We start from the raw sequence: 42,743 nt of genomic DNA on the forward strand, positions 1-42,743 counted from the left end.
CTGACAGGATCGTGTGCAGGCCGTGAAGGATCTTGTCTTTGTCTTCTGCCGAAATGATGCCTTGATGGGCAAGCATCGTTGCATGCGCTATTGAGCCGCGGATGTCCTGGGCATAGAGCTTCTTGTCGAAACCGATTGAGGCATTTATCTCCTCCATGATAGCGGCGGGGCCGGAAGCGAAGCGTCCACCCCACATCTGGTTGGAGGATTTTGCGTCCTTGTCTGATTCAGCCATGAAGTGCCCATCCTGGAGAATGTAATGACGGAAAAAAGAACTCTCGGACTTCCTTCGGCCAAACTTATTGCGATAGCGGCGATTGCCGGCATTATCGCCGGCGCGGCAGCGGTATACGTGAAGGAGACGGGATATGGCAATGCCACGGTTTCAGCTGATGCCTCTGAATGTGCGCCAAGTGTCGAGCAGGCGCAGTCCTTGAAGACACTCACCAAGGGCGAGGTGGCCGCGATGACGGCCGTTACAGAGCCGCGCAAACTGACAAATATCATCTTCAAGGATGCGAGAGACGCTGACACGTCGCTGAAAGACTTTGCAGGCAAAACCGTGCTTCTCAATCTGTGGGCGACCTGGTGCGTGCCGTGCCGCGAGGAGATGCCGGCGCTCAACGCTCTGGAAAAAGAGATGGGAGACGATCATTTCCAGGTCGTTGCCGTCAACATCGATACGGGTGGCGCCGACAAGCCCAAGGCCTTTATGACTGAGACGGGTGTCGACAGCCTCGGTCTCTACCGGGACAGCAGCATGGGCGTTTTCAACGATCTGAAGAAAGAGGGGCTGGCCTTCGGTCTTCCCGTAACCTTGCTTGTCAACGAGAAGGGATGTCTTCTGGGTTCCATGAACGGTCCTGCAGAGTGGGACAGCGATGATGCAAAAGCGTTGATTGAAGGTGCGAAATCGCCACCCAACAGTTGATTGCACCCATTTGGTGCCGCCATAGGAAATTAAATTACGATAGGTCTTTAAACTTATACTGAAATGCTTTTATGTGCGTATAGATGTGAATGTTAGTCTGACTCAATCGCAGGATACATTGCGAAAGAGGGGCAAGTGATGAAAATCTACGCTGTGGCGGTGACCGTTCTGACTGTGATTGGATGCGCTTTGTGGTATTTTCCACGTGCTCCGCAGCCTTTGACAATCGCCATGCCTTCTCCAGACACTCTTCAAGCATCCAACTGAAGCGAAGCCTTCCAGCGGCGATTTCTCCATGATGCGACTTATCGGGTCGGAAGCGGTATCTCGCCCCGATAGTCGTAAAACCCGCGACCGGATTTCCGGCCAAGCCAGCCGGCTTCGACATATTTTACCAGCAGCGGGCAGGGGCGGTATTTTGAATCAGCCAAGCCGTCATGCAGAACCTGCATGATCGACAGGCAGGTATCCAATCCTATGAAGTCTGCAAGCTGGAGAGGTCCCATCGGATGATTGGCACCTAGCTTCATGGCGGTATCTATCGCCTCGACGGAACCGACGCCTTCATAAAGCGTGTAGATTGCTTCGTTGATCATCGGGAGCAATATGCGATTGACGATGAAGGCTGGAAAATCTTCTGCGACAGTAATCGTCTTGTCGAGCGAGCGGACGAAGTCCTTGGCGGTGTTGAAGGTCACTTCCTCGGTGGCAATGCCACGCACGAGTTCGACGAGCTTCATCACCGGCACCGGGTTCATGAAATGTATGCCCATGAAACGCTCAGGACGATCCGTCGCTGCTGCGAGGCGGGTGATGGAGAGAGATGACGTATTGGTCGCGAGCAAAGCCTCGGGCTTCAGGATTGGACAGACCTGAGCAAAGATCTTGCGTTTGATCGTTTCGTCTTCGGTCGCGGCTTCAATGACCAGATCCATGGGAGCGAGATCCTGGACGTCCGAGCTGCCGGAAATGCGGTCGATGGCCGCCTTACGATCTTCTTCGCTCAGCTTGCCGGCACCGACCTGGCGGGCGAGGTTGCCGTTGATGGTGGCGAGGCCTGTTTCGATACGCTCCTGGGAGAGGTCGTAGATCTTCACTTTGTAGCCTGACATCGCCGCAACATGAGCAATGCCGCAACCCATCTGGCCGGCTCCGATAACTCCGACATTGCTGATGACAGAAACCATGAAAATCTCCTCGCCCAGTTTATCGTCCGTGCAGACAAATATGCCGGGCCGCTGTTGCAGCCCGGCAAATTGATAGACCCGCCGAATGGCTTTTTCCAGTCTTTTCGCAGATGCGAAAGGCCAGTGCCTCAGAGGGCCTTTTCAAGCTCGGGCAGTGCCTCGAACAGGTCTGCCACGAGACCGTAGTCTGCGACCTGGAAGATCGGCGCTTCCTCGTCCTTGTTGATGGCAACGATGACTTTGGAATCCTTCATGCCGGCCAGGTGCTGGATCGCGCCCGAAATACCGCAGGCGATGTAGAGTTCCGGAGCGACCACCTTGCCCGTCTGGCCGACCTGCCAGTCGTTGGGTGCGTAACCCGCATCGACGGCTGCACGTGAGGCGCCAACGGCAGCGCCGAGCTTGTCGGCGACCGGAAGGATCACTTCCTTGAACTTCTCGGACGAGCCAAGCGCGCGGCCACCAGAGATGATGATCTTGGCCGAGGTCAGTTCCGGGCGGTCAGAGGAGGAAAGCGCATCAGAGACATGGCTCGATATGCCGGGGTTTTCAGCAGCCGATACCGTTTCGACGGAACCGGATCCATCTTCTCCAACCGCTGCGAAGGATGCCGTACGCACCGTGATGACTTTCTTGGCATCGGTGGACTGAACCGTCTGGATGGCATTGCCGGCATAGATCGGACGCTTGAAGGTGTCCGCGGAGACGACTTCGGTGATTTCCGAGATCTGCATCACGTCGAGCAGAGCTGCAACACGCGGCAGCACGTTCTTGCCGACGCTCGTAGCTGCCGCCATGATAACATCGTAGGATGCCGCCAGTGACACGATCAGTGCCGCCAGAGGTTCGGCAAGGTTGTTGCCGAGCGACGCGTCATCTGCAAGCATAACCTTGGAGACGCCTGAGAGCTTTGCAGCATGATCAGCCGCCGCCTTGGCTCCGGCGCCTGCGACGAGCACATGAACGTCTCCGCCGATCTTTGCTGCAGCGGTCAAAGCCTTGGCTGTCTGATCCGAGACGGTCTGGTTGTCATGTTCTGCCAGAAGAAGAATGGCCATTCTAGTGTTCTCCTATCCGTTCCGACTTCAAAGCACGCCGGCTTCGGTCTTGAGTTTTTCGACCAGTTCGGCAACCGAACCAACCTTGACACCAGCCTTGCGGCCACCTGGTTCTTCGGTCTTCAAAACCTTCAGGCGTGCTGTGGTGTCGACGCCGAGATCCGCCGGTGTCTTCTTGTCGAGCGGCTTCTTTTTTGCCTTCATGATGTTTGGCAGAGAGGCGTAGCGCGGCTCGTTCAGGCGCAGATCGGTGGTCACGACGGCTGGAAGCTTGACGTTGATCGTCTGCAGACCACCGTCCACTTCGCGCGTCACGTCTGCCGAGCCGTCCTTGATGTCGAGTTTGGAGGCAAAGGTTGCCTGCGGCCATCCGAGAAGTGCAGAGAGCATCTGGCCTGTCTGGTTGCTGTCATCGTCGATCGCCTGCTTTCCGGTGATGACGAGGCCGGGCTGTTCGGCTTCGATGACACCCTTGAGCAGCTTTGCGACGGCGAGAGGCTCGACGATGTCGTCGGTCTCAACCAGAATGGCACGGTCGGCACCCATGGCAAGGCCGGTGCGAAGCGTTTCTTCAGCTTTGGCCGGGCCAATCGATACGACGACGACTTCCTCTGCCTTGCCAGCTTCCTTCAGGCGAAGTGCCTCTTCAACCGCAATCTCATCGAACGGGTTCATCGACATTTTCACGTTTGCGAGCTCGACACCGGAGGCGTCCGGCTTCACGCGGATCTTCACGTTGTAGTCGACAACGCGCTTGACCGTTACAAGTACTTTCATGGGCTTTTTCCTTCCGTGCCGTCCGCTTGAAAATGCATCTTCAAACAAGCGTTCGATAGTCAGTCGGCGACATGGATACGCATTTTTTCTCCAATTACAACGTCGCGCACCTGCGTAATCTGCTTAAACCGATTAACTTCCGTTTACGTGAAGGTCAATTCTGTGGATTTCATCTTATCGCCCCCAGTGAACGGGTTTGCGTTGTTCGGCGAAAGAGCGAGGCATTGCGACCGGTGGCGTGGTCACCTCATGCTGCACAGCCTTGGGTGTGACGATCGTCCGGTCGAACAATGGCACCCCCCGCCGCCGCATGAAAATGACGAGTATTGCGCCTGCGCATATGCCGCCGACATGGGCACCCCATGAGACATTGCTGTCGTGATCCGTCGCCAGCAGAAAAAATTGCTGACCGATCCAGAAGACGAGTGGAATGAAGGCGGGAAGCGGTAGTGGGAAGCGAAACAAAACCAGCACCCATATCCGCACTTTGGGATGAAGAAGGACGTAAGCTGCCACCACACCTGAAATCGCTCCTGACGCACCGATTAGCGGAGCGGGAGACGCAGGCACCACAAGAGCATGGACGATGGCGCCAGCGACTGCACAAAGCAGATAGAAGACCAGAAAGCGAACGTGACCCAGGGCGTCTTCGACATTGTCTCCGAACACCCAAAGAAACAGCATGTTCGAGCCCAGATGCAGGAGATCACGATGCAGAAAGGCATAGGTAAGCGCGGTTGCTTCTGACGGGACCAGTTCAAGGTCTGCCGGAAGAACGGCGTAGTCCAGGGAGACGGCCGGGATGAAACCGAGGCCGACGACGGCAGCATCGGTCACATTTTCCGGCAAGAGTGCGGTGAAGGCCCAGATTGCGACATTGGTCAGAATCAGGCCGAATGTGACATATTGCCGCCTGATATGTTTGAGGGCGTTTCTGTCATGCAGTGGTATGAACATGGTCCGCCCTCATCGGCTATATTATCTGTTCGCGCCCGGTACCCAGAGAATATCACTTTTGCCTTGATCATTGGCATGGCGGGCGGCAACGAACAGAAAATCGGACAGGCGATTGATATATCTGAGCGCGGGCGCGTCGACGATTTCCCCATCGCTGGTCATCAGCGCAACCATCAACCGCTCGGCCCTGCGCGAGATGGTACGGGCAAGGTGCAGATTGGCCGCGGCCGGTGAGCCGCCTGGCAAAACGAAGGATGTCAGCGGTTCGAGCTCCGCGTTGAGCGCGTCGATGTCTGCTTCAATGCGGTCGACCTGGCTTTGAACAATTCTTAGCGGCTCATATTCCGGTGGCTTTCCGGTATCTGGCGTCGCCAGATCGGCTCCAAGGTCAAAGAGGTCGTTTTGAATGCGCATGAGCATCCCATCGAGGATTGCCATATCCGCCGTGTAGAGGCGGGCAATACCAATGCAGCTATTCGTTTCGTCGACTGTTCCATAGGCGTCGACACGCAGGTCGTGTTTCAGGCGGCGTGGGCCGGTAACAAGTGCCGTTGTTCCGTCATCGCCGGTGCGTGTGTAGATCTTGTTGAGCTTGACCATGTCCTATCCCTATCGACCGCCACCGGTCAGCCACAGCGTCAGCATGATAAGGGCGATGGCAGCCGCCTGCAGCACGATGCGCATTCGCATAAGCTTGTTGGAAAGGTTGCTGTCGCCGCCCTTCATCATGTTGAAGAGCCCGCGGATAAGAACAAGGACGACGAGGCCCATGACGATCAGGGCCAGAACTGTGGTGAAACCGGACATCTAAATTGTGTGCCTTCCTATTGGCATTAATCCAGCTTGCGCATCAGCTTGTAGAACAAACCGGAAGGCATCAGCCTTTTCAAAAATGCGCCCTGCTTGGCTGGTGTGGTTACGAGATAATGTGGGCGCGGATCGTCGGCGGTCAAGGCATGCCTTAAAACGCGATAGACAGCGTCGGGTCCAAGCTTGTGCTTGTTGATTGGTCCCGTGCCATTGAGGCGTGCAAGCTGACGTTCGTATTCGCGCGCATGGGGCGAGTTCAGAAGGTCGATATTGTTTTCGATGTGCTTCAACGCCGTTGCGGTGAAGCGGCTTTCGATGGGGCCGGGTTCAATCAAGCTCACATGTATGCCGCTGCCTTGCAGTTCCATGCGCATGGTAATGCTCAAGCCCTCAAGCGCAAATTTCGACGCCGTATAGGCACCGCGAAAACGGTAGGGAATGAGTCCAAGGATTGAGGAGCACTGAATGATCCGACCGGCTCCGCGAGCCCGCATCATCGGGATAACGCGGCGTGTCAGTTCGTGCCAACCGAAGACATTCGTCTCGAATTGCTGGCGCAACACATCGGTCGAGAGATCTTCGACTGCGCCTGGCTGGCCGTAGGCGCCGTTGTTGAACAACGCATCGATGCGGCCATTCGACCGCTCATGCACCGCCGTCACAAATGCACCAATGCTGTCGTGATCGGTATAGTCCATGAGGAAGGTTTCGATTCCATCTGCTTCGAGCGAAATTTGGTCTTCATCGCGTCTGACAGTCGCAAAAACGCGCCATCCATCGCTCTTGAGCGCTCGCGCGCAATATGCCCCGATGCCGGTGGAGCAACCAGTGACGATGATGGTGCGGCGTTCCGTCATTTTTATTGTTTCCTGTACAAACCGTGCCCGGTTTCCCATATTCGCAAGGGCGATACAATTGGCGTCGACCAATCAGGGAGATCGAATGCGGCCTTTCCTTCGAATGTTCTACAAGGTGACCTATGATGCTTTGATGCATTTCAGCGAAGACGACGGTTGGGCAATGGCGAGCCATGTCGCACTGTCTATTCTGCTTGCAGTGTTCCCCTTTTTGATCTTCGGGACGGCGCTTGCGTCTTTCCTCGGAGCGGACCAGTTTGCCGAAACGGCGATCCATCTGATCTTCGACACATGGCCGGAAGCAATAGCAACACCGCTTTCGGACCAGGTGGTGGAAGTGTTGACGATCCAGCGCGGCGGGCTGCTGACCATCTCGGTTCTGGCTGCTGCCTATTTCGCTTCCAATGGTGTCGAGGCGCTACGCGTTTCTCTAAACCGCGCCTACCGGGTGAGCGAAAGCAGGCCGTGGTATGTGACGCGGCTTTTCAGTCTTGGATTCGTGCTGGCTGCCGTTGTCGCACTGGCTGCGCTTAGTCTCCTGCTGGTGGCGGTGCCGATTGCCCTGTCCTTTGCGGAGAAGTGGTTCCCCTGGATGGAAGACCTGCTTGCCACCATTTCAAGCTGGCGGCTTCTGGGCACAGTTGCTGTTCTCGTTGTCGGTCTTTTGCTGTCGCATCTCGGTCTTCCAGCCGGCAAGCGTCGGCTGATCGATGTGTTGCCGGGTGTGGCGCTGACACTGCTGCTCTGGATGCTTGGCGGGATCGGGTTTGCGTCTTACCTCGCGACCTTTGCGAATTATTCCGCCACCTATGCCGGTCTGGCCTCAATCATGGTGGTCCTGATCTTCCTTTACATGGTCGGGGTGATTTTCCTGATCGGTGCGGAATTCAATGCCGCCTTGTTGAAGTTTGCCGGCATGGCACCGCGCCAATCCCCTGGCCCGCCTGGTCCATCACATATCAAGGAGCCGGCGAACAGCCGCAGGTGAGAGGCCGGCTGTTCTTAGTTGCGACAGCCCAGTCGACTTTTCGCTCTTGGAAAGCTTGCGACCATCTTCCGCCAGGATCAGCCTGTGATGATGATAAGTGGGTTGCGGCAAGCCCATCAATTCCTGCAGCAAACGGTGGACGCTGGTCGCATGGAACAGATCGAGTCCTCTGACGACGTGGGTGATTTCCTGGTCGGCATCGTCCAGCACGACAGACAGATGGTAGCTGGCTGGCGCATCCGAGCGCCATAGAACGACATCGCCCCATGCCGCAGGATCTGCTGAAATCGTGCCAACCTCGCCATCACCGCTTTCTTGCCAGGTGAGCTCGCCGCTCAGCTCGGCGATGGCTTGTCGCATATCAAGCCGCCAGGCATGGCGTGCGCCATTCGCGATGCGGATATTCCGTTCATCCGCGCTCATGTGACGGTCTCGGAGAGGGTAGTGCGGTGCGCCATCCGGATCTCGTGGCCATGCCATTCCGCGATCTTGCGCCTCTGCCACACAGGCCTTCACCTCGCCCCGTGTCATGAACGCCGGATAGGCAAGACCGCGCCCAATGAGGCGCTCCAGTGATTTTTTGTAGGTGTCGAGATGTTCTGATTGGCGGCGGACGGGCTTTTCCCACCTCAATCCAAGCCAACTCATATCGTCGAATATAGCGGCTTCAAATTCCGGGGTACAACGCGCAATGTCGATATCTTCCATGCGCAAGAGGAAGCGGCCATCAGCCTCTTTGGCCAGGTCGTAGTTCAGGATTGCCGAATAGGCGTGCCCGAGATGCAGGAGACCGTTGGGGCTCGGTGCAAAACGGAAAGCCGGCTTTTGACTGTGTGCGGGGATCATGCTTTCTTCTGCCACGAAATTAACGCCGGCTCCAAGAGGATAGATCGATGACCAGTTCCACGCTCGCGGTCATTCGTGATCTTGCCGATGTGGAGCGGGGCCTTGGTGAGCTTTTGTGCCTTGATCCAAGGCTCGAGCCTATCGCGAGTGCCGCCGGCCCGCTGCCGTTGCGGCTTGCAGAGCCGGGCTTTGAAGGACTTGCCCATATCGTCGTCTCGCAGATGGTTTCCCGGGCCAGCGCTGAGGCGATATGGCGACGCATCGCGGTTGCGATACGGCCGCTGTCTGCCGAAGGTTACCTGATGCTGGATGATGAGACCGTTGCTTTCTTCGGTCTTTCAAGGGCCAAGGCTGCCACCTTGCGGTTGATCGCTGAGAACGTGGCTCAAGGAGAAATCGATCTTGAGGCGATACCGCGCCTTCCACCTCAAGACGCGCTTTCGGCGCTGACGCGGTTGCGCGGTATCGGACCATGGACCGCGGAAGTCTATCTGATGTTCTGCGGTGGTCATGCCGATATTTTTCCCGCAGGCGATGTGGCGCTCCGGGCCGCTGTCGGATCGGCGCTCGGACATGAGGTCCGCCCAGACGTCGCCGCGGTGCAGGAGCTGGCGCGTGTGTGGAGCCCTTGGCGGTCGGTTGCGGCCCGTCTTTTCTGGGCCTATTACGCGAGGTCCATGGGCCGGGATGCAACGCCCCTTTGAAAACGATGCATCAACCGCGGCCGGCCAATTTATTTGGCTTCACAATCCTGTAACAACAGACCTAATATAGAAATAGCAGATTACGAATCGATCAGGAGACGCCCTTGACGATTGCAGTTTCGCCTAATTCCCTGCCGGCACTCGTCTTGAATGCCGACTACAGGCCACTGAGTTATTATCCGCTTTCGCTGTGGTCCTGGCAGGATGCGATCAAGGCGGTTTTTCTGGACCGCGTGAACATCATCGCGGAATACGATCACTCGGTCTGCTCTCCCACCTTTTCGATGCGGGTTCCGAGTGTTGTCAGCCTCAAGACCTATATCAAGCCCACGCGTAATCCCGCGTTTACGCGCTTCAATGTGTTTCTGCGCGACAGATTCGAGTGCCAGTATTGCGGCTCCATGGACGATCTGACCTTCGATCATGTGATTCCCAGAGCTCATGGCGGACAGACGACGTGGGAGAATGTTGTAGCGGCCTGTTCACCGTGCAATTTGCGCAAGGGCAGCAAGCTTCCCCGCCAAGCGCAAATGTTCCCAGCACAGAAAGCCTATCGTCCGACGGTGCAGGATCTTCACAATAATGGCAGGCTCTTCCCGCCGAACTATCTGCATGAAAGCTGGATGGACTATCTCTACTGGGATACAGAACTGCAGCCCTGATGTTGGCGATATCGATCGTAGAGAGGCCCCTTACATGGCCTTTTTTGTTACGCCGTAGAACGCGATTGCGGCAAGTGCGATGCTGGTCATGACGTTCCAGCCGGCAAACGACAATCCCAGCACGCGAAGCGTCGCTTCCGAGCAGGAGGGGCCGTGGACCGCATTCAACTGGCTGAGGATATCGCCACCGCCTGCACTGACGCCCGCCGAACTTAGGCTGCAGCTTGCCGGGCCCTCCCAGAACTGCCATTCCACGCCCGCATGATAGATGCCCATGCCTGCACCGATCAGCATCAGTACGCCAATCAGGGCAAGCAGCGCCCGGCTGAGCCATGCCGGCCACTTCAAGACGACGGACAGAATGGCAAGAATTCCAAGCGGAATGCCGATGTAATAGGGATTGCGTTGCAGCAGGCACAAGGCACACGGAATGTAGCCGCCGATATGTTCAAAACCAAGTGCTGTGCCAACCACGACTGCCATGCCGAGGGTCACGACTATCGTTGGCAGAAGGGGGGCGGCGGTGCGTAGGTTCAGCATGGTCATTGTTCCCTTTAGAACACGAACTTGACGAGATAGAAGCCGCCAAGCAGAAGAATGAGAAAGAGTGCAAAAAGCAGTCCGAGATATTTCTCGATGAAGATCCGGATAGGTTCACCGTAAAGTCGAAGCAGTGCCGCCACGAGGAAAAATCGGGCTGCGCGGCCAATGATACTGACGATGGTGAACACCAGGAAATTGAGTCCTGTAGCGCCCGAAAAAATGGTCAGAACCTTGTAGGGAAACGGTGTTACCGCGGCGAATAAGACACCCCACCCACCCCAGGTGTTGTACCAGGCGGCAATTTGTTCGAAGGAGTTTTCCTTGCCGTAGAAAGCCAGGATCGGTTGGCCGATCGTCTCATAGAGAAACATGCCGATTGCGTAGCCCAGAAACGCGCCAAGCAAGGAGGAGATGGTGCAGATGAGCGCAAGCCTGATCCATCTCAGCGGCTTGGCGATCACCATGGGAATCAGCAAGACATCCGGTGGAAGCGGAAAAAACGAGCTCTCTGCAAACGAAATACCGAACAGTGCCTTTTCGGCATGGCGGGTTCCCGCCAGCGACATGGTCCAATCATAAAGACGGCGCAGCATTCGTTTTTCCTGTCAGTCAATCTGGCTGGGGTTTTAGTGAAGGGAAATAAGGCTGTAAATGGCGCGACGCCTGGCAAAACACTTCTGGTTTAAAACTCTTCGTGATTGTGCATGACCTTGCGAATAGAGGTTGACCGAAGCGGGGGCATTCGTATATTTCGGCGCTATTCTACCGCGTTTAGACGCTTGTGTTGCCCCTTTGGCGGAATTGGTAGACGCGCCTGACTCAAAATCAGGTTCCGAGAGGAGTGCTGGTTCGATTCCGGCAAGGGGCACCAAATTTCACATGCATTGAAAAATGATACTCCGTGAGGCTCAGATACGAGCCTTACACGGATAATCTGCTTGCAGCTTATTTGCCGTTAATGAATGTCAGCAGCGCCTTCAACTCGCCAGCGCGCACAAGCTGCGCCGGCGTCTTGTTGCCAAGTGTGGCAATGTGTTCGCTTCTATACCATTTCTCAGCTGTCTCGCGGTTTCCACTGCAGTGTATAAACTGGTTGAGCACGATCTTTTTTGCGTCGGCCGGTGGCACATTTCCGGCTTCTATGGCCGCGTCGATCCGCTTGGCAGTTGACGATATATTCCGATGCTGGACCTTACGCTGAAGCGCTGCCGCTGCGGGCGAAACCGGTGCATAGACACGAATACTGGCTTTCTGCCCGTTAATTGCATCCGCTGTCGCAACAGATTTGCGGCCGCCCGTCTTTGGCAGCAGATCGGCGTCGACTGTCAGGTTGGCGACGCGTTGTCCGATGCGGGCGGGCTTGCGTCCGCTCTTGTTGGCGCCCGTATTGCTGTTGTCAGTCATTGCTGGTGGTCCTGCGTTTGTGATCGCCGCAGCGCGGTCCGGGGTCTCTATTTCAGAGAGGCACGGCGTCGGCGGCTATCATAATGTCCTTCTAAAATCGACGCTATCATGGCGTGTCGAAACCTGTCCAGCAGACAGGCAGCCAGCTCGACAATTCACTTTCCATTGTGCAGGTGCGAAAGGAATGGTAGCTAACGGATGTCACTTTTTTCGGAAAACACCGCATGTTCCTACCAAACCGCGACTCTTACGAGGCGCTTTGCCGCGACTTTTCCTGGAATGTCCCTGAACGCTTCAATATCGGTCGCGCGGTCAGTGACGACTGGTCTGCCCATTCACCAAACAGCATTTGTCTTGAGCATTTCAGTCCGGACGGCAATCATCAGACTTTGACGTATGGTCAGTTGACTGCGCGCTCGAATGCTTTTGCCAATGCGCTTACCGCTCTGGGTGTTGTTGCCGGCGATCGAGTGGCTTTGCTCCTGCCGCAGTGTTTCGAGACCGTGATTGCTCACGTGGCGATTTACAAGATGGGCGCAATCGCCGTTCCGCTGGCGCTCCTCTTCGGTGCGGAGGCACTCGAATACCGTCTGAGCGCATCGGGTGCCACGGTGCTGGTGACCAATGCTTTCGGTCTCACACGCATGAATGAGATCAGCAAGCCTGTTTCATCGCTCAAGGATATCATCAGCATTGATGGGCCTCGCGCCGGTGTCCGGGCGTTCCACGAACTTACGGATAATCAAGCGGCAGATTTCGCCGTTGCGGAAACGGCGGCCGACGATCCGGCCTTGATGATTTTCACATCCGGAACCACGGGCTCGCCCAAGGGTGCGCTTCATGGTCATCGCGTACTTGCCGGGCATATTCCGGGCTTCCAGTTCGCCTATGAGTTCCTGCCGCAACCCGGTGACAAGATGTGGACCCCATCCGACTGGGCGTGGGCTGGAGGGTTGCTTAACGCGCTTTTGCCGGCCCTGATGCTTGGGGTTCCCGTCGTCTCTTCTCCGGCGCAAAAATTCGATCCGCACATGGCGTTCAGGATCATGGCCGAGATGAAGGTTCGCAATGCCTTCATTCCTCCAACCGCACTACGATTGATGAAGGCGGTAGAGCGACCGCGGGAACAATACGATCTCGTCTTGCGCAGTATCGGTTGCGCCGGTGAAGCGCTGGGGCGCGAGACCTATGAGTGGGTGACGTCTGCGCTCGGGATCATCCCGAACGAATTTTATGGCCAGACGGAATGCAATTTTGTTCTCTCATCGGCGGCATGTCTCGGAATCACCAAGGCCGGCAAGATCGGTCGTGCGGTTCCCGGCCACCGGGTGGAGATTGTCGATGGTGAAGGCAATATCCTGCCGGTCGGTTCAATCGGTCAGGTTGCCATTGAGCGACCGGATCCCGTCATGTTTTTGGGCTATTGGGAAAATGAGGCGGCAACGCGTGAAAAATTCGCGGGAGACTGGTTGAAAACCGGAGATCTTGGGCGGCAGGACCGTGATGGCTATATCGAGTTTTTCGGGCGCGACGACGATGTCATCACGTCGGCTGGCTATCGCATCGGTCCAGCGGAGATCGAGGATTGCCTGCTTGGACATCCGGCGGTGCGGCTGGCAGCCGTCGTCGGCAAGCCGGATGCGTTGCGCACGGAGATCGTGAAGGCCTTTGTCGTCTTGTCCGATGGTTATCAGGCAAGCGATATGCTCGCGCGCGAGATTAGCGACTGGGTCAAGCATCGGCTGTCGATGCATGAATACCCGCGAGAGGTGGCCTTTATCGATGCCTTGCCGATGACCACCAGCGGCAAGGTCATCCGTCGTGAATTACGAGAACAGTCCAAAGAGGCAGCAGCTGCCGAATAGGGGGCAAGCCCGTCAGTCGTGATGGCTGCGCGACAGGATCTTGTCACGGAGAATACGGGCGATATTGCGCGTGTTTCGATACATGTGAAGTTGTGCTGCGACCTGTCGTACGTCGCGATCGGCATTGCGGGTGAGGCCAATGACAATTGTCGCCATCTCCTCACGTTCCTTCCACATGCGGCTCATGATCGAATGGTCGGGAACGGCGCAGGAATCCGTGCGCTCAATATTGGCGTCATCGAGGTGCCACTTCGTCAATTCCACCATCAACAGCTTGCCGGGAGAGAAACGGGCATAGCGCTCGTCATAGGCAGTTTTCCAGGTATAGGCTTCACCGGACATGATGAAGACCACCATGGAAGCGATGGGGCGTCCGTCCAGCGCCAGTGTGTGGATACGCACGGAGTCCATCTGCGCGAGATTGGTGATGGCCTCGCGCGCAAAAGCAGAACGGTAGCGGTCTGATACCAGTGCGCTGCGTTTGCGGCCTTTCCATCCGCTCACTTCCAGCGCGAGAAATGCTTCCATACCTAAGCGCACCTCTTCCGGTTGACGCGCGACGGAATAGGTAAGCTCACCTTCCCTCGACAGCAGATTGTGCTGCCGCCGCATCTCGCGCCAATGGGATTTGGACACTGCATTTCTGAGATAGGTTTCACCCTCCTCGAAACTTTCCAGCATCGGACGTTCGAGCTCGTTTGTGACCGTCACTGGCAGATCGCGGCTGATTGCCAGCGTCTTGATGAGCTGGGAGAATGTGCCTTTAACCCTGATATCGGGAAGCACGAGGACGCCCGGTAGACTTGCTGCAGGGTTGCCGAAGGCCATCAGCGCATTTTCGATGGTTTCTGCGGCACCTTCCACGTCGACAAGGGGCGTTCCAAGCGGCCCGAAAGGATTGGACCAAGCGCGGATGATAGATGGTCCGATGGAAAATCCAGGTTTTTCCACGGAGAATGGCATCAGAAAGCGCATGCGGCTTCGCGACTGGTCGTCATCTCGGATCAGGGCTAAACGGATATGGCGGTCATCAAGACGCGGCATGGCCGGAGCCAGAAAGCCGCCAGCAAAGAATATGTTCGGCTCTACCGCGCGGTGAGACAGGAACTCCAGTTCGTCCTGAAGGTCATAGCCCATTCGGCTCGGATAGAGATACATCGCCCGGCCGGGCTTGCCGACAGGAATTTCGATATCTGCAGCAGGGCGGTCATGCGTTGCCGATGTCGCCAGCGCGCCAACCATGCGGTTGGCGTTGCTGTTCATGCTCTCGTCATAAAATGGAGGATTGGCCATCGTCAGATCGCCCTTGTCTTTTTATTCAATAGGGATTGCGGGTCTGCGAAGGCGAATAGCACGATGCCCAGCGATCGGCGTATCGCAACGTGAAGAAGAATAGCCTCGATTAATGTTGCAACTGCGGTCGCGATGGCGGCACCGGTAATCCCGTAAAGCGGTATCAGTGTGACGCTAAGGGCGATGTTGGCGCCGAGTGCCCCTGCATAGAGCGCGACGCAAAGTTTCTGTTTTCCAGCCATGGTCAAAAGCACTTCTCCCGGTCCAACCAGTGCCTTCGAGAGGCTGCCCAGGAACAGAATTGCCATCAGTGCGTAGCCGACGCCGAAGGCTGGGCCAAAAAGACCAAGCAGTACCTTGCCGATGGCCAGCACAAACAGTCCAACGGCCAGCGAGGGCCAGAAGCTCCATCGTGCGGCAGTTCCGGCAAAGGCAGCGAGCGCTTGTCTGTCGTTGTCGGCCATCATCGCGGAAAAGCGCGGACCGGTGCCGGCCTTGACCGCAAAGAATACGAATTGAACGAGGGCCATGGTTTTGGCTGCGGCGAAGTATATCGCGACCTGATCCGGTTCAAGATAAAGGCCGACGACGACCACATCCGAGTTGGTTAGCAGAAAGCTGAACCCCTCAATGAAGAAGATCGGCAAGGCAACCCGGAACCATGCGCCGAAGTCGATCTTTCGCGGCCCATGATCGAAGCGACGGCGCAGACGCAAGTTGATGGCAATGAACTGGCTGACTGTCGTGACATAGGTCGCCGCAAGGGCCGCTTGCATGGCTGTGGTGGCTGTATGTTCGGCACCCAGACCGATTGCCGCGAGCATGAAGCACAGGATCAGCAATGGGCGGATAATGAATGTCGGACTGAGCGCTGCGACCGGCCAACTGTTCGCACGCGCTGTTCCGTCCAGAACATCGCCAAGTGCAATCATGGGGAGTGCAATAAGGCCAAGGAAGAGCGGTATTATGTAATAGGCCTCGATCGTGTCGCCGAAGAAATGGAGAGCCAGCAATCCGATGCTGGCCAACAGGCTCGCCGAGACCATCGCAAAAATACGGGCCGTGATGGTCAGTCCACGAATCGATTCCTGTTCATTTCGTGCGTGATATTGGGGCAGGAAACGGATCACGGTTGTATGGAAGCCGAGACAGGAGAGGTTTCCGAACAGGACGACCAGAACCCAAACGAAGACGAATATTCCGTATTCGAACTCACCCATTATGCGGGCCTGGACGATCTGCGATGCAAACGCAATGGCAGCGCTCAGCACTCTTATGGCAAACGCAATCATGGCCATGCGTTGCGCGCGGGTCGTCTCGTCATCGCCCTCAAGCGCGTCCGCAATGCGGTGAAGCAACGGTGACACAAGGTTCCGCAAGCTGGCCGGCAGCATTTTCTCCGCTGTTTGGACAACCGCCATGATCGACACGCAATACTCGCCTGGGAATGATTTACTTACTCTCAACCATGTCAGTTCAGGGTTAAGAAAGGGTTCCGCAAGTCGCCACAACTCTTCAGTCGAGGTCTTCTCGCCTTACTTTCTGAACGCCTTCGATTGCGTTCGTCACTTCTGAAAACCAGCCGGATTCCACAAGATGTTGGCGTGTGCGCTCGTTGAGGCCACCCTTGGTCTGGTGGTCGTCTGCCAGTTCCAGGAGGGACAGAGGCGAGTGAAGAGCCGTATCGGCGAGGCCGACAAAGAGTGCGCGCACGTAAATGTCGGCTGTGGCTGTTTCCACGTTCCTGTCGACCAACCAGCTTTTGAGCGTGTCGCCCAACTGCATGAAAGTGGACATGACGCCGCTGATCGCGCCCATCGCCGTAAGCTCAGTCTCAGCTCTCGGCAGCACGACTTCACCCATGCCTGCGAGAATCTCCAGGATTTCCGGAACAGCTGGGAAGTGAGCAACGGGGCCTTTGCCGGACGCGATTGCAGGTAATGGAAGGACCCGGCAGATCTGGGCATTCGGTACGATTTTGCGGAGCTCGTCTGTGGTCAGTCCGGCAACGAAACTGCAGACAATCTGCTCCTTCCGGAACGCGATGCCGTCCAGCGCTTCTTCCACCTGCGGCGGGCGCATGCCGAGGAAGATAATGTCGCTTGCTTCTGCGACTTCTGTGTTTGAGCCGGCACGGCGGACTTGGGCAAATTTCTCTGAAAGCTCCGCAGAGATTTCACGGGATCGTGGCGAGACGAGGATCGGATTGTTCTTTCCACTCGCAACCAGACCCTCGATGAAGGCTGCCGAAATCGTGCCGGTGCCGATGAAGCCAAGTTTTTTCATGTTTTCTCCCAAGCATCCATTGAAGCTGGCTGAAAATGAAAACGCTAGCGAAGCTTTGCAGCCGCGCTAGCGTTTATTTGGTCATGCGTTTAAGGCTTACGCCTGTTCGTAGGCGCCGTGGCAATGCTTGTATTTTTTGCCGGAGCCGCAAGGGCACGGTTCGTTACGACCGACACGGCCCCACGTTTCGGGATCCTGCGCGTTGCGATTTTCCGGCGCAACGTAGCTTGCGTCTTGTACGCTTTCGTTGAAGTCGTCCTCACCTGTGGTGGCGTCCACATGGTGACCTTCCATGGCCGGGAGCGTTGGAGCGGGTTGTTCTTCACGGACGATTTCGACGCGCATCAGCTGAGCGGTCACTGCTTCGCGCAGATTGGCAAGCAGGGCCTGGAAAAGTTCAAAGGCTTCTGACTTGTATTCCTGCAACGGATCGCGCTGCGCGTAACCACGAAAACCGACGACCGAGCGGAGGTGATCGAGGTTGACGATGTGTTCGCGCCAGAGGTTGTCGATGGTCTGCAGAATGACCGAGCGCTCGACATAGGTCATCACTTCGGGGCCAAAACGCTCGGCCTTGTCAGTCGCTGCCTTGTTGACGGCTTCGGTCACGCGCTGAACGATATCGTCTTCTGCAATGCCTTCTTCTTCTGCCCAGGCCTTGATAGGCAGGTCGAGGTTCAGGTTGCGCTGGATCGCTTCGTGCAGGCCGTCCGTATCCCACTGCTCGGCGTAGGCACGCTCAGGGATATGCAGGCGCACGACATTTTCGACGACTTCTTCACGCATGTCGGCGACAGTCGCGCTGACATCTTCCATATCCATCAGTTCGAGCCGCTGCTCGAAGATGACCTTGCGCTGGTCGTTCAGCACGTCATCATATTTGAGGAGGTTCTTGCGGATGTCGAAGTTTCTGGCTTCGACCTTTTTCTGCGCGCGTTCCAGGGCTTTGTTGATCCAGGGATGGACAATTGCTTCGCCTTCCTTGAGGCCGAGCTTCTGCAGCATTGAATCCATTCGGTCGGAGCCGAAGATGCGCATCAGGTCGTCCTGAAGGGACAGGTAGAATTTGGAACGACCAGGGTCGCCCTGACGGCCGGCACGACCGCGCAACTGGTTGTCGATACGGCGGCTTTCATGCCGTTCCGTCGCGATGATATAAAGGCCACCGGCGGCAAGCGCCTGGTCCTTGAGCTTCTTCACTTCTTCGCGGACAGATGCTTCCTTGGCGCTGCGTTCTGCCGGGTCTTCAACACCCTCGAGCTCGCGTTCAAGCCGCATCTCAAGATTACCGCCGAGCTGAATGTCGGTACCACGACCAGCCATGTTGGTGGCAATTGTAACCGCACCCGGAACGCCGGCCTGGGATACGATATACGCTTCCTGCTCATGATAGCGGGCGTTTAGAACAGCAAAGTTTTCAAAGCCTGACTGCTTCAGCAGGGTCGCCAGCAGTTCGGACTTCTCGATCGAGGTTGTGCCCACCAGGACGGGCTGTCCACGACCGTGGCATTCCTTGATCTCTTCGATGATGGCCTTGTATTTTTCTTCTGCCGAACGGTAGACCTCGTCGTCCTCATCGATACGGGCGATGGGAAGATTGGTCGGCACTTCGACAACGTCCAGGCCGTAGATATTGCCGAATTCCTCGGCTTCGGTGGAGGCTGTACCGGTCATGCCAGCAAGCTTGTCGTACATGCGGAAATAATTCTGGAAGGTGATCGAAGCCAGTGTCTGGTTTTCCGGCTGGATCTGCACCTTTTCCTTGGCTTCAAGAGCCTGATGCTGTCCTTCGGAGTAGCGACGGCCCGGCATCATGCGTCCGGTAAACTCGTCGATGATGACGATCTCGTCGTTACGGACAATATAGTCCTTGTCGCGGGTGAAGAGCTTGTGGGCCTTGAGCGCATTGTTGATGTGGTGGACGATTGCAACGTTTTCCACGTCGTAGAGCGAGGCGCCCTTCAGGAGGTCTGCATCCTTCAAAAGGTTCTCAAGCTTTTCCGTACCGGCCTCTGAGAAGTTGGCCGAGCGTTGCTTTTCATCGATCTCGTAATCGTCTTCAGAAAGCAGCGGAATGAAGGCGTCGATCGTGTTGTAGAGTTCGGAGCGGTCGTCCAGCGGACCAGAAATGATCAGCGGCGTGCGCGCTTCGTCGACCAGAATGGAGTCCACTTCGTCGACGATGGCATAATTGTGATCGCGCTGAACCATCTGGCCGCGCTCATATTTCATGTTGTCGCGCAGATAGTCGAAGCCGAGCTCATTGTTGGTCGCATAGGTGATGTCGCAGCCATAGGCAGCACGGCGCTCATCATCTGACAAGCCGTGACCGATGACACCGGTCGTCATGCCAAGGAAGCTGTAGAGCTTGCTCATCGTTGCCGCATCGCGCGATGCCAGATAATCATTGACGGTCACGACGTGGACGCCCTTGCCGGCCAATGCGTTCAGGTAGACCGCAAGTGTCGCCACCAGCGTCTTGCCTTCACCGGTCTTCATTTCGGCAATGGAATTCTCGTGCAGGATCATCGCGCCTATTAGCTGGACGTCGAAGGGGCGCATTCCCAATGTGCGGCGCGAGGCCTCCCGCGCAACGGCAAATGCTGGAACCAGCAGGTCGTCGAGCTTTGCGCCGTCTGCCAGTTTTTGCCTGAACTCGATTGTCTTGGCAGCGAGTGCTGCATCATCGAGCACTTTCAGCTCGTCTTCCATCGCATTGATTTCATCGACGCGGGGTTGATAAGAGCGAATGCGGCGATCATTCGACGACCCGAAAAGTTTGCGGGCAATTCCACCAAGGCTGACCATCAGAATGGTCCTTTCTCACATCAAGTTGTGCATCCAGACAACGTCAACGGCTGTTGGCGCCTGCCTTTTAGGGCTTGCGCGTCCTGAAACTTCTCTGGACGCGAGGTTGCGTGACAGATAAGAGGGGGGTCGAATGATGTCAACGGGACAGGTGGCTGCGCTGACGCGCCTTTGTCGTGGTTTTGACAATTTTCAGTCCGAATGAGCGGTTCGGAAATCAGCTTCCATCCGAAAGGTCTTTTCATGTTGCGCAATTCTAAACTCGCCCTGGTCCTTTGCCTCGGCCTTACTGCAGCGCCGTTCGCAGCGCTTGCCGAGGATGCCGTGGTGGCGAAGGTCGGTGACCTCGATATCCACCAGTCGGAACTCGATCTCGCCATCGCCAATCTGGATCCGCAACTTCAGCAGCTTCCAGAGGAGCAGAAAAAGGTCGCGGCTCTGTCCGGCGTCATTGATGTGAAGCTGCTTGCCGGCAATGCGACCGCCGAAGGCCTTGATCAAGATGAGGCATTCAAGAAGCGCATGCAGTACATCGCCGATCGCGAGTTGCATAACGCCTACTTCAAAAAGCATGTCGTTGATGCCGTGACCGATGACGAAGTTAAAGCGCGCTACGACAAGGAAGTCGCGGCCCTGCCACAGCAGGAAGAGGTTCATGCGCGCCACATTTTGGTAAAGACCGAGGATGAAGCCAAGGCAATCATCAAGGAACTCGACGAGGGCAAGGACTTCGTTGAACTCGCCAAGGAGCATTCTACCGATCCGAACAAGTCGGAAGGTGGCGATCTCGGCTATTTCGGCAAGGGCCGTATGGTTCCGGAATTTGAGGAAGCTGCCTTTGCCATGGAGCCTGGCACCTATTCCAAAGTGCCTGTAAAAACGCAGTTTGGTTTTCACATCATCAAGGTCGAAGACAAACGCGTCGCGGCTCCGCCAGCCTACAAGGATGTCGAGCAGCAGATACGTCAGCTGGTCATGCGTGACAAGTATCTCGAAGTGATCGCCAAGTCCAAGGCCGATGCCAAGGTTGAAATCATGGATGACGATCTTCGCAAGGGCTATGAAGACGTCAGCAAGCAGCCTTAACAGACTCTATGATTACCGGACCCGCTTTTGCGGGTCCTTTCAAATCAGGCAAAATAAATGTCCGAATCCATTTCCCCACTCGCTCCTAAAACCTATCCCGATATGCCTGCGATCCGTGGCGTTGCCATGTCGACCGCCGCGGCCGGGATCAAATACAAGAACCGCACAGACGTGTTGCTGATGGCATTTGATCGCCCAGCCGCGGTTGCCGGTGTTTTTACAAAATCCAAATGCCCTTCCGCACCGGTTGATTTTTGTCGCGCCAATCTCGACGGGGGCGTTGCCCGTGGGCTTGTGGTCAATTCGGGCAATGCCAATGCCTTTACCGGCAAAAAAGGCAAGCAATCGACCGAGCTTACCGCGAAGTCTGCAGCGCAAGCGCTCCAATGTGCGGAGAGCGAGATATTCCTCGCTTCTACCGGTGTGATTGGCGAACCGCTCGATGCCACAAAATTTGCAGGTGTTCTGGGCGACATGGCCAGTGGTGCAAAGGGCGACTTCTGGCTCGAAGCTGCCAAGGCGATCATGACAACGGATACGTACCCGAAAGTGTCGACTCAGAGTGCGTCCATCGGTGGAGTTCCGGTCACCATCAACGGTATTGCCAAGGGCGCCGGAATGATCGCGCCCGATATGGCAACCATGCTTTCCTTCGTGGTGACGGATGCCAATATCGCGGCAGAGGCGCTGCAGGTGCTTCTGTCGGAAGCAGTTGGTTCGACCTTCAATGCGATAACTGTTGATAGCGATACGTCGACCTCCGACACGTTGATGCTGTTTGCGACCGGGGCTGCCTCCGACGATGGCCAAGCGCTTGTCGAGACGGCCGACGATCCCGCGCTTTCATCCTTCAAGACGGCTCTTGGTCTCCTGCTCAAGGATCTGGCCCTTCAGGTGGTCAGAGATGGTGAAGGTGCACGAAAGATGTTGGAAATCACCGTCACCGGTGCTGAGAGCGATCTCGCTGCCAAGACGATCGCGCTTTCGATTGCAAATTCACCTCTGGTGAAGACAGCTGTCGCTGGTGAAGATGCTAATTGGGGCCGTGTGGTGATGGCAGTCGGCAAGGCCGGCGAATTGGCTGATCGCGACAAGCTGGCAATCTGGTTTGGAGATGTTCGTGTAGCCGTCGATGGAGAACGCGATCCGGATTATTCGGAAGCTGCAGCTTCGGCTGTGATGAAACAGGAAGACATTCCGCTCAAGGTCGATCTCGGCCTTGGTGACGGTCGGGCCATTGTCTGGACCTGCGACTTGACCAAGGAATATGTCGCCATCAATGGTGACTATCGAAGCTGATGATCATGAATGAAAGCAATGGGAATAATGTGAGCCTGCCTTTGGTACGACGGCTTGAGGCGGTCGGCTTTCGGGCGTGGCCGGCGGCATCCGTGCAATATGACGGAAGTTGGCAGGTACGGCTGACAGGGGGGCATTCGTCAAAACGTCTGAATTGCATTGTTGCTCTCGATCCGTCCGATGGCCGGGATATCGCGATCCGTCTCGAGAAGGCGTCGCGAAAGTTCGTGTCCTATGGCAGGCCATTGGTTGTTCGCGAGACGCCACTCACGCCGCCAGCAATGATCGGTGAAATGCGGTCGAGCGGATGGGAGCGGTTCGAAACGGTGATCGTCAAGACCTGCGATCTTGCGGCACTTGACCTTCCCGAGACCATGGATCACCTGCCAAACCACGATATTGGCCGTTTTGTCGATGCGAGCCTCACCCTTTCGGGTGAGGGCTCGTCGTTCAAGCCGGGATTGGCCGAAGTGTTGAGTGCCATCAAGCCGCCGCTCGGTCTGTTCACGATCGAACGCCCGCAAGAGGGTCCTCTTGCTGCAGCACTTTGTGTTCAAGACAATGACCTTGCAGGCATCATGGCTCTCATGGTTTCTGCGGCTCGCCGCGGCGAGGGGATCGGCACCGAAATTTTATCCGCGGCCTTGCGTTGGGCGAGAGTGCGTGGCGCGCGCATGGCCTGGCTTCAAGTTGAGGAAAATAACACCGCAGCCGAGGCTCTCTACAAGAAATTGCGTTTTGTTGAAGCCTATCGCTATCATTACTGGCGTGATGCGAGTGTTGCATGAGCGGAGCGGACAAGAAGATTTTACTCGTGGCGGCCTGCGCCTTGATCGATGCGGATGGGCGTATACTTCTGGCCCAGCGTCCCGAGGGCAAATCGCTCGCGGGCCTTTGGGAGTTTCCAGGCGGTAAGGTTGAGCCGGGCGAATCGCCAGAGGAGACCCTTATACGAGAGCTTGAGGAAGAACTCGGGATCATCACAAAAATTCCGTGTCTGGCCCCACTGACGTTTGCCAGTCATACCTACGAGACCTTTCACTTGCTGATGCCGCTTTATATCTGCCGCCGCTATGAGGGTATTCCTCAGGGACGGGAAGGACAGGCATTGAAGTGGGTGCGGTCTCAGGCGTTGCGCGATTATCCAATGCCTCCTGCTGATGAGCCCCTGATCCCCTTCCTACAGGACCTTTTGTAGCGCTTACGGATTTTCTGCCCATTTCTTAACAAGCCGTTTACCAGAATCAGGCAGGGTTTAGCCTGATTAATGCGTTTGTGCCTGTGAGGCTTGTATGGTGGATGAGGATTTCTGGGATGCTGTTCGGACACGCGAACGGCGCACGGCAAAATCCCACAAGACTGGTGTTTTGAATATTGCCCTTCTTTTCGGGATGGTTGTGATCGCGCTTTCGCTGATCGTGACGCCTATGCTGTCAGGCAATTCAGACAAGCGGCAACTGGCATTTACGCCTGACGATTTTGACAACATCACCACTGGATCGATTGATCAATCGGGCCAGGGCAGGCGCTACACGATCCGTCGCAGCATCCTTCAGGAAATGCCCGGTTCTGTATGCATTATCTCGGGCGACGACAGCGGCGGTCGTTGCTGAGCGTCTTTGGGCAGGTTTAACCGGCGCTGCCGGCGAAAGGATTTGGATGCGTATGTTGAAGAATTTTGCGCAGGCTTGTTCTGGAGCAACATCGATTGAATATGCCATAATTGCCTCGCTCATTGCCGTGGCGATTATCTCTGGCGTTACTGCGCTTGCTGGAAGTGTGAACAACACATTCACGAAAGTCAGTGACACCGTCGTGGAGAACAGCGGAAACTGATATCAGTTTCACCGGGTCGGTTGATCCTCACCCGGTCGTTTGCTTATCCACAGACAGAGCGTCCGCCAAGCGCATCTTTGCCGAGCCAGGCTTTAGAGGCTTTTGCTGGCTCTCATGCGGCGCCCATCCCGATACATAGACGAATGAAAACGTCGCGCGAATGCGTCCATCCGGATCAGAATGGCGCTCGGCATACAGTTCCGCTACGCGCTGCATGAACCGTTTCCCAACGGGTCTGCGCGATCGGCCGAGCAACGGATTGGCCATGCCCATGGCCTTCAGATCGCGCATCAGCGGTAATATCGAATCATAGCGAACGGTGTAGGTCTGAGCATCGACGACGGGGAGAGAAAAGCCCGCGCGCTGCAACAGCGCACCCATGTCGCGAATGTCAGCGAAGGGAATGACGCGCGGACTGGCACCGCCGGAGAGTTCGACCTCAGCAGCCAGCATGACATCGCGAAGTTCGGATAGCGTGCCAGCGCCTGGAATTGCCGCCAATAAAAGGCCATCGGGCTTGAGCGCCAATCGCATCTGGAAGAGAACGCCTGGAATATCGTTCATCAGATGCAGGATCAGCGGCGACAGGATCAAATTGACAGACTGCGGCTCCAGCGGCACTGTTTCGAACGAAGCTTCCGTCACCTTTTCGCCCGGGGATGCAAAGGCGGTATCGGTTTCCACGCGGATCATCGTGCCGATCTTGCCGGTCGCCATGCATTCGCGGGCAGTAATGCCGTTGCCGCCATGAAGTTCAGCTGCGACTTCGAAATGGCGCTCGACCAATTGCAGGCGCTCGGCCAGTTCCTGGGCTGCGATTTCGAGGAGGAAACCTGCGCTTGCGTCCTTTGCCTGGATCGCATTCAGGCGATTTGTGGCGACGAGATCGAGATCGAAGAGTTTTTCCATAATGACTTTCCACTAAACCTAGATGGCCAATGAGCCGGATACGGCCTAAAGTCAAATCCATGCAGACACCGTCAACGAGATCGATAGGGCCGATTTTTGGCACGAACATGGTTCGTGTGGCAAAAATCCTGCGTGATCTTGTCTATCCACCGACATGTGCAGGATGTCGTCGCAGCATAGCGTTGCACGGCGGACTTTGTGCCAATTGCTGGTCGTCGATCCCCTTTATCGAGAAACCCTTTTGCGACGTTCTTGGCTCGCCATTTTCCCACGATCCGGGTGCCGGCATCTTGTCAGCCGAGGCAATTGCCAATCCACCGGTCTTCGACCGGCTACGCTGCGTTGCACTCCATGATGGTATTGCCCGTGATCTTGTTCATCAGTTGAAGTACCAGGACCGCACCGATCTTGCACCGATCATGGCAAGGTGGATGCTGCGTGCCGCATCGACAGAGATTGAAGTATGCGATGCAATTGTCGCTGTTCCTTTGCATCGCAGTCGGCTGGTTAGCCGACGGTTCAACCAGTCAGCCGAACTTGCGCGACATCTCGCGCAGTTGTCCGGGAAACCATTTCTTGCTCACGCTCTGGTGCGGACCAAACGGACAAACCGACAGGTCGGGCTGACCGCGACGGCACGGAAGACCAATGTTCGCGGGGCATTCGCGATTGCAAAGGGCCATGAAGATCAGGTCTTCGGTCGGCGCCTGATCCTGGTAGACGATGTCTACACGACGGGTGCGACGGCGACCGCGGCAACACGGGCTTTGAAGCGGGCAGGCGCCGGCGACATCACCGTTTTGGCCTTTGCAATGGCCCTTGCCACGCCTATATGACCGGTTAAGTTAAGCGTTTACAGCACAGCGCTGCTTCACGGAGACACATATGGCACAGGTCACTATCTACACGCGTCAAGCTTGCGGTTTTTGCGCACGCGCCAAATCTCTTCTGGAGGAGAAGGGCGTTGCCTATGACGAGCATGACGCCACGGGTAATGCCGAATTGCGCCAGGAGATGATCCAGAAGGCGAATGGTCGGTCCACTTTTCCGCAGATCTTCATCGGCGACAGCCATGTCGGCGGTTGCGATGATCTCTTTGCGCTTGAGCGGGCTGGAAAGCTCGATCCCATGCTCTCCAACTGAGGTATTCCCATGTCACTGAAAGTTGCTGCGATCCAGATGTGCTCCGGAACAGATCCGGAAAAGAACGCGCATGACATGGAGCGTCTGGTGCGCGAAGCGGCGGATCATGGCGCCCGCTATATCCAGACACCTGAGATGACCGGTGCAGTGCAAAAGAACCGCGCAGGCTTGATGGAGATCCTGCGCGACGAGGAAAGCGATCTCATCGTCCAAAAGGCGGCAGCGCTTGCAAAGGAACTGTCCGTTCATTTGCATATTGGTTCCACGGCAATCGCGCTTGCGGACGGAAAAATTGCGAACCGGGCTTTTCTGTTTGGCCCTGACGGGCGCAAGCTTGCGACCTATGACAAGATTCACATGTTCGACGTCGATCTCGACAATGGCGAAAGCTGGCGGGAAAGCTCTGTTTACAGACCGGGCACGTCGGCCAAACTGCTCGATTTACCATTTGCGCGTCTGGGATTCGCTATTTGTTACGATGTGCGCTTTCCGCACCTGTTTCGTGCGCAGGCTATGGCCGGTGCGCAGATCCTCACTGTTCCCGCTGCCTTTACCAAGCAGACGGGTGAGGCCCATTGGGAGGTTCTGCTGAGGGCACGCGCTATCGAGAACGGCACCTTTTTGATTGCTGCAGCCCAGGCGGGTCTGCATGAGGACGGACGCGAGACCTTCGGCCATTCGATGGTGATCGATCCCTGGGGCAAGGTTCTGGCGCATGCCGGCGGCGTAGGCGAATCTGTCGTTCTGGCCAATGTCGATCTCGCTGAAGTGAGTGCTGCGCGCGCCAAGATACCCAACCTCAAGAATGGTCGCGAGTTTTCGATCGACATCCTTCCGGAACTTGCCAAGGGAGGCATTACAGTTTGATCCGCTATTCGCTCGTTTGCGAGCAGGCGCACGGGTTTGAAGGCTGGTTCTCATCCAGCGCAGATTTCGACCAGCAGCGCGAGATGGGTTATCTCACCTGTCCCGTGTGCGGCTCCCCTGACATTACAAAGGAACTGATGGCACCATCTGTTGCGACGGGTCGCACGAAGGACGCCAGCCACGCGCTTGCGGTCAATCAGGCGCAGCAGCAGGCCATGCAACAGCTGAAAGAGGCTGTGGCGACAATCAAGGCCAATAGCGAGGATGTCGGAACGCGCTTTCCTGAAGAGGCTCGCAAAATCCACTACGGCGAGGCCGATGCTCGCGGCATTATCGGCCAGGCGTCGGTCAACGAGGTCAAGTCGCTTCTGGATGAAGGGATTGCGATCTCGCCTCTGCCAGCTTTGCCCGACGATGCAAACTGATGTCGGGCGCCTTTCATCTGGCAATCTATAATTTTGGCATACACGTTGCGCCTTATGGTGACCCGGCTGTTGAGGGGTTTGTAAAGCGGGAGCCTTTCAATTTTGAAGCGGCCCGCCGTGCCGTGGGTTATGTCGGGCGCTCTGGCTATGACGGCGAGCCCGGCCCGGAGAGTTGGGGCGAACAGGTTTTTCCGCGCTTTCTCAACGGTAGCGGTTACGAAGCAGGCCCTTCGTCGCTGTCCCTTTGGCAGGATATCGAGTGCTTGATGGCGTTTTCCTATTCCGGTGTGCATTCGGAAGCGTTGAAAAATGCCCGCAACTGGAATGTGAAACAGAAATGGCCTTCTCTCGTGCTGTTCTGGATTGTCGCTGGTGAGAAGCTAGAATGGAGTGACGCGGTCAGGCGGTTCGAACAACTTGCCGATTACGGCGCTTCGCCATCCGCTTTCACCTTCAAACAGGCTTATGACCCTGAAGGCAGGCCCTACGAAGTTGACAGAGAACGGGTGAAGATACTTGCTGCTGCAAATGTCGAAGGGCAGCTGGAGCTGCTGGAGGCGGTTCGCAGATTGCCTGCCTAACCGAGCGCTAACCTCTGAAACCATCGTCGTCGAGATAGGCCTGTTCTTCGACCGTTGTGTCGCGCCCGAGTGCGGCGTTGCGATGCGGAAAACGACCGAATTTCTTGATGATATCATAATGGGTCACCGCCCATTTGAGCGCTTCTTCATCGCCCGTCTTTTCGCGATGAGCAACGAACAGGCGAAGCGAATATTCCTGGTCAGCCATATCTTCGGAATGTTCAAAGGGCAGGTAAAAAAATGGGCGGAGCTCTGGCTCCACTTTCCTGTCAAAAGCGTTAGCCAGCGCGCGTCGGGCAATGGCTCGGGCCAGACCATCAACGGCGTAGGAATGGGCGCTACCGCGATAGAGATTGCGGGGGAACTGGTCGACCAGCAGGAGAAGTGCCAGGGCACCTTCGGGTGATGCCTCCCAATCGGCTAGCTCTCGCTTGGAGGCCTTGATGTGCAGGTCGGCGTAGTTATCTGCAATTTCACGATCCAGCGCTTCACTGCCCGAAAACCACGCTTCTGGTCCGTGCCGAAGCCAGAAATCAATAATGTCTTTTGGAGTGGTCACGTCTGCGTCTCCCTGGTCTCTTGTTGCCGCTCAGGCCGGACGATGGGTCAACATCATGTAGTTCACATCCGTGTCAGGCGACAAATTCCATTGGTTGGCCAGTGGATTGAAAAATACGCCGATTTTTTCGGACACTTCCATGCCGCTTTCTCGCAATGGGGCTTCCAATTCGTCGGGGCGCACGAGCTTCTCGTATTGATGTGTTCCGCGGGGCAGCCAGCGCAACACATATTCCGCGCCGACGATAGCAAGGGCTGCGGCCTTGAAGGTGCGATTGATGGTGGAGATCAGCATCAGGCCGCCCGGGCGGACCATGGAGGCACAGGTCGAAATGAAAAACGGAACATCGGAGACGTGCTCGACGACTTCCATATTGAGTACGATGTCGAAGGTTTCGCCCGCTTCGGCTAGGCTCTCGGCTGTCACTGCGCGATAATCCACTTCAACGCCGGACTGTGTCGAGTGCGTCTTGGCAATGCCGATATTCTTTTCAGACGCGTCGGCGCCCAGCACATCAGCGCCCATTCGTGCGACGGGCTCAGATAGCAAGCCTCCACCGCAGCCAATATCCAATACGCGCAGTCCCGACAGAGGCTGATGTGCGAGAGGATCACGGGTGAAATGCTCCGACGCTTTGTTGCGAATATATTCAAGCCGGACCGGATTGATCTTATGCAGCGGTTTGAACTTGCCAGTCGGATCCCACCACTCCGCAGACATTGCGGAAAAACGGTCGACTTCGCTCTGGTCTATCGTGGTGCGCGCCTGCTCGGTCATTGGGCGTCTCCCTAAATTCGTGTCCCCACCAAGTCGGATGGAATGATGCCAAAGTCAAGGAACTAGGACGTCATCTGCACAATGACAATGAACCTCCATGTCGCACGGGTGATCGGGAAGGACTTCGGGTCAATTGCCTCTTCCCTGCTCTCGTAAAGGCAAACGGCACAGCCATGGGAACAAGCGGCGATCCAGACGCGTTCAGGTGGGGTTCACGAAAGGACGCATAAGACGTTCTCACGAGGAACATGCTCAAGGAGTCCCATATATGAATAAGCTGACCATCATAGCCGCAACATTTGCGATGAGCGCGCTGGCCCCGGCTATCGCTCAGGCCGCGCAAGGCTTTGCGACCGCAAACGTTAATCTGCGTGCTGGACCGAGCACTCAATATCCGGCCGTCACCGTAATTCCTGAGGGTGCCCGTCTCGATATCGGTGGCTGCATGCGAAGTGCCAACTGGTGCGATGTCAACTATCGCGGTATTCGCGGCTGGGTTTCGGCAAGCTATCTGCAGGCTTCCTATCGCCAGCAGCGTGTTCATGTCGGTCCCCAATATTATTCGCCGCTCGGTATCCCCAATGTGACCTTCTCAGTGGGCTCTTACTGGGATCGAAACTATCGTGGTCGCGACTTTTATCGCGAACGCAACGACTGGGATAATAACGGCAATCGCCATCACCGCCGAGACGCCCGTCCGGAACGTCGCGATGATGCGCGTCCCGATCCGCGCGACGTTCGCAGAGAGCCGTCGCGTGACGACCGCAAAGAAGTGCGGCGCGATGATCACAGAAACTGGAAGAGAGATGGTGAGCGAAGGGGTGAGCGCTTTATATGCCCTCCGGGTATGGACGACTGCACACCGCCTCAGCGGTAATGCTTCGGGGGACGTTTTTTGGGCGTCCCCTTTTTTATTCGAGACAGTCGGCGAGTTGCAGTTGAAGGAACTCTGCACAGGCAATCACGCGGCCATTGAACTTGTGCCGGTATTTGGCTATGAGACCGCAACCTCTTGGTCCGGTCCTGCCGGATGATTGTTGTCTTGCGGCGCCATTCGGCGCCGAATATCTGTATCGGTAAGGCCCATGGCTCGCATCGTCATGAAATTTGGCGGAACTTCCGTCGCCACTCTTGAACGCATCCACAATGTCGCGCGCCACGTTAAGCGCGAAGTTGACGCCGGCCACGAGGTCGCTGTTGTCGTGTCCGCCATGTCTGGCAAGACGAATGAGCTCGTGGAGTGGGTGCAGACCATGCCAAAGGTGGCAGGTGCAGCGTCACCCTTTTACGATGCGCGCGAATATGATGCCGTTGTTGCTTCTGGTGAACAGGTGACTGCCGGTCTTCTGTCCATCGCGCTTCAGTCCATGGGTGTGAACGCGCGGTCGTGGCAGGGCTGGCAGATCGCGGTGAAGACCGACAACGCCCACGGCGCTGCGCGTATTCAAGAAATCGATGGTGCGGATATCATTCGCCGGATGGGTGAGGGACAGGTGGCTGTCGTCGCAGGGTTCCAGGGCATCGGACCTGACAACCGGATCGCGACACTCGGTCGCGGCGGATCGGATACTTCTGCCGTGGCAATTGCTGCTGCCGTCAAGGCTGACCGCTGCGACATCTATACCGACGTGGATGGCGTCTACACCACCGACCCGCGTATTGTGCCAAAGGCGCGGCGCCTGAAGAAGGTTGCCTTTGAGGAGATGCTGGAAATGGCATCGCTCGGCGCCAAGGTGCTGCAGGTGCGCTCGGTCGAGCTTGCCATGGTCCACAAAGTTCGCACCTTTGTGCGCTCCAGTTTTGAAGATCCCGATGCGCCGGGCATGGGAGACCTTGTAAACCCGCCCGGAACATTGATTTGCGATGAGGAAGAAATCGTGGAACAGGAAGTAGTTACCGGTATCGCCTATGCCAAGGATGAAGCGCAGATCTCGCTACGGCGTCTTTCCGACCGTCCCGGCGTCTCTGCTGCGATCTTCGGACCATTGGCAGAAGCGCATATCAATGTGGATATGATTGTCCAGAACATCTCCGAAGACGGTTCCAAGACCGATATGACCTTTACCGTGCCTTCGGGCGATGTCGACAAGGCGATGCAGGTTCTCGGTGAGAACAAGGATACGATCGGTTACGATGTCGCTCAGACCGAATCGGGCCTTGCCAAAGTGTCGGTCATCGGCATCGGCATGCGCAGCCATGCGGGCGTTGCGGCCTCGGCCTTCAAGGCGCTTGCCGAAAAGGCGATCAACATCAAGGCGATTACAACGTCGGAAATCAAGATTTCCATTCTCATCGACGGTCCATACGCAGAACTAGCTGTCCGGACTTTGCATTCCTGCTACGGTCTCGATAAGAGTTGAGGCGAGGGGTGACTATTCACCCAACTGATTGAAGCCGGGGTGGCCATCCCAACCGCCCCGCTTCTGATATTCGGGGAGCGGGCGAGATGAGAGACCTGTCTGCGGGTCCACGCGTACTGCTCAAGCGGCTGCGCGAACTTATGGCGGAGCCGCTGGAGCCTCAGGAGCGGTTGGACCGCATTGTGAGCCAGATCGCGAGCAATATGGTGGCGGAAGTGTGTTCCGTTTACGTATTGCGGTCCGACGGTGTTCTCGAGCTTTATGCGACAGAAGGTCTCAACAAGGACTCGGTCCACCTTGCCCAACTGAAAATGGGGCAGGGGCTTGTTGGCACGATTGCCGCCTCTGCGCAGCCTTTAAGCCTTTCCGATGCTCAGGCCCATCCTGCTTTCCGCTATCTGCCGGAGACGGGTGAAGAGATCTACCATTCCTTCCTCGGCGTTCCTATTTTGCGCGCAGGTCGCAGTTTGGGCGTTCTCGTCGTCCAGAACAAAGCGCAGCGCAATTACCGGGAAGACGAGCTTGAAGCTCTGGAAACGACAGCCATGGTCATGGCCGAGATGATCGCGACGGGCGAACTGAAGAAGATCACCCGACCGGGCCTGGAGCTCGATCTGACGCGTCCCGTCACGATCGAAGGCGACAGCTATTCTGAAGGGATCGGTCTTGGATATGTGGTTCTCCACGAGCCGCGGATCGTGGTGACCAATCTTCTCAACGAAGATACCGACACCGAACTTCGGCGCCTCGCTGAAGCGATCGGCTCCCTGCGCTTGTCCATCGACGACATGCTCTCGAGGCGGGAGGTGTCGATGGAGGGCGAGCATCGTGAAGTTCTCGAAACCTACCGTATGTTTGCCCATGATCAGGGCTGGGTGCGGCGCATGGAAGAGGCTATCCGCAACGGTCTGACTGCGGAAGCCGCGGTTGAAAAGGTTCAGAGCGACACCAAGGCGCGGATGATCCGGCTGACGGACCCTTACCTGCGCGAGCGCATGCATGATTTTGACGATCTGGCGAACCGCCTTCTGCGCCAGTTGACCGGATTTTCGCCGCATAGCGCAGAGCACGGGTTTCCAACGGATGCGATTATTTTTGCGCGGGCCATGGGTGCGGCAGAGTTGCTGGATTATCCGCGCGAGAATATTCGCGGCCTTGTGCTGGAAGACGGAGCCGTTACCAGCCATGTCGTGATTGTCGCCCGGGCCATGGGTATCGCTGTCGTCGGCCAAGCAACGGGTGCGGTTGCGCTCGCTGAGAATGGCGATGCCGTCATCATCGATGGTGACGATGCCGCGGTGCATATCCGTCCGGTGCCGGATCTTCAGAAAGCCTATGAAGAAAAGGTCAAATTGCGTGCCCGGCGGCAGGAACAGTTCCGCGCATTGCGCGATGTCGAGCCTGTAACGCTGGATGGCGAGGCGATCCATCTGCACATGAATGCCGGCCTGATGGTCGATCTTCCTCAGCTAGAGGAATCCGGTGCGGAAGGCATTGGGCTTTTCCGTACCGAGTTGCAGTTCATGATTGCCTCGACTATGCCGAAGGGGGAGGAGCAAGAGGCGTTTTATCGCAACGTTCTGAGGCAGTCGGGTGGGCGCCCCGTTACGTTCCGCACACTTGATATTGGTGGGGACAAGGTTCTTTCCTATTTCCGGGGGCACGATGAGGAAAACCCGGCCCTTGGCTGGCGGGCTATCCGCCTGTCGCTCGATCGTCCCGGCCTTTTGCGCATCCAGTTGAGAGCGTTGCTGAAGGCTGCTTCAGGTGGTGAGCTTCGGATGATGCTGCCCATGGTGACGCAGGTTGACGAGATCCGGGCTGCTCGGGAACTCATGCAAAAAGAAGTGCAGCACATCTCCAAATTTGGTCACCAACTGCCGAAGAAATTGCAGTTTGGTGCCATGCTCGAAGTGCCGGCCTTGCTGTGGCAACTCGACGAGTTGATGCAGGAAGTGGATTTTGTGTCGGTGGGATCGAATGATCTGTTCCAGTTCACCATGGCGGTCGATCGTGGAAATGCACGCGTTGCCGACCGGTTCGATGTCTTGAGTCGACCCTTTCTGAAAATACTGCGTGATATTGCGAGGGCAGGACAGCGGAACAATACGCCAGTTACCCTGTGCGGGGAGATGGCGGGCAAGCCACTCGGTGCCATGGCCTTGATCGGTCTCGGCTACCGCTCTGTCTCCATGTCACCGACGGCTATCGGGCCGATCAAGGCCATGCTTCTCGGTCTTAACGCTGGTAAATTACGAGCGCTGATGGATGCAACGCTGGACGATCCGAAAGCACCGACGTCGATGCGCGAAACGCTGAAGAATTTCGCTGCAACACATAATATTTCCGTCTGATCGCAGACTTATCCGGAGATCGAGCTTGGCAACGCTTCCCGTTGAAAAAATGCGCGAACTTGAGCGCCGTTTCGCAGAGATAGAAGCGCGCATGTCTGCCGGTCCTGCGGCTGATGTCTATGTGAAGCTGGCATCTGAATATTCCGAGCTGCAGCCGGTGGTGAAATCCATTCGCGAGTTTGAAAAGGCCACTGCGGAACTTGCCGATCTCGAGGCGTTGATGGCCGACAAGGCGACGGACCGCGAGATGCGGGATCTGGCAGAACTCGAGCTGCCTGAAGTGGAGGCGCGCATAGAGGCTCTGGAGCACGAGCTGCAGATCTTGCTGCTGCCGAAGGATGCCGCCGATGAAAAGAGCGCAATCCTGGAAATTCGTGCTGGTACCGGCGGCTCGGAGGCAGCCCTTTTTGCCGGCGATCTCTATAGAATGTACGAGCGCTTTGCGTCTGCGCATGGCTGGAAGGTTGAAACGCTTTCGGCGAGCGAAGGCGAGGCAGGTGGCTTCAAGGAAATCATCGCCACGGTTTCAGGCCGAGGCGTTTTTTCGAAGATGAAATTCGAGTCCGGGGTTCACCGGGTGCAACGAGTGCCGGAAACCGAGGCGAGTGGGCGTATCCACACATCCGCTGCGACAGTGGCCGTGCTGCCTGAAGCCGAGGATATCGACATTGAAATCAAGCCCGATGATATTCGCATTGATACGATGCGTGCCTCAGGCGCGGGCGGGCAGCACGTCAATACGACGGACTCTGCGGTGCGTATTACCCATCTACCGACAGGCCTCATCGTAACAAGCTCGGAAAAATCACAGCACCAAAACCGCGCAAAGGCGATGCAGGTGCTGCGCTCGCGACTACTGGATATCCAGCGTCAGAAGGCGGATAGTGAGAGGTCTGCAGATCGTAAAAGCCAGGTTGGTTCCGGCGACCGTTCCGAGCGTATCCGCACCTATAATTTTCCGCAGGGACGCGTGACCGATCACCGGATCAATCTCACGCTATACAAGCTGGATAAAGTCATGGAAGGGGAAATCGACGAATTGGTCGATGCTCTGATCTCGGACTATCAGGCGGGCCAGTTGGCTCAACTAGGCGAACAATATTGACCAGCGGCACTGTTTCCGTTTCGCAGATGATGGCCATAGCGCGTCTGGCTTTCGAGCAGGGCGATATCGCTGATGCGGCGACAGATGCGCGGATACTGATTGGCGGCTTGCTGAACCTGTCGACGACTGAACTCCTGACCCGGTCTGACAGGGTGTTGGAAGACAGTGAAATAATGCTTGTCGAGGCAGCCATTCAACGGCGCGTGCAACGTGAGCCTGTCCATCGCATCCTTGGTCGCCGCGAATTCTTCGGGATAGACCTTGAGCTATCGCCAGCGACGCTTGAACCCCGTCCCGACACGGAGATCTTGGTCGACCGCATCTTGCATCACCTGCGTCAGATTGTCGCGAAAAAGGGTTCAGCAAGAATTCTGGATTTGGGAACAGGCACCGGCGCCATTGGTCTGTCGCTGCTGCATGAATGCCCTCAAGCGGAAGCTGTGTTGTGCGATATTTCCTCGGACGCGTTGATCGTTGCGCAACGCAATGCGGAGCGCAATGAGCTTGCCGCACGTGTTCACACTGTCAAGAGTGACTGGTATCAGCAGGTCTCTGGGCAATTCGACATCATAGTGTCAAACCCGCCTTATATAGTCCGCAATGTTATCAGCTCCCTTGCCCAGGAAGTTATTGGTTTTGATCCTATTTTAGCATTGGATGGTGGGGTTGACGGTCTTGATGCCTACAGGACAATCGCGGCTGGCGCTGCGCCGTATTTGCTGGAAGGCGGTATGGTGGCTGTTGAGATCGGTTACGACCAAAGGGAGAGTGTTTGTCTCATCTTTACGTCTTGCGGGTATGTGCTGCACGAAGCTGCGCGAGACTATGGTGGGAATGATCGCGTGCTTGTCTTTGCACGCGATGCTGCGGTATAAAATTGCTGCGCTTGCACAAGAATGTAGCCGAATTTGAAGAAAAGGCTTGGATTTCAGGTAGAAGCGTAATAGCTTGCGGGCACGCATCGGGCAGCGGGGATGAACAATAGATTCGTTCGGGTCTGGCTCGGCTTCTATCTTGGTCTTCATTAATGAAGCGACTGTGAAGCGAACAGCTCCTGTTGCGTGATCAGTTAATTCGGCTTTTACCAGCGGCAGAATGAAGCAGTGGCGCACTTTGCCCGTGGCACGCGAAAAACTTGGTCCGGTATGGCCGGTCCAAAAGCGTAGCCCTTATATCATCAATCAAGAGAATTCAGGTGAGCATTCGATGAGGCCAGGACAGCAAAACAAGCGTGGTCGGGGACGTGGTAGCAACAATAACGGCGGCGGCGGTGGCGGCGGTGGTAACTTCAACCGCAAGGGCGCCAACCCGTTGACACGGACCTATGACAGCTCGGGTCCTGACGTTAAAATTCGCGGTACCGCTCAGCATATCGCCGAAAAATACTCGAACCTGGCGCGCGATGCTCAGAGTTCGGGTGACCGCGTGATTGCTGAAAATTACCTTCAGCATGCAGAGCATTATAATCGCATCATTGCGGCCGCGCAGGCGCAGTTGCAGGAACGTGCCCAGCGCGATGATCGCAACGATAACTCTGAACGCGACATGTCCGATAGCGACGATAACGATAGTTCAGACGATCAGCCAACGCCGGTCCGTGCAGCACCGCAACCCGAGATCGCTGGCAGCGGTCCGCAGCCGGTTATCGAGCCCAAACGTTCGGAGCAACCTGCTGAAGAGCAGCAACCAGTGCAGGCTGATGGTGCAGACGTTCCAGAAAAGCCGCGTCGTCGCAGTGCATCGCGACCTCGTCGTCAGCCGCGCCGCACCAGTGGCGCAGCCGATGAGACCGGTGCGAAATCGGAAGGTGGCTCTGAGCAACCCGTTCTCGCGGATTCGGAATAGCCTATTCAAACATGTCGACGATAAAGGGCTTCTGCGGTTTCGCAGGAGCCTTTTTTCCGTTTGGATCGGCGGTTAGAGCATTGGCCTTTGCCAAGTTTGGAGTGCGGTATATTGGGGGGCTCAGACGAAGCGATACGATTGTCGTTTTTCGGCTGATTTGCTCTTTAAAGGACAAAAATCACACCCCATATCCTGATCACAAGGCGGGGTGCCGTTCTCAGAAATCGACGCTTCCGACCAAGGGCCTGCCTAGCAAAGGGGGCCAATCCTTAACTTCCGTTCTGTGCCGATACGGGCAGTGCGGATATTGGAGACATGAATATGAATATCGAAAAATATTCCGAACGGGTTCGTGGCTTTCTGCAGTCGGCCCAGACGAATGCCCTTTCCGAAGGGCACCAGCAGTTCACGCCCGAACATGTGCTGAAGGTCTTGCTTGACGACGAACAGGGCATGGCTGCCTCGCTGATCGCGCGGGCCGGCGGTGATGCAAAGGAAGCGCGTATCGCCAATGATGCCGCGCTCGCCAAACTGCCGAAGGTATCCGGCGGCAATGGACAGGTGTATCTGGCACAGCCTCTCGCCAAGGTTTTTTCGACCGCTGAAGAGTCTGCCAAGAAGGCCGGCGACAGCTTCGTGACTGTCGAGCGATTGCTTGTTGCGCTGGCGATCGAAACCTCGGCATCGACGTCCGCTTCTTTGAAAAAGGCAGGCGTCACAGCGCAGGCTCTTAACCAGGTCATCAATGATGTTCGCAAGGGGCGCACTGCCGATTCCGCGAGTGCCGAAGAGGGTTTTGACGCTCTGAAGAAGTATGCGCGTGATTTGACGGAAGAAGCCCGCGACGGAAGGCTCGACCCTGTGATTGGACGTGATGATGAAATCCGCCGCACGATCCAGGTTCTGTCACGTCGCACGAAAAACAATCCGGTCCTGATTGGAGAGCCAGGCGTCGGCAAAACCGCGATTGCGGAAGGTCTTGCGCTTCGGATTGTCGATGGCGATGTGCCGGAAAGTCTGAAAGACAAGCAGCTTATGGCGCTCGATATGGGCTCGCTGATTGCCGGCGCCAAATATCGCGGCGAATTCGAAGAGCGTCTGAAGGCAGTGCTGAACGAAATTCAGTCCGAAAATGGTAATGTCATCCTGTTTATCGACGAGATGCATACGCTTGTCGGCGCGGGCAAGGCAGACGGTGCCATGGATGCCTCCAACCTGTTGAAGCCTGCTTTGGCGCGCGGCGAATTGCATTGCGTTGGTGCAACCACGCTTGACGAATACCGCAAGCATGTCGAGAAAGATCCGGCTTTGGCGCGTCGTTTTCAGCCCGTGATGGTCAATGAGCCGACGGTTGAAGATACGATCTCTATCCTGCGCGGCTTGAAGGAAAAATACGAGCAGCACCACAAGGTACGGATTTCCGATAGTGCGCTTGTTGCGGCTGCGACGCTTTCCAACCGCTATATCACGGACCGATTTTTGCCGGACAAGGCTATCGACCTCATGGACGAGGCGGCATCTCGCTTGCGCATGCAGGTCGATTCCAAGCCTGAAGAGCTGGACGAACTCGATCGACGCATCATCCAGCTTAAAATCGAGCGCGAGGCGCTGAAGAAAGAAACGGATGCCGCATCGGCAGACCGGCTGTTGAAGCTGGAAACCGAATTGACCTCGCTTGAAGAGGAAGCCGATGCTCTGACTGCACGCTGGCAGGCCGAAAAGCAGAAACTCGGTCTGGCGGCCGACCTCAAGAAGAAGCTGGACGAGGCTCGCAACGAGTTGGCGACAGCCCAGCGTCATGGTCTTTTCCAGAGGGCGGGTGAGCTTACCTATGGCGTGATCCCGGATCTTGAAAAGGAACTGGCTGCGGCGGAAGCAAACGATAGTTCGGCCGATGACAATATGGTCCAGGAAGTCGTTACGCCCGATGGCATTGCACATATCGTGTCGCGCTGGACGGGCATACCTGTCGACAAGATGCTGGAAGGCGAGCGCGACAAGCTTTTGCGTATGGAAGACGAATTGGCAAAATCCGTTGTGGGGCAAGGCGATGCGGTCCAGGCCGTTTCGCGTGCGGTCCGTCGTTCGCGTGCTGGCCTGCAAGATCCCAACAGGCCAATCGGCTCGTTCATCTTCCTCGGCCCAACCGGTGTCGGTAAAACCGAGCTCACCAAGTCCTTGGCGCGTTTCCTGTTCGATGACGATACGGCCATGGTTCGCATCGATATGTCGGAATATATGGAAAAACACTCCGTTGCCCGGCTGATCGGCGCACCTCCCGGCTATGTCGGATATGAGGAAGGCGGAGCGCTGACAGAAGCTGTGCGGCGTAAACCCTACCAGGTGATCCTGTTCGATGAGATCGAAAAGGCACATCCGGATGTGTTCAACGTTTTGCTTCAGGTTCTTGATGACGGGCATCTGACCGATGGTCAGGGGCGCACCGTGGATTTCAAGAATACGATGATCATCATGACCTCCAATCTTGGGGCAGAATATCTGACCAATCTGCCTGAGGGTCAGGATACCGACAGCGTGCGAGAACAGGTGATGGATGTGGTGAAAGCCTCGTTCCGTCCCGAGTTCCTCAACCGCGTGGACGAGATCATTCTGTTCCATCGTCTGCAACGGACGGAGATGGGTGCGATTGTCGATATCCAGATGAAGCGGCTGCTTTCTCTGCTGGCTGAGCGCAAGATCGTCATTGCGCTGGGTGATGATGCCCGGGAATGGCTTGGCGACAAGGGATATGATCCTGTCTACGGAGCGCGCCCGCTGAAGCGGGTGATCCAGAAATACCTGCAGGATCCTTTGGCTGAGCAAATTCTTGGCGGAACGATTGCCGACGGTTCGACAGTGACCGTCACGGCCGGCTCGGACCGTTTGCTATTCTCAGTCAAACGGAATGTCGAAAATGCAGCGGAGCCGAGCGAAGACAAGGCCGCTTGAGGCATGTTCCATCTGATCAACAAAACGGCGGCTCCAGGGCCGCCGTTTTTTGTATGACAGATGTACTTTGCTGCAACCGCGTCTGGCGGAGAAGCCAGCTATTTGGCGCTTGCAACGTCTGTCGACTTCCCAAGCAGGGTGTCGATGCGGCTGCGCTCGATTTCGAACTGTGCCAACGCGTCACCATTCAGTGATTTTCCGCCGGGCAGTCGCACCTTCATCGCATTCACCTTGGTGCCGTTGACGATGAGTTCGTAATGCAGATGTGCACCGGTAGATGAACCCGTCGACCCCACATAGCCGATGACCTGACCCTGAGTGATCTTCGCACCGGGAACAATGCCTTTGGCGCGACCGCTCTGATGGTTATAGGAGGTTTCATATCCGTTGGCGTGACGAATGATGGTCTGGTTTCCATAGCCGGATGACCATCCTGCTTTCTCGACAACGCCGTTACCGGTGGCGATGATCGGCGTGCCGACTGGGGCTGCCCAATCGGTACCGCTATGCATGCGCGAATATCCCAGAATCGGATGGCGGCGCATGCCAAAGCCGGAGCTCAGGCGGCCGTTCGGAACCGGATTGCGCAGCAGAAACTGGCGGATGCTTTTGCCATTCTCGTCATAGTAGTCAACGCTGCCATCGTCCGGATTCTGGAAGCGATAGAATGTGGTGATCGTATCGCCGAAGCGGGCGCGAACATAAAGCAATTCGGAGTTCTCAGTCGCCTTGCCACTCTCGTCGGCGACCGAGAAGAAGGCTTCCAGCGAATCTGTCGGCTTGAGCTGCGCCTGAAAATCGACATTGGCGGCGAGCAGCTTGATAACAAGCGCCGTCATATCCGTTGTCATTCCATAAGAGAGCGCCGCACGGTAGATGCCGTCATAGATGCGCGGAAGCTCGCGATTGGATACTATCGGCGCCTTCGTATCGTCGAAGGCGCTGTCGACCGCATCTATGCGCTGGGGCTCCTCACCTTGCACCATGCGGCCACGATCATTCGTTGCCATGGTCAAAATATGTTTGCCACCACGATAAATGCTCATGCGGACGATGCGCGCCATATCCTTCGTCTGCATCAGTCCCATCCGCAGAAGGTCGCCCTCCTCGAGATCGGCGGAGGCAAGCTGCTCGGACAGCAGCTTTTCCGCCTCTTGAGCCTGCGTATCGGGATAGCCCGCATTCTTTAGCGCCGCCGAGATCGTCTGAGGGCGGCGGATCGGTATCAGGTCGTCAGCATATTCCGGTTTACTGGCATCCTCTGCCTCCGGCATGGAGACTGTCAGATTTTCTTCGACGATGCGGGCACTGGGACCGACCGAGATATCCAGCGCGTTGTCGCTGCCGTCAAAACGGCGCGGGTCTATATAATAGAGTGCTGCAACCTGGGTGTTTCCATCGGTGAGAACCGAGCCGTTGGAGCGCACGTTTTCCTCGACTTCATCAAGGCTCATGCTGCCGGCAAAGGGGAATTTATTGTCTCGAACGGGGAAGGGGATTGTCTTTAGAGCAACTTCTGACTCCACATCGGAGTCATAAAGAGTGCCCGTGCGGGAGGCCACGGCACTGCTTTCATTGGCGGCAAAAATCGACAGCGGATCGAAGGGCGGATAATCTTCGGGCGCATTATATGCCGCAGCCAGGGCCATAGTCACATGGGAAAATGGCTGGCGGCGCACCACTTCGCGCTCGCCATCCTTAATGATGGTTGGCACTTCCAGGATGGCTTTGTCGGTCGGGCGTGCCGCAATTGCAGGAGAAAGCAAGCGTGCTCCGCGCGTCACGTCCGCTTCCGTGGCCGTGTCATCGCGGGTTATGGCAAAGGCTTCCGCTGGGATGGCCAGTTGCTGGCGCCCATCAAGAGCGGCAAACAAAGCCACGCCCATCAAGACGCAGGAGGTTATGCCGGTGAGAAACGTGCCCGACAGCCAACGAAGGGAAATTTCCCGGCGGTCCGGCGCGCGGTGGCCATCTGCCAGGATCGGCATATCATTGCCGAGTGTCCCCAATATCGTGCGGTCTGTTGTCACCTGTTCTTTAGACTCCGCCTCGTAAACCGGTTCCAGCCGGGGATCGCTATGCGCAAATCGCTTCGGCATAGTCGAAGCCATTTGCGCGCATGTGTAGCGACTGCCATTGCATTCGACTGCATATCGCCTTGCCCGCGCGCGCCCCTGTCTTACTGCATGAGCAAGGCAAGAGAGTCAATTTGACTGCTCGGCTACCTATACCCACGTCCGCTTATGGTCAGAACAATGTGAATTTCTGAGGGCAGGTGCCCCGGCGTTAACGACATCTTCACAGCTGTTCCAGCGACGGGGGACCGATGGTTTCCAGCCGAATCGCAGAGGGCGCAATATAGGATATTATTCATGGACTTAGAAGTTTCTTTGCCGTTTTTCCCAAAGCAGTGTTGACTTGAGTTTAGAGTGGGACTAGAACCCGCCTCACCGAACGAGAGGCGGCGGCGCTTCTGGCGACGCAGACTTTTGTTTCGGTAAAAAATCTTCGAGATTGGCTGAGATGCTGGTTTGCCTGGTACTTGAAAGAGGGTTGGGCATTGAAGGTTTGACGCTTTTGAATGAGTGTCGGTTATTTGACAATTGAATATGGAAGAAAGAGAAACGTGGACGGCGGTGTCGCGTGGGGTGACTTAATTGTCGCTCTAATGA

General features: G+C 56.4%; 43 protein-coding genes and 1 tRNA gene (1 of these 44 cut by a window edge). 24 read left to right on the plus strand and 20 right to left on the minus strand.

Annotated features, from left to right (window positions below):
* On the minus strand, positions 1-235 hold the start of the coding sequence (gene argH / locus ACQQ2Q_RS16855) for an argininosuccinate lyase (protein WP_428188261.1). The gene continues 1,169 nt to the left of window position 1, outside the view; the window shows 235 of its 1,404 coding nt (coding positions 1-235); it begins with the start codon at positions 233-235; the stop codon falls past the left edge of the window.
* Between the two features lie 24 nt (positions 236-259).
* Between argH and tlpA the strand changes: the two genes are divergently transcribed.
* Entirely contained in the window at positions 260-931 is a 672-nt protein-coding gene (tlpA, locus tag ACQQ2Q_RS16860; protein ID WP_428188262.1) for a thiol:disulfide interchange protein TlpA, read from the plus strand.
* A gap of 305 nt (positions 932-1,236) precedes the next feature.
* Here tlpA and ACQQ2Q_RS16865 read toward each other — a convergent pair whose 3' ends face one another.
* The 7 genes from ACQQ2Q_RS16865 to ACQQ2Q_RS16895 form a co-directional block, all read right to left on the minus strand.
* On the minus strand, positions 1,237-2,118 hold the full coding sequence (locus ACQQ2Q_RS16865) for a 3-hydroxybutyryl-CoA dehydrogenase (protein ID WP_428188263.1): 882 nt from the start codon (positions 2,116-2,118) through the stop codon (positions 1,237-1,239).
* 128 nt (positions 2,119-2,246) lie between these two features.
* Positions 2,247-3,176, minus strand: coding sequence for an electron transfer flavoprotein subunit alpha/FixB family protein (locus ACQQ2Q_RS16870; protein WP_428188264.1), 930 nt, complete (start codon positions 3,174-3,176; stop codon positions 2,247-2,249).
* A gap of 27 nt (positions 3,177-3,203) precedes the next feature.
* The gene (locus ACQQ2Q_RS16875; RefSeq protein ID WP_428188265.1) at positions 3,204-3,953 is read right to left on the minus strand and encodes an electron transfer flavoprotein subunit beta/FixA family protein; all 750 of its coding nucleotides are present in this window, start codon (positions 3,951-3,953) and stop codon (positions 3,204-3,206) included.
* A 174-nt stretch (positions 3,954-4,127) separates the two neighbouring features.
* Entirely contained in the window at positions 4,128-4,910 is a 783-nt protein-coding gene (locus tag ACQQ2Q_RS16880) for a rhomboid family intramembrane serine protease (RefSeq protein ID WP_428188266.1), read from the minus strand.
* Between the two features lie 21 nt (positions 4,911-4,931).
* Positions 4,932-5,510 (minus strand): cob(I)yrinic acid a,c-diamide adenosyltransferase, encoded by a 579-nt coding sequence (locus ACQQ2Q_RS16885; protein ID WP_428188267.1) that lies wholly within the window; start codon positions 5,508-5,510, stop codon positions 4,932-4,934.
* Between the two features lie 9 nt (positions 5,511-5,519).
* Positions 5,520-5,717, minus strand: coding sequence for a twin transmembrane helix small protein (locus ACQQ2Q_RS16890; RefSeq protein WP_428188268.1), 198 nt, complete (start codon positions 5,715-5,717; stop codon positions 5,520-5,522).
* A gap of 26 nt (positions 5,718-5,743) precedes the next feature.
* Positions 5,744-6,577: an SDR family oxidoreductase gene (locus ACQQ2Q_RS16895; RefSeq protein WP_428188269.1), complete on the minus strand. Its 834-nt coding sequence runs from the start codon at positions 6,575-6,577 to the stop codon at positions 5,744-5,746.
* Positions 6,578-6,662: 85 nt separating this feature from the next.
* Here ACQQ2Q_RS16895 and ACQQ2Q_RS16900 point away from each other — a divergent pair, with 85 nt between their 5' ends.
* Complete coding sequence (locus tag ACQQ2Q_RS16900) at positions 6,663-7,565, plus strand: YihY/virulence factor BrkB family protein (RefSeq protein ID WP_428188270.1); 903 nt, start codon at positions 6,663-6,665, stop codon at positions 7,563-7,565.
* Here the strand turns inward: ACQQ2Q_RS16900 and gluQRS are convergent.
* The gene (gluQRS, locus tag ACQQ2Q_RS16905) at positions 7,530-8,411 is read right to left on the minus strand and encodes a tRNA glutamyl-Q(34) synthetase GluQRS (protein WP_428188271.1); all 882 of its coding nucleotides are present in this window, start codon (positions 8,409-8,411) and stop codon (positions 7,530-7,532) included. The two genes, ACQQ2Q_RS16900 and gluQRS, sit on opposite strands and share 36 nt — an antisense overlap.
* 47 nt (positions 8,412-8,458) lie before the next feature.
* On the opposite strand from gluQRS, the gene ACQQ2Q_RS16910 reads away from it, so the two are divergent.
* Positions 8,459-9,115, plus strand: a complete 657-nt coding sequence (locus ACQQ2Q_RS16910) for a DNA-3-methyladenine glycosylase family protein (protein ID WP_428188272.1) — start codon at positions 8,459-8,461, stop codon at positions 9,113-9,115.
* 104 nt (positions 9,116-9,219) lie between these two features.
* The gene (locus tag ACQQ2Q_RS16915) at positions 9,220-9,777 is read left to right on the plus strand and encodes an HNH endonuclease (RefSeq protein WP_428188273.1); all 558 of its coding nucleotides are present in this window, start codon (positions 9,220-9,222) and stop codon (positions 9,775-9,777) included.
* Positions 9,778-9,807: 30 nt separating this feature from the next.
* On the opposite strand, the gene ACQQ2Q_RS16920 is transcribed toward ACQQ2Q_RS16915, so the two are convergent.
* Together ACQQ2Q_RS16920 and ACQQ2Q_RS16925 are read right to left on the minus strand one after the other, a co-directional pair.
* Entirely contained in the window at positions 9,808-10,317 is a 510-nt protein-coding gene (locus tag ACQQ2Q_RS16920) for a disulfide bond formation protein B (RefSeq protein WP_428188274.1), read from the minus strand.
* 14 nt (positions 10,318-10,331) lie between these two features.
* Complete coding sequence (locus tag ACQQ2Q_RS16925; RefSeq protein ID WP_428188275.1) at positions 10,332-10,913, minus strand: YqaA family protein; 582 nt, start codon at positions 10,911-10,913, stop codon at positions 10,332-10,334.
* Between the two features lie 193 nt (positions 10,914-11,106).
* On the opposite strand from ACQQ2Q_RS16925, the gene ACQQ2Q_RS16930 reads away from it, so the two are divergent.
* Positions 11,107-11,191, plus strand: a tRNA-Leu gene (locus ACQQ2Q_RS16930).
* A 74-nt stretch (positions 11,192-11,265) separates the two neighbouring features.
* Here the strand turns inward: ACQQ2Q_RS16930 and ACQQ2Q_RS16935 are convergent.
* A complete protein-coding gene (locus tag ACQQ2Q_RS16935; protein WP_428188276.1) occupies positions 11,266-11,724 on the minus strand; it encodes a hypothetical protein in 459 nt (152 codons plus the stop codon).
* Between the two features lie 224 nt (positions 11,725-11,948).
* Here ACQQ2Q_RS16935 and ACQQ2Q_RS16940 point away from each other — a divergent pair, with 224 nt between their 5' ends.
* Positions 11,949-13,589, plus strand: a complete 1,641-nt coding sequence (locus tag ACQQ2Q_RS16940) for an AMP-binding protein (protein WP_428188277.1) — start codon at positions 11,949-11,951, stop codon at positions 13,587-13,589.
* A gap of 12 nt (positions 13,590-13,601) precedes the next feature.
* On the opposite strand, the gene ACQQ2Q_RS16945 is transcribed toward ACQQ2Q_RS16940, so the two are convergent.
* The 4 genes from ACQQ2Q_RS16945 to secA all read right to left on the minus strand — a co-directional run bounded on the left by ACQQ2Q_RS16945 (position 13,602) and on the right by secA (position 19,976).
* Positions 13,602-14,882 carry a GNAT family N-acetyltransferase gene (locus tag ACQQ2Q_RS16945; RefSeq protein ID WP_428188278.1) on the minus strand — a complete coding sequence of 427 codons (1,281 nt, stop codon included), beginning with the start codon at positions 14,880-14,882 and terminating at the stop codon, positions 13,602-13,604.
* A gap of 2 nt (positions 14,883-14,884) precedes the next feature.
* Complete coding sequence (locus ACQQ2Q_RS16950) at positions 14,885-16,303, minus strand: lipopolysaccharide biosynthesis protein (protein WP_428188327.1); 1,419 nt, start codon at positions 16,301-16,303, stop codon at positions 14,885-14,887.
* 94 nt (positions 16,304-16,397) lie between these two features.
* Entirely contained in the window at positions 16,398-17,168 is a 771-nt protein-coding gene (locus tag ACQQ2Q_RS16955) for an NAD(P)-binding domain-containing protein (protein WP_428188279.1), read from the minus strand.
* Between the two features lie 96 nt (positions 17,169-17,264).
* The gene (secA, locus tag ACQQ2Q_RS16960) at positions 17,265-19,976 is read right to left on the minus strand and encodes a preprotein translocase subunit SecA (RefSeq protein WP_428188280.1); all 2,712 of its coding nucleotides are present in this window, start codon (positions 19,974-19,976) and stop codon (positions 17,265-17,267) included.
* A 243-nt stretch (positions 19,977-20,219) separates the two neighbouring features.
* On the opposite strand from secA, the gene ACQQ2Q_RS16965 reads away from it, so the two are divergent.
* The 6 genes from ACQQ2Q_RS16965 to ACQQ2Q_RS16990 all read left to right on the plus strand — a co-directional run bounded on the left by ACQQ2Q_RS16965 (position 20,220) and on the right by ACQQ2Q_RS16990 (position 24,197).
* Positions 20,220-21,062: a peptidylprolyl isomerase gene (locus ACQQ2Q_RS16965; RefSeq protein ID WP_428188281.1), complete on the plus strand. Its 843-nt coding sequence runs from the start codon at positions 20,220-20,222 to the stop codon at positions 21,060-21,062.
* A gap of 57 nt (positions 21,063-21,119) precedes the next feature.
* Positions 21,120-22,361, plus strand: a complete 1,242-nt coding sequence (gene argJ, locus ACQQ2Q_RS16970) for a bifunctional glutamate N-acetyltransferase/amino-acid acetyltransferase ArgJ (RefSeq protein WP_428188282.1) — start codon at positions 21,120-21,122, stop codon at positions 22,359-22,361.
* Between the two features lie 5 nt (positions 22,362-22,366).
* Positions 22,367-23,149 carry a GNAT family N-acetyltransferase gene (locus ACQQ2Q_RS16975; protein WP_428188283.1) on the plus strand — a complete coding sequence of 261 codons (783 nt, stop codon included), beginning with the start codon at positions 22,367-22,369 and terminating at the stop codon, positions 23,147-23,149.
* Entirely contained in the window at positions 23,146-23,559 is a 414-nt protein-coding gene (gene mutT, locus ACQQ2Q_RS16980; RefSeq protein WP_428188284.1) for an 8-oxo-dGTP diphosphatase MutT, read from the plus strand. The genes ACQQ2Q_RS16975 and mutT overlap by 4 nt, the downstream gene beginning before the upstream one ends.
* Before the next feature lie 94 nt (positions 23,560-23,653).
* The gene (locus ACQQ2Q_RS16985; protein WP_428188285.1) at positions 23,654-23,974 is read left to right on the plus strand and encodes a hypothetical protein; all 321 of its coding nucleotides are present in this window, start codon (positions 23,654-23,656) and stop codon (positions 23,972-23,974) included.
* A gap of 52 nt (positions 23,975-24,026) precedes the next feature.
* Positions 24,027-24,197: a Flp family type IVb pilin gene (locus ACQQ2Q_RS16990; RefSeq protein WP_428188286.1), complete on the plus strand. Its 171-nt coding sequence runs from the start codon at positions 24,027-24,029 to the stop codon at positions 24,195-24,197.
* A gap of 27 nt (positions 24,198-24,224) precedes the next feature.
* Here the strand turns inward: ACQQ2Q_RS16990 and ACQQ2Q_RS16995 are convergent, their stop codons facing one another.
* Positions 24,225-25,106 (minus strand): methyltransferase domain-containing protein, encoded by an 882-nt coding sequence (locus tag ACQQ2Q_RS16995; protein ID WP_428188287.1) that lies wholly within the window; start codon positions 25,104-25,106, stop codon positions 24,225-24,227.
* An 83-nt stretch (positions 25,107-25,189) separates the two neighbouring features.
* Here ACQQ2Q_RS16995 and ACQQ2Q_RS17000 point away from each other — a divergent pair, with 83 nt between their 5' ends.
* Genes ACQQ2Q_RS17000 through ACQQ2Q_RS17020 form a run of 5 tightly spaced genes read left to right on the plus strand, consistent with a single transcriptional unit; the run spans position 25,190 to position 28,122 of the window.
* Complete coding sequence (locus ACQQ2Q_RS17000) at positions 25,190-25,942, plus strand: ComF family protein (RefSeq protein ID WP_428188328.1); 753 nt, start codon at positions 25,190-25,192, stop codon at positions 25,940-25,942.
* Positions 25,943-25,991: 49 nt separating this feature from the next.
* The gene (gene grxC / locus ACQQ2Q_RS17005) at positions 25,992-26,249 is read left to right on the plus strand and encodes a glutaredoxin 3 (RefSeq protein ID WP_428188288.1); all 258 of its coding nucleotides are present in this window, start codon (positions 25,992-25,994) and stop codon (positions 26,247-26,249) included.
* A 9-nt stretch (positions 26,250-26,258) separates the two neighbouring features.
* Positions 26,259-27,116 carry a carbon-nitrogen hydrolase family protein gene (locus ACQQ2Q_RS17010; protein ID WP_428188289.1) on the plus strand — a complete coding sequence of 286 codons (858 nt, stop codon included), beginning with the start codon at positions 26,259-26,261 and terminating at the stop codon, positions 27,114-27,116.
* A complete protein-coding gene (locus tag ACQQ2Q_RS17015) occupies positions 27,113-27,541 on the plus strand; it encodes a DUF1178 family protein (protein WP_428188290.1) in 429 nt (142 codons plus the stop codon). The genes ACQQ2Q_RS17010 and ACQQ2Q_RS17015 overlap by 4 nt, the downstream gene beginning before the upstream one ends.
* A complete protein-coding gene (locus ACQQ2Q_RS17020; RefSeq protein WP_428188291.1) occupies positions 27,541-28,122 on the plus strand; it encodes a DUF3291 domain-containing protein in 582 nt (193 codons plus the stop codon). Before ACQQ2Q_RS17015 ends, ACQQ2Q_RS17020 begins: the two co-directional genes overlap by 1 nt.
* A gap of 7 nt (positions 28,123-28,129) precedes the next feature.
* On the opposite strand, the gene ACQQ2Q_RS17025 is transcribed toward ACQQ2Q_RS17020, so the two are convergent.
* Together ACQQ2Q_RS17025 and ubiG are read right to left on the minus strand one after the other, a co-directional pair.
* Positions 28,130-28,681 (minus strand): DUF924 family protein, encoded by a 552-nt coding sequence (locus tag ACQQ2Q_RS17025; RefSeq protein WP_428188292.1) that lies wholly within the window; start codon positions 28,679-28,681, stop codon positions 28,130-28,132.
* A gap of 30 nt (positions 28,682-28,711) precedes the next feature.
* Positions 28,712-29,458, minus strand: coding sequence for a bifunctional 2-polyprenyl-6-hydroxyphenol methylase/3-demethylubiquinol 3-O-methyltransferase UbiG (gene ubiG, locus ACQQ2Q_RS17030; RefSeq protein ID WP_428188293.1), 747 nt, complete (start codon positions 29,456-29,458; stop codon positions 28,712-28,714).
* Between the two features lie 268 nt (positions 29,459-29,726).
* On the opposite strand from ubiG, the gene ACQQ2Q_RS17035 reads away from it, so the two are divergent.
* From ACQQ2Q_RS17035 to clpB, 7 genes are all read left to right on the plus strand, one after another.
* Complete coding sequence (locus tag ACQQ2Q_RS17035; RefSeq protein ID WP_428188294.1) at positions 29,727-30,335, plus strand: SH3 domain-containing protein; 609 nt, start codon at positions 29,727-29,729, stop codon at positions 30,333-30,335.
* A 208-nt stretch (positions 30,336-30,543) separates the two neighbouring features.
* Positions 30,544-31,818, plus strand: coding sequence for an aspartate kinase (locus ACQQ2Q_RS17040; protein ID WP_428188295.1), 1,275 nt, complete (start codon positions 30,544-30,546; stop codon positions 31,816-31,818).
* A gap of 86 nt (positions 31,819-31,904) precedes the next feature.
* Entirely contained in the window at positions 31,905-34,172 is a 2,268-nt protein-coding gene (ptsP, locus tag ACQQ2Q_RS17045) for a phosphoenolpyruvate--protein phosphotransferase (RefSeq protein ID WP_428188296.1), read from the plus strand.
* A gap of 25 nt (positions 34,173-34,197) precedes the next feature.
* The gene (gene prfA / locus ACQQ2Q_RS17050; protein ID WP_428188297.1) at positions 34,198-35,277 is read left to right on the plus strand and encodes a peptide chain release factor 1; all 1,080 of its coding nucleotides are present in this window, start codon (positions 34,198-34,200) and stop codon (positions 35,275-35,277) included.
* On the plus strand, positions 35,271-36,152 hold the full coding sequence (gene prmC / locus ACQQ2Q_RS17055) for a peptide chain release factor N(5)-glutamine methyltransferase (RefSeq protein WP_428188329.1): 882 nt from the start codon (positions 35,271-35,273) through the stop codon (positions 36,150-36,152). The genes prfA and prmC overlap by 7 nt, the downstream gene beginning before the upstream one ends.
* Before the next feature lie 331 nt (positions 36,153-36,483).
* Positions 36,484-37,122 (plus strand): DUF4167 domain-containing protein, encoded by a 639-nt coding sequence (locus ACQQ2Q_RS17060; protein ID WP_428188298.1) that lies wholly within the window; start codon positions 36,484-36,486, stop codon positions 37,120-37,122.
* Between the two features lie 321 nt (positions 37,123-37,443).
* Positions 37,444-40,071 (plus strand): ATP-dependent chaperone ClpB, encoded by a 2,628-nt coding sequence (clpB, locus tag ACQQ2Q_RS17065; protein ID WP_428188299.1) that lies wholly within the window; start codon positions 37,444-37,446, stop codon positions 40,069-40,071.
* Positions 40,072-40,169: 98 nt separating this feature from the next.
* On the opposite strand, the gene ACQQ2Q_RS17070 is transcribed toward clpB, so the two are convergent.
* Entirely contained in the window at positions 40,170-42,101 is a 1,932-nt protein-coding gene (locus tag ACQQ2Q_RS17070; RefSeq protein ID WP_428188330.1) for a M23 family metallopeptidase, read from the minus strand.
* Positions 42,102-42,743 lie beyond the last annotated feature (642 nt).

The organism is Agrobacterium sp. ES01, from assembly GCF_050320885.1.
GTDB lineage: Bacteria > Pseudomonadota > Alphaproteobacteria > Rhizobiales > Rhizobiaceae > Allorhizobium.

Excerpts from the sequence above, each read along its gene's own strand:
- ACQQ2Q_RS16975 (WP_428188283.1), top strand. The coding sequence starts at position 22,367 with ATGAATGAAAGCAATGGGAATAATGTGAGCCTGCCTTTGGTACGACGG.
- ACQQ2Q_RS16900 (WP_428188270.1), top strand. The coding sequence starts at position 6,663 with ATGCGGCCTTTCCTTCGAATGTTCTACAAGGTGACCTATGATGCTTTG.
- ACQQ2Q_RS17040 (WP_428188295.1), top strand. The coding sequence starts at position 30,544 with ATGGCTCGCATCGTCATGAAATTTGGCGGAACTTCCGTCGCCACTCTT.
- ACQQ2Q_RS16945 (WP_428188278.1), bottom strand. The coding sequence starts at position 14,882 with ATGGCCAATCCTCCATTTTATGACGAGAGCATGAACAGCAACGCCAAC.
- mutT (WP_428188284.1), top strand. The coding sequence starts at position 23,146 with ATGAGCGGAGCGGACAAGAAGATTTTACTCGTGGCGGCCTGCGCCTTG.
- ACQQ2Q_RS16910 (WP_428188272.1), top strand. The coding sequence starts at position 8,459 with ATGACCAGTTCCACGCTCGCGGTCATTCGTGATCTTGCCGATGTGGAG.
- ACQQ2Q_RS16925 (WP_428188275.1), bottom strand. The coding sequence starts at position 10,913 with ATGCTGCGCCGTCTTTATGATTGGACCATGTCGCTGGCGGGAACCCGC.
- ACQQ2Q_RS16965 (WP_428188281.1), top strand. The coding sequence starts at position 20,220 with ATGTTGCGCAATTCTAAACTCGCCCTGGTCCTTTGCCTCGGCCTTACT.
- ACQQ2Q_RS16995 (WP_428188287.1), bottom strand. The coding sequence starts at position 25,106 with ATGGAAAAACTCTTCGATCTCGATCTCGTCGCCACAAATCGCCTGAAT.
- gluQRS (WP_428188271.1), bottom strand. The coding sequence starts at position 8,411 with ATGATCCCCGCACACAGTCAAAAGCCGGCTTTCCGTTTTGCACCGAGC.
- ubiG (WP_428188293.1), bottom strand. The coding sequence starts at position 29,458 with ATGACCGAGCAGGCGCGCACCACGATAGACCAGAGCGAAGTCGACCGT.
- ACQQ2Q_RS16935 (WP_428188276.1), bottom strand. The coding sequence starts at position 11,724 with ATGACTGACAACAGCAATACGGGCGCCAACAAGAGCGGACGCAAGCCC.
- argJ (WP_428188282.1), top strand. The coding sequence starts at position 21,120 with ATGTCCGAATCCATTTCCCCACTCGCTCCTAAAACCTATCCCGATATG.
- ACQQ2Q_RS16885 (WP_428188267.1), bottom strand. The coding sequence starts at position 5,510 with ATGGTCAAGCTCAACAAGATCTACACACGCACCGGCGATGACGGAACA.
- ACQQ2Q_RS16950 (WP_428188327.1), bottom strand. The coding sequence starts at position 16,303 with ATGGCGGTTGTCCAAACAGCGGAGAAAATGCTGCCGGCCAGCTTGCGG.
- ACQQ2Q_RS17020 (WP_428188291.1), top strand. The coding sequence starts at position 27,541 with ATGTCGGGCGCCTTTCATCTGGCAATCTATAATTTTGGCATACACGTT.
- ACQQ2Q_RS16920 (WP_428188274.1), bottom strand. The coding sequence starts at position 10,317 with ATGCTGAACCTACGCACCGCCGCCCCCCTTCTGCCAACGATAGTCGTG.
- ACQQ2Q_RS16955 (WP_428188279.1), bottom strand. The coding sequence starts at position 17,168 with ATGAAAAAACTTGGCTTCATCGGCACCGGCACGATTTCGGCAGCCTTC.
- ACQQ2Q_RS16985 (WP_428188285.1), top strand. The coding sequence starts at position 23,654 with ATGGTGGATGAGGATTTCTGGGATGCTGTTCGGACACGCGAACGGCGC.
- ACQQ2Q_RS16895 (WP_428188269.1), bottom strand. The coding sequence starts at position 6,577 with ATGACGGAACGCCGCACCATCATCGTCACTGGTTGCTCCACCGGCATC.
- ACQQ2Q_RS16940 (WP_428188277.1), top strand. The coding sequence starts at position 11,949 with ATGTTCCTACCAAACCGCGACTCTTACGAGGCGCTTTGCCGCGACTTT.
- ACQQ2Q_RS16870 (WP_428188264.1), bottom strand. The coding sequence starts at position 3,176 with ATGGCCATTCTTCTTCTGGCAGAACATGACAACCAGACCGTCTCGGAT.
- ACQQ2Q_RS17060 (WP_428188298.1), top strand. The coding sequence starts at position 36,484 with ATGAGGCCAGGACAGCAAAACAAGCGTGGTCGGGGACGTGGTAGCAAC.
- clpB (WP_428188299.1), top strand. The coding sequence starts at position 37,444 with ATGAATATCGAAAAATATTCCGAACGGGTTCGTGGCTTTCTGCAGTCG.
- ptsP (WP_428188296.1), top strand. The coding sequence starts at position 31,905 with ATGAGAGACCTGTCTGCGGGTCCACGCGTACTGCTCAAGCGGCTGCGC.
- ACQQ2Q_RS17035 (WP_428188294.1), top strand. The coding sequence starts at position 29,727 with ATGAATAAGCTGACCATCATAGCCGCAACATTTGCGATGAGCGCGCTG.
- grxC (WP_428188288.1), top strand. The coding sequence starts at position 25,992 with ATGGCACAGGTCACTATCTACACGCGTCAAGCTTGCGGTTTTTGCGCA.
- ACQQ2Q_RS16990 (WP_428188286.1), top strand. The coding sequence starts at position 24,027 with ATGTTGAAGAATTTTGCGCAGGCTTGTTCTGGAGCAACATCGATTGAA.
- ACQQ2Q_RS16875 (WP_428188265.1), bottom strand. The coding sequence starts at position 3,953 with ATGAAAGTACTTGTAACGGTCAAGCGCGTTGTCGACTACAACGTGAAG.
- ACQQ2Q_RS16880 (WP_428188266.1), bottom strand. The coding sequence starts at position 4,910 with ATGTTCATACCACTGCATGACAGAAACGCCCTCAAACATATCAGGCGG.
- secA (WP_428188280.1), bottom strand. The coding sequence starts at position 19,976 with ATGGTCAGCCTTGGTGGAATTGCCCGCAAACTTTTCGGGTCGTCGAAT.
- ACQQ2Q_RS16890 (WP_428188268.1), bottom strand. The coding sequence starts at position 5,717 with ATGTCCGGTTTCACCACAGTTCTGGCCCTGATCGTCATGGGCCTCGTC.
- tlpA (WP_428188262.1), top strand. The coding sequence starts at position 260 with ATGACGGAAAAAAGAACTCTCGGACTTCCTTCGGCCAAACTTATTGCG.
- ACQQ2Q_RS17010 (WP_428188289.1), top strand. The coding sequence starts at position 26,259 with ATGTCACTGAAAGTTGCTGCGATCCAGATGTGCTCCGGAACAGATCCG.
- ACQQ2Q_RS16865 (WP_428188263.1), bottom strand. The coding sequence starts at position 2,118 with ATGGTTTCTGTCATCAGCAATGTCGGAGTTATCGGAGCCGGCCAGATG.